This window comes from Rothia sp. 11273D007AR, assembly GCF_053547255.1.
On sequence record NZ_JBPPWJ010000003.1, the window covers coordinates 115,343 to 173,013 of the forward strand.

General features: G+C 61.3%; 52 protein-coding genes and 1 tRNA gene (2 of these 53 running past the window's edge). 43 read left to right on the forward strand and 10 right to left on the reverse strand.

What is annotated here, in order from left to right; translation table 11 throughout:
- On the reverse strand, positions 1-3,447 hold the 5' portion of the coding sequence (gene hrpA, locus ACED88_RS02590) for an ATP-dependent RNA helicase HrpA (protein ID WP_449108637.1). The gene continues 984 nt to the left of window position 1, outside the view; 3,447 of the gene's 4,431 nt are visible here — the first part of the coding sequence; the start codon lies at positions 3,445-3,447; its stop codon lies off the left edge, out of view.
- 203 nt (positions 3,448-3,650) lie between these two features.
- On the opposite strand from hrpA, the gene ACED88_RS02595 reads away from it, so the two are divergent.
- Complete coding sequence (locus tag ACED88_RS02595; protein ID WP_237185849.1) at positions 3,651-3,932, forward strand: type II toxin-antitoxin system RelE/ParE family toxin; 282 nt, start codon at positions 3,651-3,653, stop codon at positions 3,930-3,932.
- On the forward strand, positions 3,892-4,218 hold the full coding sequence (locus ACED88_RS02600) for a HigA family addiction module antitoxin (RefSeq protein ID WP_449107973.1): 327 nt from the start codon (positions 3,892-3,894) through the stop codon (positions 4,216-4,218). The genes ACED88_RS02595 and ACED88_RS02600 overlap by 41 nt, the downstream gene beginning before the upstream one ends.
- Before the next feature lie 67 nt (positions 4,219-4,285).
- Here the strand turns inward: ACED88_RS02600 and deoD are convergent, their stop codons facing one another.
- Positions 4,286-5,008, reverse strand: a complete 723-nt coding sequence (deoD, locus tag ACED88_RS02605) for a purine-nucleoside phosphorylase (RefSeq protein WP_449107974.1) — start codon at positions 5,006-5,008, stop codon at positions 4,286-4,288.
- A gap of 118 nt (positions 5,009-5,126) precedes the next feature.
- Between deoD and ACED88_RS02610 the strand changes: the two genes are divergently transcribed.
- Complete coding sequence (locus tag ACED88_RS02610; protein ID WP_449107975.1) at positions 5,127-5,522, forward strand: hypothetical protein; 396 nt, start codon at positions 5,127-5,129, stop codon at positions 5,520-5,522.
- 4 nt (positions 5,523-5,526) lie between these two features.
- Positions 5,527-6,516 (forward strand): GNAT family N-acetyltransferase, encoded by a 990-nt coding sequence (locus tag ACED88_RS02615; RefSeq protein WP_449107976.1) that lies wholly within the window; start codon positions 5,527-5,529, stop codon positions 6,514-6,516.
- Positions 6,517-6,745: 229 nt separating this feature from the next.
- Here the strand turns inward: ACED88_RS02615 and ACED88_RS02620 are convergent.
- A tRNA-Arg gene (locus ACED88_RS02620) sits at positions 6,746-6,818 on the reverse strand.
- 121 nt (positions 6,819-6,939) lie between these two features.
- Here ACED88_RS02620 and ACED88_RS02625 point away from each other — a divergent pair.
- The 9 genes from ACED88_RS02625 to ACED88_RS02665 all read left to right on the forward strand — a co-directional run bounded on the left by ACED88_RS02625 (position 6,940) and on the right by ACED88_RS02665 (position 19,033).
- Positions 6,940-7,854, forward strand: coding sequence for an alpha/beta hydrolase fold domain-containing protein (locus tag ACED88_RS02625; protein WP_449107977.1), 915 nt, complete (start codon positions 6,940-6,942; stop codon positions 7,852-7,854).
- Positions 7,855-7,864: 10 nt separating this feature from the next.
- The gene (argS, locus tag ACED88_RS02630; RefSeq protein ID WP_449107978.1) at positions 7,865-9,526 is read left to right on the forward strand and encodes an arginine--tRNA ligase; all 1,662 of its coding nucleotides are present in this window, start codon (positions 7,865-7,867) and stop codon (positions 9,524-9,526) included.
- On the forward strand, positions 9,527-11,011 hold the full coding sequence (locus ACED88_RS02635) for a diaminopimelate decarboxylase family protein (protein WP_449108638.1): 1,485 nt from the start codon (positions 9,527-9,529) through the stop codon (positions 11,009-11,011). It begins immediately after the preceding gene.
- A gap of 182 nt (positions 11,012-11,193) precedes the next feature.
- On the forward strand, positions 11,194-12,480 hold the full coding sequence (locus ACED88_RS02640; RefSeq protein ID WP_449107980.1) for a homoserine dehydrogenase: 1,287 nt from the start codon (positions 11,194-11,196) through the stop codon (positions 12,478-12,480).
- A gap of 12 nt (positions 12,481-12,492) precedes the next feature.
- On the forward strand, positions 12,493-13,509 hold the full coding sequence (thrB, locus tag ACED88_RS02645) for a homoserine kinase (protein WP_449108639.1): 1,017 nt from the start codon (positions 12,493-12,495) through the stop codon (positions 13,507-13,509).
- Positions 13,510-13,829: 320 nt separating this feature from the next.
- Positions 13,830-15,926: a transcription termination factor Rho gene (gene rho, locus ACED88_RS02650; RefSeq protein ID WP_449107982.1), complete on the forward strand. Its 2,097-nt coding sequence runs from the start codon at positions 13,830-13,832 to the stop codon at positions 15,924-15,926.
- A gap of 15 nt (positions 15,927-15,941) precedes the next feature.
- Positions 15,942-17,024 (forward strand): peptide chain release factor 1, encoded by a 1,083-nt coding sequence (prfA, locus tag ACED88_RS02655; RefSeq protein ID WP_135011527.1) that lies wholly within the window; start codon positions 15,942-15,944, stop codon positions 17,022-17,024.
- 2 nt (positions 17,025-17,026) lie between these two features.
- Positions 17,027-17,950: a peptide chain release factor N(5)-glutamine methyltransferase gene (gene prmC, locus ACED88_RS02660; RefSeq protein ID WP_449107983.1), complete on the forward strand. Its 924-nt coding sequence runs from the start codon at positions 17,027-17,029 to the stop codon at positions 17,948-17,950.
- A 15-nt stretch (positions 17,951-17,965) separates the two neighbouring features.
- Positions 17,966-19,033: an L-threonylcarbamoyladenylate synthase gene (locus ACED88_RS02665; protein ID WP_449107984.1), complete on the forward strand. Its 1,068-nt coding sequence runs from the start codon at positions 17,966-17,968 to the stop codon at positions 19,031-19,033.
- On the opposite strand, the gene ACED88_RS02670 is transcribed toward ACED88_RS02665, so the two are convergent.
- Positions 19,030-20,103 (reverse strand): NAD-dependent epimerase/dehydratase family protein, encoded by a 1,074-nt coding sequence (locus ACED88_RS02670; RefSeq protein ID WP_449107985.1) that lies wholly within the window; start codon positions 20,101-20,103, stop codon positions 19,030-19,032. The genes ACED88_RS02665 and ACED88_RS02670 overlap by 4 nt on opposite strands.
- Positions 20,104-20,355: 252 nt before the next feature.
- On the opposite strand from ACED88_RS02670, the gene ACED88_RS02675 reads away from it, so the two are divergent.
- From ACED88_RS02675 to ACED88_RS02735, 13 genes are all read left to right on the forward strand, one after another.
- On the forward strand, positions 20,356-22,206 hold the full coding sequence (locus tag ACED88_RS02675) for a glycosyltransferase (protein WP_449108010.1): 1,851 nt from the start codon (positions 20,356-20,358) through the stop codon (positions 22,204-22,206).
- Positions 22,199-24,061 carry a polysaccharide biosynthesis protein gene (locus ACED88_RS02680; RefSeq protein ID WP_449107986.1) on the forward strand — a complete coding sequence of 621 codons (1,863 nt, stop codon included), beginning with the start codon at positions 22,199-22,201 and terminating at the stop codon, positions 24,059-24,061. Before ACED88_RS02675 ends, ACED88_RS02680 begins: the two co-directional genes overlap by 8 nt.
- A complete protein-coding gene (locus tag ACED88_RS02685; protein ID WP_449107987.1) occupies positions 24,061-25,089 on the forward strand; it encodes an MraY family glycosyltransferase in 1,029 nt (342 codons plus the stop codon). Before ACED88_RS02680 ends, ACED88_RS02685 begins: the two co-directional genes overlap by 1 nt.
- Positions 25,079-25,501, forward strand: a complete 423-nt coding sequence (locus ACED88_RS02690) for a hypothetical protein (RefSeq protein ID WP_449107988.1) — start codon at positions 25,079-25,081, stop codon at positions 25,499-25,501. Before ACED88_RS02685 ends, ACED88_RS02690 begins: the two co-directional genes overlap by 11 nt.
- A 24-nt stretch (positions 25,502-25,525) precedes the next feature.
- Entirely contained in the window at positions 25,526-25,780 is a 255-nt protein-coding gene (locus ACED88_RS02695) for a hypothetical protein (RefSeq protein ID WP_185174458.1), read from the forward strand.
- Between the two features lie 84 nt (positions 25,781-25,864).
- On the forward strand, positions 25,865-26,683 hold the full coding sequence (atpB, locus tag ACED88_RS02700; protein ID WP_449108640.1) for a F0F1 ATP synthase subunit A: 819 nt from the start codon (positions 25,865-25,867) through the stop codon (positions 26,681-26,683).
- Between the two features lie 136 nt (positions 26,684-26,819).
- The gene (gene atpE / locus ACED88_RS02705) at positions 26,820-27,029 is read left to right on the forward strand and encodes an ATP synthase F0 subunit C (RefSeq protein ID WP_135011536.1); all 210 of its coding nucleotides are present in this window, start codon (positions 26,820-26,822) and stop codon (positions 27,027-27,029) included.
- Between the two features lie 51 nt (positions 27,030-27,080).
- Positions 27,081-27,626, forward strand: coding sequence for a F0F1 ATP synthase subunit B (locus ACED88_RS02710; protein ID WP_135011537.1), 546 nt, complete (start codon positions 27,081-27,083; stop codon positions 27,624-27,626).
- On the forward strand, positions 27,626-28,438 hold the full coding sequence (locus ACED88_RS02715; RefSeq protein ID WP_449107990.1) for a F0F1 ATP synthase subunit delta: 813 nt from the start codon (positions 27,626-27,628) through the stop codon (positions 28,436-28,438). The genes ACED88_RS02710 and ACED88_RS02715 overlap by 1 nt, the downstream gene beginning before the upstream one ends.
- A 156-nt stretch (positions 28,439-28,594) precedes the next feature.
- Positions 28,595-30,220: a F0F1 ATP synthase subunit alpha gene (gene atpA, locus ACED88_RS02720; RefSeq protein WP_185174460.1), complete on the forward strand. Its 1,626-nt coding sequence runs from the start codon at positions 28,595-28,597 to the stop codon at positions 30,218-30,220.
- 79 nt (positions 30,221-30,299) lie between these two features.
- On the forward strand, positions 30,300-31,220 hold the full coding sequence (locus ACED88_RS02725; protein ID WP_449107991.1) for a F0F1 ATP synthase subunit gamma: 921 nt from the start codon (positions 30,300-30,302) through the stop codon (positions 31,218-31,220).
- Between the two features lie 44 nt (positions 31,221-31,264).
- Complete coding sequence (atpD, locus tag ACED88_RS02730) at positions 31,265-32,728, forward strand: F0F1 ATP synthase subunit beta (protein ID WP_185174462.1); 1,464 nt, start codon at positions 31,265-31,267, stop codon at positions 32,726-32,728.
- A gap of 2 nt (positions 32,729-32,730) precedes the next feature.
- Positions 32,731-32,988 (forward strand): F0F1 ATP synthase subunit epsilon, encoded by a 258-nt coding sequence (locus tag ACED88_RS02735; RefSeq protein WP_135011542.1) that lies wholly within the window; start codon positions 32,731-32,733, stop codon positions 32,986-32,988.
- 82 nt (positions 32,989-33,070) lie between these two features.
- Here ACED88_RS02735 and nucS read toward each other — a convergent pair whose 3' ends face one another.
- Positions 33,071-33,787 (reverse strand): endonuclease NucS, encoded by a 717-nt coding sequence (nucS, locus tag ACED88_RS02740; protein WP_237185871.1) that lies wholly within the window; start codon positions 33,785-33,787, stop codon positions 33,071-33,073.
- Positions 33,788-33,844: 57 nt separating this feature from the next.
- Between nucS and ACED88_RS02745 the strand changes: the two genes are divergently transcribed.
- On the forward strand, positions 33,845-34,186 hold the full coding sequence (locus tag ACED88_RS02745) for an ATP/GTP-binding protein (RefSeq protein WP_185174464.1): 342 nt from the start codon (positions 33,845-33,847) through the stop codon (positions 34,184-34,186).
- 109 nt (positions 34,187-34,295) lie between these two features.
- Here the strand turns inward: ACED88_RS02745 and ACED88_RS02750 are convergent, their stop codons facing one another.
- Entirely contained in the window at positions 34,296-35,618 is a 1,323-nt protein-coding gene (locus ACED88_RS02750) for an AI-2E family transporter (protein WP_449107992.1), read from the reverse strand.
- Between the two features lie 148 nt (positions 35,619-35,766).
- Between ACED88_RS02750 and ACED88_RS02755 the strand changes: the two genes are divergently transcribed.
- The 6 genes from ACED88_RS02755 to ACED88_RS02780 all read left to right on the forward strand — a co-directional run bounded on the left by ACED88_RS02755 (position 35,767) and on the right by ACED88_RS02780 (position 42,502).
- On the forward strand, positions 35,767-36,684 hold the full coding sequence (locus ACED88_RS02755; protein WP_237236935.1) for a co-chaperone YbbN: 918 nt from the start codon (positions 35,767-35,769) through the stop codon (positions 36,682-36,684).
- A 54-nt stretch (positions 36,685-36,738) separates the two neighbouring features.
- Positions 36,739-37,629 carry an ABC transporter ATP-binding protein gene (locus ACED88_RS02760; RefSeq protein WP_237236936.1) on the forward strand — a complete coding sequence of 297 codons (891 nt, stop codon included), beginning with the start codon at positions 36,739-36,741 and terminating at the stop codon, positions 37,627-37,629.
- A complete protein-coding gene (locus ACED88_RS02765) occupies positions 37,611-39,230 on the forward strand; it encodes a hypothetical protein (protein WP_449107994.1) in 1,620 nt (539 codons plus the stop codon). Before ACED88_RS02760 ends, ACED88_RS02765 begins: the two co-directional genes overlap by 19 nt.
- 144 nt (positions 39,231-39,374) lie before the next feature.
- Complete coding sequence (locus tag ACED88_RS02770) at positions 39,375-39,662, forward strand: DUF3039 domain-containing protein (RefSeq protein ID WP_185174469.1); 288 nt, start codon at positions 39,375-39,377, stop codon at positions 39,660-39,662.
- Positions 39,663-39,715: 53 nt separating this feature from the next.
- Positions 39,716-40,600 carry a hypothetical protein gene (locus ACED88_RS02775; protein ID WP_449107995.1) on the forward strand — a complete coding sequence of 295 codons (885 nt, stop codon included), beginning with the start codon at positions 39,716-39,718 and terminating at the stop codon, positions 40,598-40,600.
- A 114-nt stretch (positions 40,601-40,714) separates the two neighbouring features.
- Positions 40,715-42,502 carry a DEAD/DEAH box helicase gene (locus tag ACED88_RS02780; protein WP_237234095.1) on the forward strand — a complete coding sequence of 596 codons (1,788 nt, stop codon included), beginning with the start codon at positions 40,715-40,717 and terminating at the stop codon, positions 42,500-42,502.
- A gap of 211 nt (positions 42,503-42,713) precedes the next feature.
- Here the strand turns inward: ACED88_RS02780 and ACED88_RS02785 are convergent, their stop codons facing one another.
- Together ACED88_RS02785 and ACED88_RS02790 are read right to left on the reverse strand one after the other, a co-directional pair.
- Complete coding sequence (locus ACED88_RS02785; protein WP_237199971.1) at positions 42,714-43,340, reverse strand: isochorismatase family protein; 627 nt, start codon at positions 43,338-43,340, stop codon at positions 42,714-42,716.
- A 16-nt stretch (positions 43,341-43,356) separates the two neighbouring features.
- A complete protein-coding gene (locus ACED88_RS02790) occupies positions 43,357-44,661 on the reverse strand; it encodes a nicotinate phosphoribosyltransferase (RefSeq protein ID WP_272878825.1) in 1,305 nt (434 codons plus the stop codon).
- A 142-nt stretch (positions 44,662-44,803) separates the two neighbouring features.
- Here ACED88_RS02790 and clpS point away from each other — a divergent pair, with 142 nt between their 5' ends.
- From clpS to ACED88_RS02825, 7 genes are all read left to right on the forward strand, one after another.
- Positions 44,804-45,118: an ATP-dependent Clp protease adapter ClpS gene (gene clpS / locus ACED88_RS02795; RefSeq protein ID WP_135013391.1), complete on the forward strand. Its 315-nt coding sequence runs from the start codon at positions 44,804-44,806 to the stop codon at positions 45,116-45,118.
- Between the two features lie 4 nt (positions 45,119-45,122).
- Complete coding sequence (locus tag ACED88_RS02800) at positions 45,123-45,704, forward strand: DUF2017 domain-containing protein (protein WP_237185880.1); 582 nt, start codon at positions 45,123-45,125, stop codon at positions 45,702-45,704.
- 126 nt (positions 45,705-45,830) lie between these two features.
- Entirely contained in the window at positions 45,831-46,799 is a 969-nt protein-coding gene (murI, locus tag ACED88_RS02805) for a glutamate racemase (RefSeq protein WP_449107996.1), read from the forward strand.
- A 34-nt stretch (positions 46,800-46,833) separates the two neighbouring features.
- Entirely contained in the window at positions 46,834-47,700 is an 867-nt protein-coding gene (locus tag ACED88_RS02810; protein ID WP_237204510.1) for an MBL fold metallo-hydrolase, read from the forward strand.
- Between the two features lie 111 nt (positions 47,701-47,811).
- Positions 47,812-48,549, forward strand: coding sequence for a ribonuclease PH (gene rph / locus ACED88_RS02815; RefSeq protein ID WP_272881100.1), 738 nt, complete (start codon positions 47,812-47,814; stop codon positions 48,547-48,549).
- Positions 48,549-49,181 carry an RdgB/HAM1 family non-canonical purine NTP pyrophosphatase gene (gene rdgB, locus ACED88_RS02820; protein WP_431463899.1) on the forward strand — a complete coding sequence of 211 codons (633 nt, stop codon included), beginning with the start codon at positions 48,549-48,551 and terminating at the stop codon, positions 49,179-49,181. The genes rph and rdgB overlap by 1 nt, the downstream gene beginning before the upstream one ends.
- 21 nt (positions 49,182-49,202) lie before the next feature.
- Entirely contained in the window at positions 49,203-50,084 is an 882-nt protein-coding gene (locus ACED88_RS02825; RefSeq protein ID WP_449108641.1) for a phosphotransferase, read from the forward strand.
- Positions 50,085-50,214: 130 nt separating this feature from the next.
- Here ACED88_RS02825 and ACED88_RS02830 read toward each other — a convergent pair whose 3' ends face one another.
- Positions 50,215-51,360, reverse strand: a complete 1,146-nt coding sequence (locus ACED88_RS02830) for an ADP-ribosylglycohydrolase family protein (protein WP_449108642.1) — start codon at positions 51,358-51,360, stop codon at positions 50,215-50,217.
- Positions 51,361-51,408: 48 nt separating this feature from the next.
- On the opposite strand from ACED88_RS02830, the gene ACED88_RS02835 reads away from it, so the two are divergent.
- The 3 genes from ACED88_RS02835 to ACED88_RS02845 are packed head-to-tail and all read left to right on the forward strand — an operon-like array spanning position 51,409 to position 57,083.
- Positions 51,409-52,554, forward strand: coding sequence for an exonuclease SbcCD subunit D (locus ACED88_RS02835; protein ID WP_449108643.1), 1,146 nt, complete (start codon positions 51,409-51,411; stop codon positions 52,552-52,554).
- Complete coding sequence (locus tag ACED88_RS02840; protein WP_449108644.1) at positions 52,555-55,698, forward strand: AAA family ATPase; 3,144 nt, start codon at positions 52,555-52,557, stop codon at positions 55,696-55,698.
- A complete protein-coding gene (locus ACED88_RS02845) occupies positions 55,695-57,083 on the forward strand; it encodes an MFS transporter (protein WP_449108003.1) in 1,389 nt (462 codons plus the stop codon). Before ACED88_RS02840 ends, ACED88_RS02845 begins: the two co-directional genes overlap by 4 nt.
- A 95-nt stretch (positions 57,084-57,178) precedes the next feature.
- Here ACED88_RS02845 and ACED88_RS02850 read toward each other — a convergent pair whose 3' ends face one another.
- Positions 57,179-57,671, reverse strand: the 3' portion of a protein-coding gene (locus tag ACED88_RS02850; protein ID WP_449108004.1) for an MBL fold metallo-hydrolase. It continues 155 nt past the right edge of the window; only the last 493 of its 648 coding nucleotides appear in the window; its start codon lies beyond the right edge, outside the window — the gene reads right to left on this strand; the stop codon is at positions 57,179-57,181.

The window sequence follows — 57,671 nt, forward strand, 5'->3', positions numbered from 1 at the left end:
ACCGGCGTCCTGGCCCCCCTTCTTACCTGCAGCAAGAGCCGCCATCTTGCCCATTGTCTCGGGGCTAGCGCCAAGTGAGGCAGCTAGGGCGGAGCGAATTTCAGCGTGCAGGAGCCCCCGGAGTTCAACCAGATCCTTACCTTCACCCAGAATCTTGTTCTGGTGGTTGCGCACCTGGAAGGTAAAGCGCAGGTGCTCGGGTACAGCCTCCCAATTAAACTCGGCGGGGTCTACCACGTGCCCCCGCAGGCGGCGCAGCACCAGGGCCAGGGACTCGGTGAGCGAGTCGGTGGCGGGGGAGTAGTCGGCGTTCAGCTTTTCGACTGCCTGGCGGGCAACGTCCGGGGCGGGAACAAAGTTCTTCCGGATCTGCTTGGGCAGGGACTTGATGAGGGCCGTCACCAGTTCCTCACGCAAACCGGGAATCAGCCACTGGAAAGGAGCCGGTTCAAGCTGACCCAAGAAAAGCACCGGAACCTGCACCGCGATACCGTCCGTCTGCGTCTGAGAGGAGCGCACCCCGCCAATCTGCACGGTCGGGGCGTACTCGTAGCGCAGATCCAGGGCAAGCTCCCCGCCAGAGGTGCGGGCTATCCAGGTGCGGGGGAAGAGGGATTCGTCGTAGTCAGCTGCCTCTTCATCAATCAGGTTCTCGGGGGTGAAGTCGAGCAGGTGCTCGTTGACCCGGCGCTCATCCTTCCACCAGCGGTCAAAGTGGCGCTCAGAGACGACGTGCTCGGGTATGCGGGCGTTGTAAAAGTCAAACAGAACAGCGTCGTCCACGCGCAGGTCGCGGCGGCGCAGGCGAGCCTCAAGCTCCTCAACCTCAGCCAGAGCCTTCTGATTGCGGGCAAAGAAGCGGTGACGGGTCTGCCAGTCACCCTCCACCAGGGCAGACTGAATAAAGATTTCGCGGGCAGCTACCGGGTCAACCCGCCAGTACTGGATACGGCGGTCGGCAATGATGGGTAGACCGAAGAGGGTGACCTTCTCGTGGGCAAGCACAGAGCCCTGACGGGACGACCAGTGCGGATCAGAGTAGGAATGCTTGAGCAAGGGGCCAGCTAGCTCCTCAACCCACTCGGGCTCAATCTGGGCATTCACCCGCGCCCAGAGACGGGAGGTCTCCACCAGCTCGGCAGACACCAGCCAGACCGGGTTCTTCTTAAAGAGAGCAGAACCGGGGAAAATCGCAAAACGGGTGCCGCGGGCGCCCCGGTACTCGTGGCGGTTCTGCTCATCCTGCATACCGATATGCGACAGCAGACCAGAGAGCAGGGACTTATGCACCTCGGTCTCACTGGCAGCCGGGTCGATTTCACGCCCGCCCTCTACCGTGATACCGGCTGACCGGCCAATTTCCCGCAGCTGGGCAAAGAGATCCTGCCACTCCCGAATACGCAGGAAGTTCAGGTACTCCCTGTGGCACATCTTGCGGAACTGACTCGATGACAGCTCTGCCTGCTTCTCATTGATGTACTGCCAGAGCAAGAGGAAGGAGGTGAAGTCGGACTTCTCATCCTTATAGCGGGCGTGCAGGGAATCGGCTTCGCCCCGGTGCTCGGAGGGGCGCTCGCGGGGGTCCTGAATGGTCAGGGCAGCAGCCAACACCATAATTTCCTTAGCCACCCCGCGCTTGGAGCCCTCAACAATCATGCGGGCCAGGCGGGGGTCAACCGGCAGGGCCGCCATAGCCCGTCCGGCCGCAGTCAGCGGTGAGGACGGACGCCGCCCCCCTCTACCGCGTGCCCCGCGCGTATCGCGGGGGAGGGCGTCCGCCCCATCACGGCCGGGGGTAGCAAGAGCTCCTAGCTCGCGTAGCAGGTTGACGCCGTCGTTGATGGCGCGGGTTTCGGGCGGCTGAACGAAGGGGAACTTCTCAATATCGGCGGGGGACTTGACCACGCCGATTGCGGTCATCTGCAGAATGACCGCGGCCAGGTTGGTGCGGAGAATCTCGGGGTCGGTGAACTCGGCCCGGGCCTGGAAGTCCTCTTCGGAGTAGAGACGGATAGCGATACCGTCAGAGACACGGCCACAACGGCCCGAACGCTGATTGGCTGAGGCCTGCGAAATACGCTCGATGGGCAGGCGCTGCACCTTGGTCCGCGCGGAGTAGCGCGAGATACGGGCGGTGCCGGTATCGATCACGTACTTGATGCCGGGCACGGTCAGGGAGGTTTCAGCCACGTTGGTTGCCAGCACGATGCGGGGCCGGCCACCGGGTTTGAAAACCCTGTGCTGCTCGGCCATCGACAGGCGGGCGTAGAGGGGTAGTACCTCGTAGTCGGCCAGGCGGCGGGTGGATCGCACCATATCCTCGATAGCGTCGGCGGCGTCGCGGATCTCGCGCTCGCCCGAGAAGAAAATCAGAATGTCGCCGGGGGCCTCTTCGGAAAGCTCCCGGATGGCATCAAGTACGCCCTCAATCGGGTCACGGTCGTCGTCCTCGAGGCCGTCACCGGCGTCCGCCTCGTCTTCCCCGCCGTCGCCGGTGCGGGGTTCGCTCAAGGGGCGGTAGCGGATTTCGACCGGGTAGGTACGGCCGGAGACCTCAATGATGGGCGGGGCGTCATCGGGCAGGGTTGCCTCGGCGATTTCTTTTTCTTCGGGGCTGAGGCTGTCATCGACGATGCCGACACCGGGCACAAAGCTGGGGGAGAAGTGGCGGGCAAAACGCTCAGGGTCGATGGTGGCTGAGGTAATGACGATTTTTAGGTCGGGGCGCTGCGGCATAATGCGCTTGAGATAGCCCAGAATGAAGTCAATGTTGAGGGAACGCTCGTGGGCCTCATCAATGATGATGGCCGAGTACTGGCGCAGTAGCCGGTCGTTCTGAATTTCGGCCAGCAGAATACCGTCGGTCATGAGCTTGATAGCGGAGCCTTCGCCCACCTCTGAGGTGAAGCGCACCTGGTAGCCCACCGTTTCGCCGATTGTCTGCCCCAGTTCTTCGGCGATGCGTTCAGCCACCGACCGGGCAGCCAGACGGCGGGGCTGGGTATGGCCAATCATGCCCTTTTCCGCTAGACCCAGTTCAAGGAGCATTTTGGGGAGCTGGGTGGTCTTACCCGAGCCGGTTTCACCCGCGACGATGGTGACCTGGTTGTCGCGAATGGCTGCCATGATGTCGTCCCGGCGGGCAGAGACGGGCAGAGCCTCGGGATAGGTGATTTTTTCGGGAATCAGCGGGGTGTAGGGGCGGCGCTGGTTCGCTTTCTTCCCGCCCTGCTTGCCCCGGGGGGCTGCGCTGCGGCCGCGACGCTGGGAGCGGGCGGGTGCGTCCGCCCCCTCACGAGATCCGGAAGCCTGCTTCTCCCTGCCACCGCGTTTTCCGGCGGTCTGGGGTTCGGTGGGCTCGGATGCGCGGACGCCCGCGCCGTGCATAGCAGCGGCGATAGCGGAAAGGGGCTGGGCGGGAGTGCGGGAAGAATCTGAACTAGACATACTGCCCTCTATTTTAGGGCAGAGCCGGTGCGAACGGTCAGGTTTCACTGGGCGCGTGAAGACTATCGACTATAGTCGATAAAAATATCAAAAAAAGAAGTTTATCGACTATAGTCGATAAACTTTCGGTTCGTTGGTGTGATAAATGGGTTTAAGCCAGCCTACCTATTGAGCTATAACGTCTCGCGTTATAGCCTGGAGCTATGATTCAATCTTTCGCAGATCGAAACACGGAGAAGCTAGCCCAGCGCCAGCGGGTTCCCGTTTTTGACACGCGCATTGAACGAGTTGCTCTAAGGAAACTGAGATTATTGGATGCCGCTACATCACTCAATGACTTGAGAGTGCCCCCGGGTAACCGTCTGGAAGCCCTCAAAGGTGATAGGGCTGGGCAACATAGTATAAGAATTAATGATCAATGGAGAATCTGTTTTACCTGGACTCATGCAGGGCCCGAAGGAGTTGAAATCGTTGATTACCATTAGTTTGCCTCCGGTACACCCCGGGGAGGTTCTCCTCGAAGATTTTATGGAACCCCTTAGCGTGAGCCAGAACCAGGTTGCCCGGGCCATAGGAGTCTCACCGCGTCGGATTAACGACATTGTGCATGGTAGGCGAGCAGTAACAGCTGATACTGCGGCCCGGCTGTCTCGTTATTTTGGCACGAGCGCTGAGTTTTGGCTCAATCTACAGGCCCGGTATGAGCTAGATATGCTTGAAGAAACAAAGGCTGAGACTTTGGCAGCTATCGTTCCATTGAACGCTGCCTAGAGACGGGGACACCCCGTCCTCCTGCCCTGGGGCAGGGGAGCGGGGCGCGGGCGTCCTGACAGAAAATTTAGAGGCTGGCAGCGACGGGGAGAACGAGCTCCATCATGTCGGTGAAAGCGGTCTGGCGCTGCTCGGCGGTGGTCTCAACCCCCTTGAAGAGGTGGTCCGAGACAGTGAAAACAGAGAGAGCCTGTACACCGGCGGCGGCAGCCACAGCGTAGATACCGGCGGTTTCCATCTCAACAGCCAGCACACCCATCTCAGCCCACTTAGCGGCGTCGGAGAAGTCAGAGCGGTAGAAAACGTCAGAAGACAGCACATTACCCACGTTGAGGGTCTTGCCCTGGGCTTCGGCCTCCTTGGCCACAGCCGACAGCAGGGGCCAGGACGCGGTGGGGGCAAAGGTGCCGGGGAGCTTGTAGTGGTGCATGAAGTTAGAATCAGTCGAAGCTGCTGAAGCCACAACCAGGTCGAAAAGGTCAAGGCCCTCAGCCATGCCACCGCAGGTGCCGATACGGATCAGGTTCTTCACGCCAAAGGTGTGAATCAGCTCGTGGGCGTAGAGGCTGGCCGAAGGGATACCCATGCCGGTACCCATGACCGAAATGCGCTGGCCCTTGTAGTCGCCGGTGAAGCCGAACATGTTGCGTACAGTGTTGAACTGTACGACGTTCTCAAGGTAGGTATCGGCAATGAACTTGGCGCGCAGGGGGTCGCCGGGCAGCAGGATGGTTTCGGCAATTTCAGCGCCGTTCGGAGCAATGTGCGGGGTATTGACGGCTTCTGCCATGTCACTCTCATTTCTGGTGCGAAAGGGTGGGGTTTTCCCCCTAGTCTACCCGGCGTCATATAAGCAACCCTACTTAGTAATTTGGTAGTCTGGGAGGGAACGCCGAAAGGAGTATTCAATGACGAAAGCACTCTATCTCACCCTGGTCGCGGCTTTTGGTGCCTCAATTAGCGGCGTCATCGGTCTGTTGCGGGCCTTCGTGCTCCCAGAGCAAGAACTGACGCCCTATCTTATCGGTGTGACGATTGGGGCAGTTGCCCTGACTTTGATGAGCCTGGCTGCCCTGCGCTTCCCCGGCCCCGACCTTCACCTGATCTACCGTCGGCAGTTTACGGCTCGCCCCACTGGTGCCTTCCTGCTGGGCGCGGTGTTCGGGCTAGGAATAGGCCTGCCCCGCATCGACCCGCAGGACTTTATCTTCGATGCTATCTTCTCTATCATTTTTGCCCTGGTTATCGGAGTGATAGCAGCAGTCTGGGTTGCCTTCCGTCGGCCTGCTCCTGATCTAAACTAGGCACATGGAGCTACGCTACTGGGCGCTCACCGACGCCCCTGACCTTTACTCGATTTATCGCACATCCTCAGGCCTGGAGCGGCAGATGCCAGCCCTCACCAGCGAAGAGGACGCCCGGAACCTCATCGAAACCAGCTACCTACCGGCTGAAAACCGGGCTATTTTCTGCCTCAGCGACGAGGGGCGGCCCGCAGGGCTCGTCGGCCTAAACTTTACGGCCCGCAGTGACACCGGAGCCTGGGATAGGGCCTGGGTCTACTACTGGCTAGCTGACCCCTACCGCGGGCGGGGCTACACAAAAGCGGCTCTCACGGCGGTGTGCGCCTGGGCCCTGGGCGAGCCCGACCCCGCACCAACCCTACCTACTCTCGATACCGGCCTGCTGGCGTCCTTACCCTCACCCCGCCTCCGCCGCCTGGAACTGGGCTACCGGGCCAACAACCCCGCGAGCGGAGCCGTTGCCGCCGCAGCCGGGTTCCAGATTGAAGGGATTGAGCAGGAGAAGTTCCTCTACGCCGGGCAGACCTACGACGCGGTGATAGCTGCTAGGCTCCGCAAGGACGGACGCGCCACGGCCAGCCTGCGCCGCCAGGAGGCAGTTTCCCGCCCCGGCTTCCACCACGTTGAACTCTGGATCGAATCCCTGGCAACAGCCCTACCATCCTGGGCCTGGCTCACCCAGCAACTAGGGTGGACGCCCTATCAGGAGTGGCCCGGTGGAATCTCCTGGCAGGCTCATGATGGCTCCTACCTCGTCCTTGAAGAATCCCCCGATACCACCGGCCCCCATAACCGTACCCATGCTGGGCTCAACCACGTGGCCTTCACAGTGCCGTCCGCGGCCTTGCTCGATAAGCTCCGTAGCGAGGCTACCAGCCACGGCTGGAGTGAACTCTTCGCAGACCGATACCCGCATGCAGGCGGCCCCGACCACTACGCCCTCTACCTCGAAAATAAGCAGGGGTTTGAAGTGGAACTCGTTGCCCCAAACTAACCCGCACTTAGTCTGAAAACCCCGCAACTAGTTGCGGGTAAAACAGAATAAATGCGGGGAAGAAGGCGGACGCCGGGCACAAATAGAAAAGACCTGCCAGCGCTTCGCGCATTCTGGCTCCGCTTGTTTTAGCCGGCTAAAAGGCCCCACTGGGGCCTTTCTTCACGCCGGGCACAAAAAGAGAAGGTATGCCAGCGCTTCGCGCATTCTGGCATACCTTCTCTTTTTGTGCCCTCGAAAGGATTCGAACCTTCGACACCCAGCTCCGGAAACTGGTGCTCTATCCACTGAGCTACGAGGGCAACACTGAACCTTCACAATAGATAGTGAAACTCAGACCTGATTACTCTATCAGAAACCCCGCCCCACAACACAAACCGATTACAGTAGGAACAAAGACCAGCGCACCGAAGGGCTGAATCAATGACCACACTCACCGGCAACTACGCGGGAACCAACCACCCCTCCCAGACCTTTGACTTCTACCCGCCCAGTGCGCCCACCGGTGAACATCACCCCGTGCCCCTGCTCATTTACGTCCACGGCGGAGCCTGGCGATTCGGCGATAAATCCTCCTTCCTCTTAGCCGATAACGGTTTACACCGCGTCCGCGAACGCTTCGCCCACGCCGGCTACGCCACAGCCTCCATCAACTACCGCCTCAGCCACGAAGCCCTCTTCCCCGCCCAAATCAACGACCTCAAAACAGCCATCCGCTACTTCAAAACCAGGGCCGAAGACTTCGGAATCGACCCCAACCGTATCGTCCTCGCAGGCGGATCGGCGGGCGGGCACCTGGTCCAGCTAGCCGCCGCCACCGGCCACCTGAACGAGCCCTACCTCGAAGGCCTCTCAGCCAGTGCGCTCACTGCCCGCACCATCGCAGGTGAGTCGGATTCGTCCGTCCGCTGTGCCGTCTCAATCTACGGGGTCAGCGACCTGCGCACCATCTTCGATGACCGCGTGGCCTGGGGCTTCCCCTACGACCACCCCGAGGACGACGGCGCCGAATGGCGGCTACTCGGCTCCACCTACCCCGCCCCGACAGGCACCCCAGCAGAGATCAACTGGGCCAAAGCCCACCCCATCGACTACATACAAGAAGCCCAGAGAACCGGCGACCGAACCCACGCCCCGGTCTACTACATCCACGGCACCGCAGACACCTGCGTACCGCCCAATCAGTCCGTCGAGGCCCACCGTGCCCTCTCAGCCGCCGGAATCGCCACCGAACTCACCCTCATCGGGGGAGCAGAGCACTCCGACCCGGCCATCTACGCCAGTGAGAGCACCTGGGAACATATCATTCGCTGGGTAGGTGAACAGCTCACCCTGTAGACTTGACCCTATGACTCCCGAAGAACTCTCAAGTGCAATTGACGGCGCGCTGACCGCAGCGTTCGAAGCCGGCGAACTGACCCTGACCGACGGCGAAACCGCCCCCTCTGTGCGCGTAGAGCGCCCCAAGAACCGCGACCACGGCGACTGGGCCACCAACATCGCCCTGCAGATTTCTAAAAAGGTGGGGAAGAACCCCCGCGAGGTAGCCCAGATCCTGGCTGCCCGAATCACCGAGATTGCCGGTGTGGCAAGCGTCGATATCGCTGGCCCCGGCTTCCTCAACATCACCCTGGACGCCGCCGCGGCGGGTGAGCTGGCCAAGACCATCGTTGAGCAGGGCTCAGCTTTTGGTACTAATGAAACCCTGGCCGGTCAGACCATCAACCTGGAGTTCGTCTCCGCTAACCCCACCGGCCCCATCCACCTGGGCGGTACCCGCTGGGCCGCTGTGGGTGACTCCCTGGCCCGTATCTTCATCTCCCAGGGTGCCAAGGTCGTGCGTGAGTACTACTTCAACGACCACGGCAACCAGATTGACCGTTTTGCTCGCTCCCTGCTGGCCCGCGCCAAGGGTGAGGAGGCTCCCGAGGACGGCTACGGTGGCGAGTACATCACCGATATCGCCAACCGGGTGCTTGAAGTTCGCCCCGACGCCCTTGACGCCGAAGATCCCCAGGAAGTTTTCCGCGCTACCGGTGTTGAATTCATGTTCGAGGACATCAAGGCCTCCCTGCACGACTTCCACGTCGATTTTGACGTCTACTTCCACGAGAACTCCCTCTTTGAAAACGGCAAGGTAGACGAGCTGCTTGAGAAGCTCAAGGAATCCGAGAACCTCTACTTTAAGGACGGCGCCTGGTGGCTCAAGTCCACCGACTTCGGCGACGATAAGGACCGCGTGGTCATCAAGTCTGACGGCAACGCCGCCTACATCGCCGGTGATATCGCCTACTTCCAGGACAAGACCAAGCGCGAAGAGAACCCCGCTGACCTGGCAATCTACATGCTGGGTGCTGACCACCACGGCTATGTAGCCCGCCTCAAGGCCGCTGCCGCTGCCCTGGGCGATGACCCCAACATGGTTGAGGTCATGATCGGCCAGATGGTTAACCTGGTCAAGGACGGTACGCCCGTGCGTATGTCCAAGCGCGCCGGTACCGTTGTGACCCTGGAAGACCTGGTTGAAATCGTGGGCGTGGATGCAGCCCGCTACTCCCTGACCCGTTACTCGGTAGACTCCAACATCGATATCGACCTGGATCTGCTGACCAAGCAGTCCAACGAGAACCCGGTCTTCTACGTGCAGTACGCCCACGCCCGCACCTGCGCTATCGCCCGCAACGCTGAGGCAGCCGGCGTCACCACCGACTCCGTCGATACCGCCCTGCTGAACTCAGAGGCAGACTCAGCCCTGCTGGCTGCCCTGGGCCAGTTCGCCGGTGCCGTCAAAGAAGCCGCTGACTTCCGTGAGCCCCACCGCGTGGCCCGCTACCTGGAAACCCTGGCCGGTGCCTACCACCGCTGGTACGGTGTCTCCCACGTTGCCCCCAAGGGCGATGAAGAGGTCACCGACCTGCACCGCACCCGCCTGCTGCTGAACAACGCTACCCGCCAGGTATTGGCCAACGGCTTAGGGCTGCTGGGTGTAAGCGCACCGGAGAAGATGTAAATGGGCGCAGAAGCCGCACTGTTCAAGCCCGACTGGCTGAGCTACCCGTCCGCCCCGGCCGACCTTGACCCGGTGATTTGGATGCCCTCCTTCACCCGCTCCAAGACCGGCGAACTTGAGGTAGACGGCATCCCCGTCAGCCGCCTGGTCGCTGACTTCGGAACCCCCGAATACGTCTTTTCTGAGACCACCTTCCGCGCCCGCGCCGCTGAGTTCCGGTCAGCCTTTGAGACCGCTTTTGAGAAGCACGGGGCTGAGGTCTCGGTCTACTACGCCGGTAAGTCCTTCCTGGCAACCTCTGTTGCCAAGTGGGCTGAGGAAGAAGGGCTGTGCCTCGATACCGCCAGCGGCGGGGAGCTGGCTATTGCTATGCGCGCCGGAGTTCCCGGACAGAAAATCGCCCTGCACGGTAACAACAAGTCGGCTGATGAAATCGCCCGCGCCCTGCGCTACGGGGTAGGACGCCTGGTGGCCGACTCGGTGCCCGAGGTGCAGCTCATTGCCCGGGTAGCAGCCGAGCTCGGTCTGGTCGCTCCGGTCATGTTGCGCGTGACCCCGGGCGTCCACGCCTCAACCCACGACTTCATTGCCACCGCCCACGAGGACCAGAAGTTTGGCCAGTCCCTGGCAGCCGGTACAGCACCCCTGGCCGGCCTGTCACTTGAAGAACTGGCCGAACTGGGTATCACGGCGGATGATGCCTACGCCACCGTGGCTGCCGCTCTGGCCCTGGCCAGTGAGCACATTGACCTGCGCGGTTTGCACTGCCATATCGGCTCCCAGATTTTTGAGGCCGAGGGCTTCGGTAAGGCCGCTGAGAAGGTGCTGACCTACATGCAGCAGCTCAATGAGCGCTTTGGCGTGGTGCTGCCCGAGATTGACCTGGGTGGCGGCTACGGTATCGGCTACACCGAGCAGGACACCCCGCGCGGTTCAGCCGATATTGCTACCGAGCTGGCCGACATGGTCTCTAAGACCTGCGCCAACGTGGGTATGGCTATACCTCACCTCTCCTTTGAGCCTGGGCGTTCCATCTCGGGCCCCTCGGGTATCACCCTCTACACGGCCGGTACCATCAAGGACGTGGCGATTGAGGACGAGAACGGGGACACCCGCGTGCGCCGCTACGTCTCGGTCGACGGTGGCATGAGCGATAACCCCCGCCCGGTGCTTTATGAGTCCGACTACGCCGTAACCCTGGCTAACCGGGCTCCGGCAGGGGAGCAGATTCTCTCCCGCGTGGTGGGTAAGCACTGCGAATCCGGCGATATTGTGATTCGCTACTGCTACCTGCCGGCTGACCTGGCAGCGGGAGACATTCTGGCTGTTCCGGCCACCGGTGCCTACAACCACGTTATGGCCTCGAACTACAACTACCTGACCCGCCCGCCGGTCATCGCTACGGCTCAGGGTAAGGAACCGCGCGCTATTATCCGCCGCGAAACTGAAGAAGACATGCTGGCCCGAGACCTGGGTCTAGTTTAGGTTTCTTTACCAGGACGCCGCCTGCCAGCTGCCCTGCCTGCGGGCAGGGAGCGGTGAGGCGGCGTCCTGCCATCAACCACTCCGTGAGAAAATAAAGTTCATACTCTGGGTTATGCTGTCTTACCCGCTAGCATGGTGAGCGTACCCCTGAACCTATTTCCCATCTACGTCAGGAGACGCTCTTGGGCAACACCACCATCAAAGTAGCGCTACTGGGCGCCGGTAACGTCGGCTCGCAGGTAGCCCGCATGCTCACCGAAGACGCCGAGTCCCTGCAAGACCGCATTGGTGCGCCGGTTGAGCTCATCGGTATTGCCGTGCGCGATACCTCAGCCAAGCGCCACTATGAGGCTGCGCCCGAGCTCTACACCACCGATGCCGAGGCGCTGATTGACGCTGCCGATGTGGTCATTGAACTGACCGGCGGTATCGAGCCTGCCCGCACCCGCATCCTGCGTGCTCTGAACGCCGGCAAGTCGGTGGTATCGGGTAACAAAGCCTTGCTGGCTAAGCACGGTGTAGAACTGGCTGCTGCCGCAGCTAAGAGCGGAGCCCAGCTCTCCTATGAGGCTGCGGTTGCTGGTGCTATCCCCATCCTGCGCCCCCTGCGCGACTCTCTGGCCGGTGACCAGATTACCCGCGTGCTGGGCATCATGAACGGCACCACCAACTATATCCTGGACCAGATGGACACCACCGGCGCCCAGTTCACCGACGCCCTGGCCGAGGCTCAGCGCCTGGGCTACGCCGAAGCTGACCCCACCGCCGATATCGAGGGCCACGACGCCGCCTCGAAGGCCGCAATCGTTGCCTCCCTGGCCTTCCACTCTGACTTCACCATCGACGACGTTCACTGCGAGGGCATTACCTCCATCACCGCCGACGATGTGGCGGCAGCCGCTGCCGACGGCTACGTTATCAAGCTCCTTGCGGTCTGCGAAAAGGACGGCGAGGGCATCAACATTCGTGTGAATCCCACCCTGGTGCCCCGCACCCACCCGCTGGCGTCCGTCCACGGTGCTTTCAACGCTGTCTTCGTGCAGGCTGAAAACGCCGGTGAGCTCATGTTCTACGGCCCCGGCGCAGGCGGCGCCCCCACCGCCTCTGCGGTACTGGGTGACTTCGTTTCCCTGGCCCGCCGCCTGGTGCTCGGTGGCCCGGGTATCCCCGAGTCCTCCTTTGCCCAGCTGGCTGCCACCCCCATGAACGACGTTGTCTCCCGCTACTCTGTGGGTATCGTTGTGGAAGACAAGCTGGGTGTTCTGGCCAACATCGCCCGTATCTTTGCCGAGCACGGAGTCTCTATCGAGACCATGCGCCAGGCTAAGGGCACCGGCGACGGCACCAGCGCCTCCATCCGTATCGTCACCCACCGCGCCACCGACGCTAACCTGCGCAAGACCATGGCCGTGGTGGACGCCCTCGATACCGTCCGCGACATCACCTCCGTTATCCGTGTAGAAGGCTAAACACCGATTCTTATGTCACTTCCCATGATCGACGGCTCAGACGAGCCCTTCGTCCAGCCCGATGTAATCCCCGTTGGCGCGCGCGTGACCGTCAAGGTCCCGGCCTCTTCAGCCAATCTCGGCCCCGGCTATGACTCTCTCGGTCTGGCCCTGGCCCACTATGATGACCTGACGGTCACCCGCGTGCCCGGGGTGGGGGAGTTGACCTTCGATCTCACCGGTGAGGGGGCGAGCGAGGTTCCGCAGGACGCCAGCCACCTGGTGGTCAAGGCCATGGCGACTGCCTGGAAGGCCGTGGGGCTCTTCGAACTGCCCTCCCTGCATATTCAGGCCCATAACCGCATCCCGCATTCTCGCGGTATGGGGTCATCCGCTTCAGCCATCGTGGCCGGCGTGACTGCAGCGAACGGCCTGCTCCCCGCTGAACTTCAGCTTGATGACGAGGCTGTACTGCAGATTTGTTCGGGCATGGAAGGCCACCCCGATAACGTGGCCCCCTCCCTCTACGGCCATGTGGTGATTTCCTACGGGGACGACTCGGGCTGGCACTCCCTGCCCGTACCGGCCCACGAGAACGTACTGCCGGTCATCGCAATTCCTGACTACGAGGTGCCGACCAAGGTAGCCCGCGGCCTCATTCCCGAGACCGTTCCCCACAGGGAAGCCGCCGCCAACTCCGGCTGTGCGGCCCTGCTGACCCAGGCACTGGCGTCCTACCCCGACTACCTACTGCCCGCAACCAGCGACCTGCTGCACCAGTCCTACCGCGCCGTTGCCATGAAGCCCTCAGCGGCCCTGGTTAAGTACCTGCGCGGCAAGGGCTTTGCCGCGGTCATCTCGGGGGCAGGGCCCACCGTCATGGCCCTGGCTAACGGGGCGGACGAACGCGCCCGAGTTCGCGAAGCCATTGAGGCCTTCGCCACCGAAAGCGAGCCTAATCAGCACGAGAGTCGGGCTGTAAGCTGGCGGGTGCTCGATATCGATATCGACACTAAAGGTGTTATGCTTACTTATGAGGAAACCGCCTAGCGCGCTCCAGCACTAATTGTGCCCGGGCTCGCCTGTGTTGGCCTCATCCCACGGTTTGGCAGGTCTGTAGAAGCCTCAGCAGGTTCAACCGTTCATTTACGTCTTTCACTGAAATAGTGGTGGCGTTCCCTTGCCGGGTATCCCGTCAGCTACCGTTTGGTGCAGCCGGGCGCCCGAACCCGGGTCACCTGATACTCTCGCTTTCCCAGCGACAGCGTCACCTGACCCCTGAAACTATCACTCGCCCGCTCTGGGCATGGCGCATCTGTTGCGCCAGAACAACCCGCGAAATCAACAACATTTCGAGAGAAGGAATCTTCGTGGCAGAAAACACCGACCTGACCGCAGGTACGGAGGCCGCAGCAGCGGCTGAGCAGAAGTCCCCCAGCCTGAGCACCCTCAAACTTGCTCAGCTCCAGTCCCTGGCTTCCCAGCTGGGCATCACCGGCGCTCGCCGCATGCGCAAATCAGATTTGGTTGAGGCTATCTCAGCCCACCAGCGCGGCTCGGCTGTAGCAGACCGCCCTGCGGAGACTGCTGACCAGGCAGAGAAGCCTAAGCGCACCCGTACCCGCAAGACCGCAGCCGAGAAGGCTGCCGAAGCAGAAGCTCCCGCCGAGGCTCAGCCTGAGGCAGAGAAGCCCAAGCGCACCCGCACCCGCAAGACCGCAGCTGAAAAGGCTGCCGAAGCAGAGCAGCCCAAGGGGCAGGACGCCGCCGAAGCCGCTGACGCACCTGCTGAAGCTACTTCTGAGAAGCCCGCTACCAAGCGTCGCGGTAACCGTCGCGCCACCAGCTCAACCGTAGCTGCTGAGGCCCAGAATGAAACCAAGCCCGATACCTCTGCCCTTGAGGCGGTTGAAGCTGCCCTTGACGGCCTGGAGTCCCAGAAGGCTGCCCGCAACGAGCAGAACGAGGGCGAAGAGGGTGCCAAGCGCACCCGTACCCGCACCCGTACCGACCGTCGCCGCAAGAACGAGGGTGAGAACGTCGATTCTGCCGAGCAGAACGAGGCCTCCGCTGAGAACGGCGAGAAGAACGAGCGTTTTGAGCGCAAGAACCGTCGCGACCGCAACGACCGCGATAACCGTCAGGACCGCGGCGATAAGCAGGATCGCGATAACCGCGACCGCGGTGGCAAGAACGACCGCCAGAACAACAACGGCCCCGACGAAGACCGCCGTAACAACCGCAAGAACCGCCGCGACCGTCAGGCAGAGCGCCGCGAACGCCGTAACAACCGCCGCGACGACTACGAGCCCGAGATCAGCGAAGACGACGTGCTGATTCCCGTCGCCGGTGTGCTCGACGTCCTCGATAACTACGCTTTCGTGCGTACCTCCGGCTACCTGCCCGGCACCAACGACGTTTACGTTTCCCTGGCCCAGGTCAAGCGTTACGGCCTGCGCAAGGGTGACGCTGTGGTCGGTACCATCCGTGCCCCCCGCGAAGGCGATAACAACAACCGCCAGAAGTTCAACGCCCTGGTACAGCTGACCTCCATCAACGGCCTGACCCCCGAAGAGTCCAAGGGCCGCCGCGAGTTCAACAAGCTCACCCCGCTCTACCCCAAGGAGCGCCTGCGTCTGGAGACCGATCCCAAGAAGCTCGGTACCCGCGTCATCGACCTGATTGCCCCCATTGGCAAGGGCCAGCGCGGCCTGATTGTGGCACCTCCCAAGGCCGGTAAGACCCTGATGCTGCAGTCCATCGCCAACGCGATTACCACCAACAATCCCGAGGTTCACCTCATGATGGTTTTGGTGGACGAACGCCCCGAAGAAGTCACCGACATGCAGCGCACCGTCAACGGTGAGGTTATCGCCTCCACCTTTGACCGCCCGGCAGATGACCACACCACCGTTGCCGAGCTCGCCATCGAGCGTGCCAAGCGCCTGGTGGAGCAGGGCCGCGACGTCGTCGTCCTGCTGGACTCCATGACCCGCCTGGGCCGCGCCTACAACCTGGCAGCGCCCGCCTCAGGCCGCATCCTCTCCGGTGGTGTAGACGCAGCTGCCCTCTACCCGCCCAAGAAGTTCTTCGGCGCTGCCCGCAACATCGAAGAAGGCGGCTCACTGACCATTCTGGCGACCGCCCTGGTCGAGACCGGCTCCAAGATGGACGAGGTCATCTTCGAAGAATTCAAGGGCACCGGCAACATGGAACTGCGCCTTTCCCGCCAGCTGGCAGACAAGCGTATCTTCCCCGCCATCGACCTCAACGCGTCCTCAACCCGTCGCGAAGAGGCCCTGCTCTCACCCGACGAGGTCAAGATTATGTGGCGCCTGCGCCGCGTGCTGGCCGGCATGGACCAGGAACAGTCCCTGTCTGTTCTGCTCTCCAAGCTGCGCGAGACCCAGTCCAACGTCGAATTCCTGCTCACCGTTGCTAAGAGCGGCCTGGGCCACGGCGAATAAGGAAAGGACATCACCGTGATTGAATCTATCCAGGGTCTGCTCGACGAGCACGCAGACCTCCAGAAGCAGCTGGCTGACCCAGCCGTCCACGCTGACCAGGGTAAGGCCCGTAAGCTGGGTCGCCGCTACTCAGAGCTCAACGGCATCGTTGAAGCCTACAACCGCGTCAACACCCTGCGCGACGACATCGAAGCTGCCCGCGAGATGGCTGCCGAAGACCCCGACTTTGCTGACGAGGTCAAGGAGCTTGAAGCCCAGCTGCCCGAGGCTGAAGAGAAGCTGCGCCGTCTGCTGATTCCCCGTGATCCGGACGACGGCCGCAACGTCATTCTCGAAGTCAAGGGTGGCGAAGGTGGCGACGAGGCTTCCCTCTTTGCTGCTGACCTGCTGCGCATGTACACCCGCTACGCCGAGTCTAAGGGTTGGAAGACCGAAATGATTTCCTCCCAGACCACCGACGTGGGCGGTTACAAGGACGCCCAGGTAGCTATCAAGGGCACCTCGAATGACCCCGCCGAGGGCGTCTGGGCCCACCTCAAGTACGAGGGTGGCGTGCACCGTGTGCAGCGTGTTCCGGCGACCGAGTCCCAGGGACGTATCCACACTTCAGCTGCCGGTGTGCTGGTCTTCCCCGAGGTTGATGAGCCCGAGGAAATCGAGATCAACCAGAACGACCTGAAGATTGACGTCTACCGTTCTTCTGGCCCCGGCGGTCAGTCGGTGAACACCACCGACTCCGCTGTGCGTATTACCCACCTGCCCACCGGCATCGTGGTTGCTATGCAGAATGAGAAGTCACAGATTCAGAACCGTGAAGCTGCTATGCGCGTGCTCCGTGCCCGCCTGCTTGCCTGGCAGCAGGAGCAGATTGACGCCGAGAACGCCGAGAAGCGCCATTCTCAGGTGCGCACCATGGACCGTTCAGAGCGCATCCGCACCTACAACTTCCCTGAAAACCGTATTGCCGACCACCGCACCGGTTACAAGGCCTACAACCTGGATGCCGTACTCAACGGTGACCTTGAGGCTGTTGTGCAGTCCGCTATTGAGATGGACGAGGCTGCCCGCCTTGAGAAGCTCGGTCAGGAAGACAAGTAAGCGTGGCTGATTTTAGCCTGGAGCCCGGCGAAGAGCTTGATTCAGCCCTTCGCCGGGCTGCGCTCTATCTTGGCGCAGCCGGTATTGACTCGGCTGCGGTAGATGCGCAGCTTCTTGCCGCTTACCTGTTGGAGAAGGACGCCGGTGAGCCGGTATCGCGGGGGCGCGTTCAGTCCCTGGCCCTGCTGGGGCACCCGGCACCTGAGGGCTTTGCCCGTCTGGTAACCCTGCGCGGTGAGCGCCTGCCCCTCCAACACCTGACTGGCCAGGCCCACTTCCGGGGCCTGACCCTGTCGGTGGGGCCGGGTGTTTTTGTGCCCCGTCCCGAGACCGAGCTGCTGGTGGATCACGCCCTCACCGCCTACCGGGGCATGGCTGAGGCCCTGCCCGCCCAGCCCCTGGTGGTTGACCTGTGTACCGGGTCAGGCGCCATTGCAGCTGCCCTTGCTACCGAGCTAGCCGCAGATGAGCAGGTGCCGACCCCGCGCGTCCTTGCCGTTGAACTCTCGACCGAAGCGGCTGCCTGGGCTGAGCGTAACCTGGGCCCCGCTGGGGTGGAACTGGTAGCAGGCGATGCCCGCACGGCCCTGCCCGGCTACGAGGGAACCGTGGCCCTGGTGGCTTCCAACCCGCCCTATATCCCTGCCGGGGCAATTCCTAAAGATCCAGAGGTTCGCGACCACGACCCGGCCCTGGCTCTCTACGGCGGGGGAGAGGACGGTATGGAGTTACCTACCGCCATCGCAGCCCGGGCCTATGCCCTTCTCGCTCCCGGCGGCTACCTGATTATGGAGCACGCCGAAACCCAGCAGGAACTGATGCGTCAGGCCCTTGCCGCCGCCGGCTTTGAAGGTATCGAATCTATTGACGACTTCGCGGGTAAACCCCGTCACACCTCGGGCTATAAACCGCTACCAGGCACCTAAGAATGTGAAAGAATAATGAGCGTGAAAGCAACCATTGTTAGTGCAACCGACCCTGAGACCCTGGGCGACGCCATCGCGACCGCCAACTCAGCAATCGGCGCAGCCAAGACCATCGTGATTCCTACCGACACCGTGTACGGTATCGCCACCGACGCCTTCTCCGTTGAGGGCGTTGGGAACCTGCTTGCCGCTAAGGGCCGTACCCGGCAGATGCCCCCGCCGGTACTCATTTACGACCAGTCTGTGCTGCCGGGTTTGGCCGATGAGATTTCTGAGGACGCCCGCGCCCTGGCTACCGAGTTTTGGCCCGGTGCTCTCACCCTGATTTTCTATTCTCAGCCCTCCCTGAATTGGGACCTGGGCGAGACCCAGGGAACCGTTGCCCTGCGCGTTCCTAATGACCCGGTTGCTATTGAGCTTCTGAAAAACCTGGGCCCGCTGGCTGTTTCTTCAGCCAATAAGACCGGGCGCCCGGCAGCTACGACCGCCCAGGAAGCCATGACCCAGCTGGGTAACGACGTTGAGGTGATTTTCGACGGCGGTCCCCGCCCCGAAAACCGCCCTGAGGGCTTTGAAGCCAAGGACGCCCTACCTTCGACCATCGTGGACTGCACCTCTGACCGCCTGGTCGTGGTGCGCGAGGGCGCAATTTCAGTAGAGCGCCTGCGCGAGGTCGTACCCGGTGTGCTAACCCGCGCCGAATTTGAGGCCCAGGAGAAGGCCCGCCGCGAAGCTGAGTCAGCTCTGGTAGCTAGCTCAGAGGCGATGGAAGATACCGAGTTTTCGCCCCGCCAGGTGGATGAGCCTGAGACAGAAGAGGTTGAGGCTGCCTCCCGCCAGGCCGCCGCTCCTGTAGCTGGTTCGCTCGCTGCGGGTCTGGTAGGCAGTGCTAGCGGCACCGCAGCCGTTGACCAGCGCCGTACGGCAAGCGCTCACGCGCCTGAGACTCGCGTGGTGAAAGGCGATACTAAGCCCTACTCGGTGGCCGACGCCCGTTCGCTGGTGTTCGGCACCCAGAAAGAAGCCCCCGCCGAACCGCTGACCGAAGCGGATGGCGAGGGTAACGAAACTCCTACCGTCTAGTTTTCAAACTTGCGGTCCTGCCTGGTGCCTAGCGCGCTGTGGGCGGTGCGAAGCACCTCGCTCACCCGTGCTTGGGGTACCAGGCCATTTTTTTGAGCCCATGAATCGTCGATATCCTGGCCGAACCACATCACCTCGACCCGGCGGACGGGGCCGGTTAGACGGTCACCCAGGAGCTCAGAGACCCTGTAACCGGTGGCAACCAGAGCCCGGCAGAGGGCGACCGGTAGATGCAGGGGGCGGCGGCGTCCTGCGTCAATAAGGACGGACTCGGTGGTTGCCCCTTCCCAGGGCTGCATTACGATGGCGGGCAGAGGGCCGGTGAAACTGGCTACCCGGTAGACGAATTCTGCCAGGGCGTAGTTGGAGGAGACCGGGGTGCGCCGCGGGGTGCGCCCTGCGACGGACGCCAGCGGGGAGGACGCAATTTTTGCGAAAGCCTCGGTGGTTCGGCGTCCGCGGCCCTGCACACTCGTAGCCCGGATAATGCAGATATCAACCGCGTGATCCCCGGCTACAGCGACGGGGGAGTGAGAAGGAGCCGCCGGGAATTCCGACGCTTCAGAGCCGGGAGCCTGCCCCTGAGCAGCTGTTTCTTCGATAAAAGCCCGCAGGGCCAGAAGCACCTCTTCGCCCAGGACCTTCGAGAAAGAGTAGGCAGAGAACGGCTGTGTTTCTTCGCTCGGAGTGAGCGTAGGAACAGGCCCAAGCACAGCTGCCGAGCTGAGGTGAATCACCCTGCTGACACCGGTGCGCTGGGCTGCGATAGCGATAACGGCAGGGAGTAGGGCATTTGCGCCCAGTAGGGGAGCTAGGTCTTCCTGATCAGGGGCAGCCAGGCCCGAAGCGTTGATAACTACCTCGCACCCTGCGAAAGACTCGGCGAGAGTGTCGATGATACCGTCCAGCTGACGGGCCTCGCGAATGAGCTGCTCAGCTTCGGCTGTGCGGGTCAGCAGGCGGGGAGCTTCAACAGCATCAACCTGAACACCTTCAGCAGCCAGCCGGGCGACAATCGATGATCCCACAAACCCGCTTGCCCCAATTACTTTCCATGTGGCCTGAGCCATGCCTATACTCCGTCCGTGCGGTGGTTACCGGTAGGTCGTCTGTGACCCTACCCCTAGGGTGACACAGGTCAGGCAGAATTACACGTAGGACAGGCTATAAAGGGGTGCGCTTCGGGGTAGCTGATCTCTGGCGCTGGGCTAATCCACAGGTGAATTCGCTAAACTTAGATAGAGTTGTGTGAATTTTGCCTTGACCCCGACATAAACACACGTGTACAGGTGGCCTCACCCCACGAAAGGACCTGTTTGCCCATGGTATCTGCCCCTATGCCCCAGCCGCGCCCCCAGGAGCGCATTGTCGCTGTAGTGGTAACGTATAACCGCCGTGAGCTGCTTGAACAGACCCTAGCCGGGATAGAGGCGGGGGAGCTGACCCCCGATACGGTCATCATCGTCAATAACGCTTCCACCGACGGCACCGAGGAATTTCTGGTTGGCTACAAGAGCTCGCTGGCTACCGACATTGTGCACCTACCACAAAATGTGGGAGGTGCAGGCGGCTTTACCGTGGGCATTGACCGGGCCCTGAACCGGCATGCGGCAGACCTGGTCTGGGTCATGGATGACGACACGGAACCTACCGAAAATACCCTCTCTGAGGCCTACCGGGCTTGGGCTGATTACTCGCCGGTACGGGCAGAGCGCCCGGCCGTTGTAGCCTCAAAGGTGGTGTGGACCAACGGCCAGGACCACCCCATGAACACCATGCGCACCATGTTCGCCGCAGGCCCTGACCGTACCGCGCGGGCAGCTGCTGTCGGCGCCCGCCCGATCCGCTCGGCGTCCTTTGTTTCAATCTTGATGGACGCTGCCGCCATGCGAGCCACCGACCTGCCCCTGGCGGACTTCTTTATCTGGAACGACGACTTCGAATACACCACCCGCTTGATTCACCACAGCAACGGTATTGCTACTGAGAGGTCGGTAGCCCGTCATCACACCAAGACATTTGGTACCACAGATGCAAAACCCGGCCCCCGTTTCTACAACGATGTACGCAATAAGCTCTGGGTTTTTTGTGCCCGTCGCACCCTAACTCCGCTGGAGAAGCTGCTCTACGGCGGTTCGACAGCCCGCCTGTGGGTCAGCACCCTGCTGCGCACCGATGAGAAGAAGACCTACACCGGCTATTTTCTTAAGGGACTTCAGGACGCTGCCGCCGGCTATCGCTCTAATAGCGAGGTACTGGACGGTGTATACCAGCTTGAAACCCCCCAGCTGGCCCAGCGTATCAAAGCAAACTACGGGAGCGACCCCAAATTTTCTGTTTTGATGAGCGTTTATTCCGGGGATCAGCCCGAGCATCTGCGCCTGGCCCTAACCTCGAACACCGAGGGTCAAACCTTGCAGCCCAACCAGCTGGTACTGGTGCAAGATGGCCCCGTGAGCGCTGAGCTTTCTCAGGTTATCGCTGATTTTGAAGAGCAGAGCTCCCTGCCGGTGACCGTGGTTCGTCTTGAAGATAATCACGGCCTAGCTGCTGCCCTGCACGAGGGGCTGGGATACTGTATGTACGATATAGTTGCCCGAGCAGACTCAGATGATGTTTCTGCTCCTGAACGCTTTGCCCAACAGATACCTCTGGTCGCTCAGGGCCACTTTGACGTGTTGGGCAGCGCCATGCACGAGTTTAAGGATGACCCCGCCCGCCCCGAGGCTGAACGGAAGGCGGTGACCGGGGCGAGAGCTATTCGAGAGACACTACCGAAGCGCAACCCCATGCTGCACCCCACCGTGGTCTTCCGTAAGAGCGCTGTGGAGGCTGTCGGTAGCTACGTTGAGGTTCCGGGCGCTGAAGATTACTGGCTCTGGGCCCGCATGAGCCGCGCCGGATTCGTCCTGGGCAACCTGAGCCAGCCCCTGGTAAGCTACCGGGTCGCCACAGCTTATACCCGACGCGGCGGGCTAGAAGCTCTGCGCAAGGACCTCCAGGTCCAGCGCAGGCTCTATACCGGGGGAGTGCTGAGCTCCGTCCGCTTCGCCCAGAACCTAGCCATACGCGGTGTCTACCGCCTAGCACCAGAAGAACTGCGCACCCGGGCCTTTAGGGCCATGACCGGCCGAACCCCGCAGGGGAAGAAAGAGAAGGGCAGCAATGTCTAAAGAAGCGTCCCCGCAGACTACCTCTATTCCCATTCTGACATCGAGCACCGAGCGGAAGACCTGGTGGAAGTACGTGCAGATGGGGCTCGACTCCCTAGCCTGGCTGATAGCCCTACCCGCTGCCTTTGTTCTGCGTTACGGCATGGACCTTAGCCAGATTGATGTAGGCGGGCTCACCGCGGTTGCCCTGGTGATGGTCACCCTGCAAATCGGTGGTGGCCTGATGATGGGTCTCTACCGCGGCGTCCACAGCTACGGCACCCTGCAAGAGGGGAGCAAGCTCTACCCCCTGATATTAGCTAACACCATCATTATGCAGATACTGCTGATGGTATCGTCTCGAGCCTTTGGGGTACCCCGCTCGGTGGTGCTGATTGCCTTCCCCATCGCTGTTTTGCTGATGATGGGCTTCCGCTATAGCAAGCGAATCTATGAGGAAAAGACCAACCGCCCCAGCGGTAAAGATGTGCAGCGGGTGATTGTGTACGGCGCAGGTTTTCTGGGCCGCAACCTGGTGTCAACCTTGATGACCGACCCCAAGGCCAAGTACCTGCCGGTCGCGATTGTTGACGATGACCGGTCGGTGCGGAACGCCCGTATTCATTCGGTTAAGGTTGAGGGAACCAGCGCTGATCTGGCGGCTCTGGTAAAACACCACCAGGCTGAGAAAGTGCTCATTGCTATTGGTGAAGAAATTCCTGAACGACGCCTGGTTCGCATCGCTCAGAGTATGAAAGAACTGGGCGTAGAGACCATACGTATCAACTCTGCCGTTCCCGATATTGGTCACGGTCGCCGACGCAGTGAAGAGAATAATGAGCGGGAGCTTCTTGAGAAGATTCGCGGCACAATTGACTACAAGATTGACCATGACCTCATTCGTAGCTATGTGCAGGGTCGACGGGTACTTGTGACCGGCGCTGGTGGGTCGATTGGCTCTGAGCTCTGCCGCCAGATTAGTGCCTACCAGCCGGCTGAGCTTATGATGCTCGACCGCGACGAGTCCCTGCTCATGGATACCCGGTATTCTCTGACCGGCCTATCAAGCCTGGACGACCCCAGCGTGATTCTGGCGGACGTACGGGATGCTGAGGCATTAGAGGCGGTCTTTGCTGAACGTCAGCCTGAGGTTGTATTTCACGCTGCCGCTCTTAAGCACGTCTCTGCCCTTGAGGCTTACCCAAAGGAAGCCTACAAAACCAATACTCTGGGTACCGCTAACGTACTAAAGGCTTCAGCTCAGGTTGATGTTCAGGTTTTTGTCAATATCTCGACCGACAAGGCTGCTGACCCCACTACAGCCCTGGGGCAGTCCAAGCGCAGCGCGGAAATGCTGACGAGCTGGTATGGCGAGCAGACCGGGCGTACCTATGTCTCGGTGCGCTTCGGCAACGTTTTTGGCTCTCGAGGTTCTATCAAGCCCCTCTTTACCAAACAGATTCTGGACGGCGGGCCCCTGACCGTGACCGATCGGAACGCCACCCGCTACTTCATGCTGATTCCAGACGCCTGCCTGCTGGTCATGCTGGCCGGGGCAATCGGACGCAGCGGCGAGGTGATGGTACTCGATATGGGCGAGCCGGTTAAGATTCTCAAGGTGGCGGAGCATATGCGCAGCCTCTATGAGCGCTTCGACGTGGCTATCGAGGTTATTGGCCTGCGTGCGGGCGAAAAGCGCGACGAGGTACTTTTCGGCCAGGACGAGGTACACGAGCGCAGCGAAGAGAACGAAAATATCATGAGGGCTCAAGCTCCCAGGCTTGACCCAGCTGACCTTGACTACGCCCGCTGGCTTGAAAACTACCGTAGCCACCGCGGATACGACCGCACCGAGCACCGGGGGCAGGAGGCCTAATGACTACCTCAGAACTTCTGGCTCTGCTTCTGGTGCCCACCGTTGTCGGCCTGGTCGCTGGTCTGCTCTTACCCTTCGCCGTGCGTCCGCTCCTGCACCGCTGGAACCTGGTCGACATCCCCACCGCACGGTCTTCCCACAGCTCCCCGGTATTCCGAGGCATGGGGCTAGCAACCGCACTTGCAGCGGTGCTGGCCTACCTGGTTGCCCTCATCGACGGACAGATTTTTACTGATCGGTCTATCGCCCTCTTCGTGCTCTTTGGCATGGTGGCATCGGGCGCCCTGGGCTGGATGGAGGACTACCGAGGGGTCTCTATCAAGGTTCGCTTTGCGGCCCAGCTGCTCATCGGCGCTATCGTCACTCTGGGAATGACCCTGATGCTGGGGACCTCCATCTTCTGGGTTCCCCTAGGGGTCTTTGCGATCGCCGCATACATCAACGTGGTGAACTTTATGGACGGCATTAACGGCATCTCGGGCCTTCACGGTTTTGCTGTGGGCGGGGCTTACGCTTACGCGGGGTGGGTCAATCAAATGCCCTGGTTGCTTGCCGGGGGAGCGGCCGTGGCTGCGGCCTGCCTGGCCTTCCTGCCCTGGAACGTGCGCACCGGTAAAAATGTGTTTTTGGGGGACGCTGGTTCCTACTTCCTGGGGGGAGCTATCGCTTCTATGGCGGTGGGTGCTTTCCTTTCGGGGGTTTATGTTGAGTACATCCTTGCCCCTCTACTGGTTTACCTAACAGATACCGGAACCACGCTACTGCGCCGAATCGTGCGGGGTGAGCAGTGGTACAAACCCCACCGCACTCATGCCTATCAGCGCCTGACGGATGTCGGTTTCAGCCACTTGGGCAGTGCAACCCTTGTGACACTCACTACTTTTGTGGTGACTGCTGTGACCGTGCTGGCTTTACCCTTCGAGACCCAGAATGCTGTTTGGTCTGCCCTATTAGTTGTGCTTATCTTGGCCCTTTACATCTTTTTGCCGACCATGCTCGGGAAGGTGCGTCAGAAAAATGGGGCCTAAGCCGCTGGGCATCAACGAGATGCCCTGGTTAAAAATCTTCCGGTCTGTCTCACTGGCTTTGGCTATCTTGGCCCTAGTCGGTACGATAGTTGGTGTACTTATCGCAGGTAAACCGGCTGCGGGTGGGTTCCTTACGGGGCTTGCCCTGGTTTATCTCAGTTTCGCGGTCGGAATCATGGTTGTGATACCGGCTGAGAAGAAGTCGATGAAAGCGGCGGCAGCGGCTCTAGCGGCCATGTATCCGTTCAAGATTATGGTTTTCACCGGCCTCTTAGTGTTCGCCCCTATACCGCAGGATTTTCGTAACGGCTGGCTTCTCACCGGAGCCGTCCTGGCACTGGCGGCCCAGCTTGTCATCGAAACGAAAATTATCTCGAAACAGAGAATCCTCTATTTCGATTCGGTAGGATGAAACTAGGCAAAGGAGCATACACCCGTGGGCAACACCGACGATAAGTGGTACAAGCAAGATAAGCAGTTGCGCTCTGCTGGCGACCTGGTTGCCGGTGGCGGAACAGCCGGAGCCTTTATGACACTTCTGTACGTCATGATAGGCATTGGTATCTGGAGTTTGGTAGGCTATGGTCTGGACCACTTACTAGGTACAACCTGGATTGCTTGGGTAGGCGGATTCGTTGGCGCCTTTGGTGGTATCTACCTGGTATTTATCCACATGCAGCAGCGTAAATAAGACCAACTGGAACCGGTTGGCACACACATACTTTTGATTCTTTAAACCTCTGAGGTTGCTGGAGCCAGCGGCCAACACGAAGCAATGAAAGGACTTGCCTTGATTTCAAACGGGCTAGTTGTCGCAGCGGGAGAGCAGCAGGGCTACGTTCCGCCCACTATCGATGATATGCACCTGCCTGCCATCTTCACGATCGGTGATTTTGAGTTCAGCAAGCAGATGCTTCTGGTCATCCTGTCGGTGGTCATCGTTGCTGGCTTCTTCCTTTTCGCTGCCCGCAAGCGTGCCATGGTTCCCTCACGTACCCAGTTCGTGGGCGAGATGGGTTACGGCCTGGTCCGTAACAGCCTGGGCAAGGAACTGATTGGCGCCCACCACTACAAGCCTTTCGTTCCCCTGCTCTTCACCGCCTTCTTCTTCATCCTGGTGAACAACCTCTACGGTTCAATTCCCTTCGTCCAGCTGCCCACCATGTCTCACGTAGGTTCTGCCTACGCCCTGGCAGGTATCGCCTACCTGACCTGGGTTGGTGTTGGTATCAAGCGCAAGGGTCTGGGGAAGTTCTTCAAGGATCTCACGATGCCCTCAGGCGTTCCTTGGCCTGTTTACATCATCTTGATTCCGATTGAGTTCATGTCAAACATGCTCATCCGCCCCGCAACTCACGCCCTGCGTCTTTTCGCTACCATGTTCGGCGGCCACCTGGCGATTATGGTTGCAGCATCCCTTACCCAGTACCTGATTGTTGAAGCAGGCGGAATCGCCGCTATCGCATCGGTCGGTTCAGGCGCCCTGGGTCTCTTCCTCTACTTCCTGGAACTCATGATTCAGGTTATCCAGGCCTACGTCTTCGCCCTGCTCCTTGCGGTCTACCTGCAGGGCTCGGTCTCAGAAGGCCACTAAAAATATAGGTTTTCTCCGTTGGTTATACCGGCGGACGAGAAAAGCAACCCGCTTTAGCGGGGAGTGTCCACATCAAAACTCTGCCCCTTACACAACACACAAACCGCAAGGGGCACTGTGAAAGGAAACAAACATCATGGAACTCACCGGTTCACTTACCGCAGTTGGTTACGGTCTGTCAGCTATCGGCGGTGGCATCGGCGTAGGTCTGATCTTCGCAGCCTACATGACCTCTGTTGCCCGTCAGCCCGAGTCACAGCGCACCCTGCAGCCCATGCTCTTCCTGGGCTTCGCACTGGTTGAAGCACTGGCAGTTCTCGGCCTGGTTCTTGCGTTTATCAAGTAATTTTTGGCCCCGCCAAAAGATTGACCAAACTATAGAACAGGAAAACCCCCTATGTCTCACTTAATGGCAGCAGCAGAGGGCGCGAACCCTCTGATCCCCAATGTCTGGGAAATCGCCATTACCGCCATCGGGTTCCTGCTCCTCCTCTTCATCGTCACCAAGTACGTTGTCCCGGCATTCGAAAAGATTTACCAGGACCGTAAAGAAGCAATTGAGGGTGGTCTAGCCAAGGCTGAAAAGGCTCAGGCAGAGGCCGCGGCAGCACGCGAAGAGTACGGCCAGCAGCTCGAAAGCGCTCGTCTGGAAGCTCAGAAGATTCGCGAAGAAGCACGCGCCGAAGGCGACGCCATCGTGGCAGAAGCTAAGGAGCGCGCAAACGCTGAGGCCGCTCGCATCACCGAAAACGCCCAGAAAACCATCGAGGCAGAACGTGCAGCTGCCGCAGCATCACTTCGTACCGAAGTTGGCGCTCTGGCAACCTCACTGGCTGGCAAGATTGTGGGCGAATCCCTCAACGATGATGAGCGATCCGCACGTGTAGTCGATCGTTTTCTTGCTGACCTTGACGCGCAGCAGCAGGCAGGTGCAGCCCGCTAATGTCAGCAGTATCGACTGAATCACTGAACAAGGTGGAACAGGTTCTGGTGGCCCAGCCTACCGATAACCCGACCCACCTCGCAGAAGAGCTCTTCGCTGTTGTCGACGCTATCGACAGCAACGGCGGGTTCCGGCGAGGTCTAACCGATCCTTCCCGCGAAGCAGCGCAGCGAGCAGGCATCGCCCGCTCCGTTCTGGGCGGCAAGATTTCCGACGCCGCTCTGGCTATTGTTTCTGCAGCAGCAGAAGCCCGCTGGAGTGAAGAACGCGATCTGGCTGATGCCCTCGAAACAACCGCTGTTACCTCAGTAGCGCTTTCTGCTGAACAGCGCGGAGGTATCGATGCACTAGAGCAGACCGTCAACGAACTACTGACCTTCATCAACACCGTTGATGCCTCAGCAGAAGCACAGGCTGCTCTTGCCGATACCAGGGCAAGCAAGGAAGCACTCAAGAAGCTGGCTGTCAGCCTCGGTGGACATGTAGCTACCGCTGAAGGCAAGCTTCTGCTAGAACGAGTTGCCACTGCGGCCCGCGGAACCACCGCAGCCCGTCTGGCTAACGAGTTCGTAGAAATCATCGTCAAGCGTCAAAACCGTTGGATCGCACGAGTCACCTCAGCAACCGCGCTGACTGCAGAGCAGATTGCAAAGCTGCAGGGGTCACTCAACAAGACCTACGGCAAGGAGCTGAAGCTCGACATCACCGTAGACCCCGCACTTCTGGGCGGTCTGCGCGTGCAGGTAGGGGACGAAGTCATCGATGGCTCACTGTCTACCCGACTGTCAGAACTCAGCCGCGCTTTCGCATAGGCGATTTACACAGTCGAGACCTCGACGGTGATTTAGAAGATACACAGACGACATCGGGCAAGCCTAAAGGCACAGCCCGAGCACGTCACACAAGTTTCGGTGGGCCTGCCGCCAGTCGGCAGGCACACCAACAAATTAGGAGAGCAGGGACATAAGATGGCCGATTTGACCATCAACGCCGATGATGTCCGTAACGCGCTGAACGAATTCGCAGCGTCTTACGAACCCGGCAATGCAGAGCGCGTAGAGGTGGGTCGTGTTGCATCAGCATCCGACGGCATCGCACGCGTTGAGGGCCTTCCCTCAGTAATGGCTAACGAGCTGCTTCGCTTCGAAGACGGCACCCTTGGCCTGGCACAGAACCTCGACACTCGTGACATCGGTGTCATCATCCTCGGTGACTTCACCGGCATTGAAGAAGGCCAAGAAGTTCACCGTACCGGCGAGGTTCTCTCAGTACCCGTAGGCGACGCCTACCTGGGCCGCGTGGTTGACCCCCTGGGCAACCCCATCGACGACCTGGGCGACATTGAAGCAGAAGGCCGCCGCGCCCTCGAACTTCAGGCTCCCGGCGTTACCCAGCGTAAGTCAGTTCACGAGCCCCTCCAGACCGGTCTCAAGGCAATCGACGCCATGATTCCGATCGGCCGTGGCCAGCGTCAGCTGATTATTGGTGACCGCCAGACCGGTAAGACCGCTATCGCGGTTGACACCATCCTGAACCAGAAGGACAACTGGGCAACCGGTGACCCCAACAAGCAGGTTCGCTGTGTCTACGTTGCTATTGGTCAGAAGGCATCAACCATCGCAGCAGTACGCGAAACCCTCAAGCAGCAGGGCGCTCTGGAATACACCACCATCGTGGCTTCCCCCGCATCTGACGCAGCAGGCTTCAAGTACCTGGCTCCCTACACCGGTAGCGCCATTGGCCAGCACTGGATGTACGGCGGCAAGCACGTCCTCATCATCTTCGATGACCTCTCAAAGCAGGCAGAAGCTTACCGTGCGGTATCACTGCTGCTTCGTCGTCCTCCGGGCCGCGAAGCATACCCCGGCGACGTCTTCTACCTCCACTCCCGCCTGCTCGAGCGCTGTGCAAAGCTCTCTGACGAGCTGGGTGCAGGTTCAATGACCGGCTTCCCGATCATTGAAACCAAGGCAAACGACGTTTCAGCCTTCATCCCCACCAACGTCATCTCCATCACCGACGGCCAGATCTTCCTGCAGTCAGACCTCTTCAACGCTAACCAGCGTCCCGCGGTCGACGTAGGTATCTCCGTCTCCCGCGTTGGTGGTGCGGCACAGACCAAGGCGATGAAGAAGGTCTCCGGTACCCTCAAGCTCGACCTTGCACAGTACCGCGCCATGGAAGCCTTCGCAATGTTCGCTTCCGACCTGGACGACGCTTCAAAGGCCCAGCTGACCCGCGGTGCTCGCCTCACCGAGCTGCTGCGTCAGCCCCAGTACACCCCCTACGCAGTTGAGGACCAGGTTGTTTCAATCTGGGCAGGCACCAACGGCTACCTCGATGACCTCGAAGTTTCAGACGTTCTGCGTTTTGAATCAGAGTTCCTCGACCACCTGCGCCGCTCCACCTCAGTACTGCAGGACATCGCAGCATCAGGCAAGCTCGAAGACGAAACCGTAGCAGCTCTCAAGACTGCCATCGTTGACTTCAAGCAGGGTTTCCGCTCCGAAGGCACCAGCCACCTCGTTGAGGCCGGCCACGAAGAGCACAAGCCCCTGTCAGACAGCGAAGTATCACAGGAAACCATCGGTTAGCGATTTTCCTAGCACGTGAGACGCCCCTCCAACAGAACCTGGGGGAGGGGCCCTCACCCTAGGAGTGAAAGGAATCTCTATGGGAGCCCAGATTAGGGTTTACCGCCAAAAGATTACTTCAACATCGTCTATGAAGAAGATCTTCAAGGCGATGGAGATGATCGCAACCTCACGCATTAACAAGGCACGTAAGAGCGCAGAGGCCGCTAGCCCCTACGCAAATGCGCTGACTAAGGCTGTCACTGCCATCGCGACCCAGCACCACATTGAGCACCCCCTGCTTAACGCACGCTCAAAGGCTAAGACCGGTCGCTCCGCAGTACTCGTCCTCACCAGCGACCGCGGCCTTGCGGGTTCATACTCCTCATCCGTCCTCAAAAAAACCGAGGGTCTTATTGAGAAGCTCCGCGGTGAGGGAGGTGAAGTCAAGCTCTACCTCATCGGTCGCAAGGCAAAGTCCTACTTTGACTTCCGCGAACGCGAATACGAGCAGGCATGGGAAGGCAACACCGACAACCCCAACGTCGAGATGGCCGTTGCAGCACGCGACGCCATCCTGGCAGCCTACGAAAACGGTGACGTCGATGACCTCCACATCATCTACACCGAATTCGTCTCCATGGTCAGCCAGGAAACCCGCGTCCTGCGTCTGCTCCCCATCGAGGTAGCAGACGCACGCGAACTCGGTGAAGAAATCCTGCCCGGCGAACGTCTCGAAGACGACCAGTTCCAGCAGAACTCAGTCTTTGAATTCGAGCCCAGCCCCAAGGAAGTTCTCGACGAGTTGCTACCCCGCTACATCGCCTCCCGCATCTATGCGTGCCTGCTAGAAGCAGCGGCCTCCGAACTGGCGTCCCGCCAGCGCGCGATGAAGTCCGCAGGTGATAACGCTGACGAGCTCATCAAGAAGTACACCCGCCTGATGAACAACGCTCGCCAGGCAGAAATTACTCAGGAGCTCAGCGAAATTGTTGGCGGCGCCGACGCACTCGCCTCCTAATCCACCAGACAACTTTCCACTCTCTACATAGGTAAGTGAGAACAATGACTGCCACTCTGAACGAATCGGCTACCGCGCCGGCTCAGGGCGCAACCGGTCGCATTGCTCGCGTTATCGGCCCTGTCGTTGACGTTGAGTTCCCTGCCGGCCAGGTACCTGACATCTACAACGCGCTGACCGCTGATCTGACCCTCAACGGCACCACCCGTAAGATCACCTTCGAGACTGCCCAGCACCTCGGTGATTCACTGGTACGCGCAATCTCCCTGCAGCAGACCGACGGCCTCGTCCGCGGCCAGGCTGTAGTTGACACCGGCGCTCCCATCTCCGTCCCCGTAGGCGACGGCGTCAAGGGCCACATCTTCAACGTCCTCGGTGACGCCCTCGACGTCTCCAACGACGAAATCAAGGCCGACACCTACTGGCCCATCCACCGCGCAGCCCCCGGCTTCGCAGACCTCGAAGGTTCGACCGAGATGCTGGAAACCGGCATCAAGTCAATCGACCTTCTGACCCCCTACATCAAGGGCGGTAAGATCGGTCTCTTCGGTGGTGCAGGCGTTGGTAAGACCGTTCTGATCCAGGAAATGATTACCCGCGTTGCCCGCAACTTCGGTGGTACCTCAGTATTCACCGGCGTCGGCGAGCGTACCCGTGAAGGTAACGACCTCTGGGTTGAAATGGAAGAAGCTGGCGTTCTGAAGGACACCGCTCTCGTGTTCGGCCAGATGGACGAGCCGCCGGGAACCCGTCTGCGTGTTGCGCTGACCGGCCTGACCATGGCGGAATACTTCCGTGACGTTCAGAACCAGGACGTTCTGCTCTTCATCGACAACATCTTCCGCTTCACCCAGGCAGGTTCTGAGGTTTCAACCCTGCTCGGCCGCATGCCGTCCGCTGTGGGCTACCAGCCTAACCTGGCCGACGAAATGGGTCTGCTGCAGGAGCGTATTACCTCAACCCGTGGTCACTCCATCACCTCCATGCAGGCGATTTACGTTCCTGCGGACGACTACACCGACCCCGCACCTGCAACCACCTTCGCCCACCTGGACGCAACCACCGAGCTCTCCCGTGAGATCGCTTCTCGTGGTCTGTACCCCGCGATTGATCCCCTGTCCTCCACCTCCCGAATCCTGGACCCCCAGTACATCGGTCAGGAGCACTACGACACCGCAATCCAGGTCAAGGCTATCCTGCAGGAAAACAAGGAACTTCAGGACATCATCGCCATCCTCGGTGTTGACGAACTCTCCGAAGAGCAGAAGGTCGTTGTTTCACGTGCCCGCCGCATCGAGCAGTTCCTCTCACAGAACACCTACACTGCAAAGCAGTTCACCGGTGTCGAGGGTTCAACCGTGCCGATTAAGGACACCATCGAATCCTTCCAGATGATCTGCCGCGGCGATGTTGACCACATCCCCGAGCAGGCCTTCTACAACATCGGTGGTATGGACGACGTCATGCGCCGTTACGAGGAAATCAAGGCACAGTCTGGAGCCAAGTAATCATGGCACTGAAAGTTGAAGTCGTTTCCCGTGAACGAGTCGTGTGGGTTGGCGAAGCCAAGTACGTGCGCGCACGCACCGTCGATGGCGACCTGGGTATCATGCCAGGTCACATCCCCACCATGGCCCTTCTCGCTGAAGACGGTGAGCTTCTGATCGAGGCAACCAGCGGTGAGAAGAAGACCACCCGCCTGCACGAAGGTTTCTTGACCGTCTCTAACGATCGAGTCACCATCGCAGCTAAGCACGCACAGATCTAACTAGATTTCTGTGATGAAAGGACGCCGCCCTTCCCCAGAGATGAGGGAGGGCGGCGTCCTTATTTTTTAGCTTTCTTCTTGTTTAGAAGAGGCGAGATTCCACGTCATCTACTCCGCGCATGGCATCGTAGTCGAGAGCCACACAGCGGATGCCACGGTCTTCTGCCAGCGTGCGGGCCTGGGGCTTGATGCGCTGGGCGGCAAATACACCCTGAACCGGTGCTAGCAGGGGGTCGCGGTTGAGGAGCTCTAGGTAGCGGGTGAGCTGTTCTACGCCGTCGATATCGCCCACACGTTTGAGCTCTACAGCCACAGAGACGCCCCCGGCGTCCTTAGCCAAAATATCCACCGGGCCGATTGCCGTGGGGTACTCGCGGCGCACCAGGCGGTAGCCCGCACCAAGAAGCTCAATCTGTTCAGCCAACAGGCGCTGTAAGTCGGCCTCAACGCCGTCCTTAATAAGGCCCGGGTCAATACCCAGGTCGTGGCTGAGTTCCCCGTGGGTGCCGAAGACACGAATGACTAGCTTGTCGTCGCTCTTGGCAGCCTGCACGGTCCACAGCTCGCTCACATCGGGGTCAAGATCCTCGGCTACCGAGGTGCCTTCGAACTCTTCGCGAGGGGAAATATGCAGGCGGCAGGGCGGGCTCATCCAGTTCAGGGGCTTGTAGGAGCCGCCGTCGGAGTGAATCAGCACCGAGCCGTCATTTTTGATCATGAGCAGGCGGGTAGCACGGGGCAGATGGGCATTGAGACGGCCCATGTAGTCTACGGAACAATCAGCTATAACTAAACGCACCGTACCACTCTAACAGGTGGCTTGGGCAGGTACACCGGTGCATGAAAGAATGGGGGAATGCCTCGTCGTTCTTCATCTAAGCCCCGCCGCCCTAACTCTAACTCCGGGGCAGCTCCCAGCAAGTGGCAGAAAGCCCGCCCCGCTGGGCGCGATATTTCCCGTATTCTTGACCCCGCCCCGCGAGTGGAACGGGCCCAAGACGGGGACTGGTATGTGCAATACATTCCCTCGATTAACGCTCTGAAAACCTATAAGTGCCCCGAATGTGGGCGGCCTATCCACCCAGGTATCGCGCACCTGGTGGTCTGGCAGCAGGACCACATGTTTGGTGCCCAGCGGGCTATCGAGGAACGCCGCCACTGGCACGAGCGGTGCTGGGCAACTCGTAGATTCTGGTAGAACCCGGCGAAAGCCAACTTCATCTAGGTCACGTTAGAAGTATAGAAAAACCCGGTAGCGGCCACTGCTCAAAGGCAGGGTGCTACCGGGCGGGGAAACTGGCGGTCGCTTAGAGCTGGTCCTGGCGGGGCACGAGTACCTCGTTGACCAGGATCAGCAGGGATGCTGCGACGGGAATCGCGATGAGGGCACCGAGCACACCCCAGAGAGAGCCGCCGGCTGCCACCGCGATGATAGCTACAGCACCGGGCACTGCTACTGCCCTGCTCATGATGCGGGGGGAGATGAAGTAGGCCTCAACCTGCAGGTAAATCAGGTAGGGGATCAGGAAGAAGAGGGCGGTCTGCCAACCGTCGATTAGCGAGATAACCGAGACCAGGATAGCGGCACTAACGCCACCAACGAGGGGAATGAAAGCCAGCAGCAGGACGAAGAGCATGAGTAGCTGGGCGAAGGGAACACCAACAACAAGCATAATAATGGCGGCGCAGGTAGCGTTGCAGATCGCTACCAGGGCCTGGCCCATCACGTACTGGCCGACTGAACTGGTGATTTTTTCGGTGAGATAGCCTACGCGGTCGCGTTTTGAGGCGGGGGCAAGGCGGATGAACCAGGCCTTGATGGTGGGTAGGGACGCGAGTACGTAGATGGAGAGGAAGAGCACGATGATGGTGCCTGTGGTGACCTCTGCCAGAGTGGAGCCTGCATTCATGAGGGAGTTAAGAAATCCGCTGACCACCGACGTATCGGAGGTGAGCTGTGCAAAGAATTTTTCCACCTCAGCATCTACCGCTGAACGGATGTGATACTGCCGGTCCAGACCCGAGAAAAAGTCTGAGTTGAGGAAGTTCTCAAACTGCTGGGGGAAGCCCGTGATAAAGGAAACCGCCTGTCGGGCGATGAGGGGAATGATCCAAAAAATGAGGGCAGTAGCTGCCAGCGCGAAGAGAAGGAAAACAAGGGTGACGCCCGCTCCGCGTGGCAGGCCCCACTTCTCTAGTTTTCGCACGGCTGGGTCTAGCCCCAGGCCGATAAAGACTGCACCGGTGAGCCAGCCTGCCAGGGCACCAATGTTGAGGACAAAGTACATGCCCATCCAGGCAAGCCCCACACCTACAGCCAGCATAAATCCGAAGTAGATAGGGTTGCTGATGTAGCGGCCCTTGCCGGGGGCCAGCGCGTGGGTTTCTGGGGGAGCGGGGGCGGCGCCGTCCTTATTCTCTTTGAGGTGGGCCGGTTCTTCGGGCACCTGGAGGCGGTGGCGGGGCCGGGCACCGGGGATAGCCGTTAGGGCGAACTTGTTGTTCTGTGACTGCCTGGTGCCGCTTTCTTCGGTGTTGGCCGGGGAATCTGGTTGCGCGGACGCCTGTGCGCGGCTGGTACGGGAGGTCAGAGACCGCAGGAGGCGGGAGGGAGAAAAAGATGAGGGCATGCTGGCTACTCGGGTAGGGGTGTAGTTACTGTGTTCAACCTTATCGTGATTCTGCCCTGGGCTAGAACTAGGGCAGGGGTGCCCGCTTACCGGCTGAGCTTTGGCACCATAGACAGTAGAGATATTTGTCGCTGTGAAAGGAAGGCCAATGGCCGGGATTGACGATCAGAACCTACCCGCTTCGGTACGAAACGCCCTGGACCTGGGGGCTGCGGGGTCGGCAGTTTCCAGCGCTGAGCCTGCTGAGGAGAGCTCCGCTGCCAGCTGGCGACTCGATGTGACCGATGTAGCCCAGTTCCAGCAGCTGGTGCAGGAGTCCAACCGGGGCGCCGTGATTTTTGCCCTGTGGGCACCTCACTCGCCGGCGTCGGTTCAGATGCTGGAGCAGGTAGAGGCCCTGGTGAACTCTGCCGGTGGCAACCTACTGCTGGCTGCCGTTGATATTACCAAGACCCCCGAGATCGGGCAGGCCTTCCAGATTCAGGGTGTGCCTGCGGCCGTGGCTGTGCTTGCTGGCCGCCCGGCCCCGCTCTTTAACGGTCCCGTTGAGCCCCAGGCCCTGACCGAGGTGCTGGGCCAGGTGCTGCAGCTCGCCGCTCAGCAGGGCCTACCCGGTGGGTTCGAACCGGTATTGTCAGAGGCCGAGAAGCCCCTACCGCCCCTGCATAGGGAAGCTATTGAGGCTCTAGATCGGGGCGATTACCAGGGAGCGGAAGCCGCCTATACACGCGCGCTCAACGAGAACCCGGGCGATACGGACGCTAAAATCGGCCTAGCCCAGGTGCACCTGCTTCACCGCGTCTCTACTTTAAACCTGGCGGAAGAACGCCAAAAAGCTGCCGCCGATGCTACCAACGTGCAGGCCCAGCTCAACGTCGCCGACCTAGATGTAGCTGGCGGGCATGTGGAAGACGCCTTCAACCGTCTTATCGCCCTCTTCAAGGCCGTGGACGCGGAGACCAAAACCACGGTACGCGAACGCCTACTGGAACTTTTCGAGGTTGTAGGCTCAGCCGACCCCCGCGTCACAAAGGCCCGTTCAGCCCTGATGATGGCTCTTTTTTAAGGAATCACCCTAGCGGGGGAGGGAAAGGCTCGTGATGCTGGCTACAGTGGAGATATGGCACACGAGAACCTTCCCCCGCAGAATGAACCTTACAATCAAACTCACAACCGGCCTGAAGAGGCACCCGGCAGCGGCTTGACTGAGCCGGTTTCAGCGCCGGTAGAAGCTGAAGTGGCAGAAGCCAGCAGGGGCAGCGCAGCCCTGGACATCATCAACCTGGTGAAGGTCTTTGGCCAGCAGGCTGCGGTAGACGGAGTCAACCTCACTGTGCCCCGAGGCTCCTTCTACGGGCTGGTAGGGCGCAACGGCGCAGGTAAGACCACCACTCTCTCCATGGCAACAGGCCTGCTCAAGCCCACCGCCGGGCAGGTACTGGTGGGCGGCCTGGACGTCTGGGCCAACCCCCTAGATGCTAAACGCCGGGTGGGCGTGCTGCCCGACGGCGTCCGCCTCTTCGACAAGCTCACCGGCGAGCAGCTCCTCACCTACGCCGGTCGCCTACACGGGCTCGATAAGGCAACCGTGGCTGAGCGAACCCGCGACCTGCTCATCGCTATGGATCTGACCGGGGCCGCCGGCCGCAAGGTCGCCGACTACTCAGCCGGTATGACCAAGAAAATAGCCCTGGCCTGCGCCATGATCCACGCCCCCTCCCTGCTGGTGCTCGACGAGCCCTTTGAAGCGGTCGACCCGGTCTCGGCCTCGAACATCCAGGATATTCTCAAGGCCTATGTAGCAGGCGGCGGAACCGTCATTATCTCCTCCCACGTCATGGACCTGGTCCAGCGCCTGTGCGACCACGTTGCCATTATGAACGCCGGCCGTATTTTGGCCTCTGGCACCGTGGAACAGGTGCGCGGCGGCGCATCGCTGGAAGAACGGTTTGTTGAACTGGTGGGCGGACGCGTTGTATCGGAGGGAATCTCATGGTTGCAGTCCTCCTAAAACTCAAGTTCGACCACTTCCTTGCAATTTTCCGTAACGGGAACGCCTGGGCTATCGTGGGTCTGGTCTTTGGCCTGCTCTACGGGCTCGGCGCCCTGGCGGGCGTGGCCGGTATAGGTTTCACCCTGCAAAACCCCACCGATTCCCTACTGATTCTGGGGCTGGCAGGTAGCCTGCTGACCCTGGCCTGGTGGCTGATACCCCTGGTCGCAGCCGGTGCCGACCCCACCCTAGACCCGGAGCGCCTCGCACCCTATCCCATTACCGTCCGCCAGCTCATGGGCGGCCAAGCCCTGGGGGCTCTGATCGGGGTGCCCGGTGCGCTGACGGTACTAGCCGTCCTGGCTCTGACGACCTCCAACTTCTACTCGCTAGCAGCTACCCTGGCTTTCATCCCGGCAGGTTTACTGGGTCTTGCCCTTGCCATTCTGGGCGGACGCCTGACCGCGGTAGCTTCTATACCCGTCCGCTCGCGACGCTCAGTGAGTAACGCCCTCACCCTTCTTGCCTTTGCGGCCCTGATTTTTGCCGGGCCCCTGATGCTGGCGACTATCACGGGCATCACCAGCAACACCGAGCAGCTCCGGCAGGTTCTCGGCTACCTGCAGTGGACTCCTGTAGCTTCAGCCTGGGCTATTACCCCGCAGGTAGGAGCCGGTCGCTACGGCATCGCTCTAGCTCTCACCGCGCTCACCCTGGTCTACTGTGGCCTGGCCTGGTTCATCTGGCAGTTCTTTGCGGCTAAAACCATGGCCAGCGTGGGAGATTCCACCGGGGTACAGGACGAAGGCAAAACCCTGGCCCAGGGTAACCTGGGGCTTCTTGGGCGCTTCCCGGCCACCGTGCGCGGGGCTATCGCCGCCCGTACCCTCGATATGATGCTCCGGGACTCCCGGGCCAACCTTAACGTGCTCATGATGCCGCTCATGTATATCTTGATGGTTTTTATCTCGGGGAGCTTTATCGTCTCAGCGAACGGGGTAGAGGAAGAGATGACGAACCCCATGGCCTTCGTCATGGCGGTCGCCTTCATACCGGCTATGGCAGGCTACTCCCAGTCTGCCCTGGCTTCTTTTGAAGGCTCGGCCTTCTCCCTGCACGCCCTCTCACCCCTGCGCGGCATTGACGATAGGCTGGGGCGGGCCTACGGCATGATGATGCTCTACCTGCCCATGATTGTGCTGGGCACCCTGGCTTTTGCCCTCCTGACCGGTCATGCTGCCTGGGCTCTGCCCTTGCTGGTGAGCTCCCTGGGAACCTACTTTATCGCCAACGGCATGGCCAACTACCTCGACACCGTCTTCAACGCACCCGTGGTACCACCGGGAACCAGCCCCTGGAAGACCCCGGAACAGCCAGACGGTATGGCTAAGACCATGGCACGGGGCCTTATCATCTTTATCCCTATGGCTCTCTCCCTGCCGTCCCTCATCGGTATGGGGGCCACGGCTATTACCGGTAGCATGCTCTGGCTCTGGTTGGGTGCCGCCGTCACTGCCCTGATCGGGGTAGCAGCCTTCTACCTGGGCGTCCGCGCCGGAGCGAAAAACTACGAACGGCACGTAGCAGACATGTACCAGCGAGTAGCCCGCTACAGCTAACCCACCCCTCAACCTGCTAGAAGCAGGCAACCCCACCAGCGGCGTCCGACCCCTGCCCCACGGCAGGAACCGGGCGCCGTCTTGACGGGGGCACTACACTGGAAGACAAGACCAAACCGCTCTGAACCTAAAAGGAGACCCGGCATGTCATCGATTCCCGGCATTGAAGACCCCTTCCCCGAAACCGCCCACTCCGGCGGCACCGCCCTACTGGAACGCGAAGAAGTCCAGAACGTCGAACCCGGCGACCACGAACGCTTCGCCCACTACGTGCGCAAAGAAAAAATCATGGAATCCGCCCTCACCGGCAAGCCCGTGCGCGCCCTCTGCGGTAAAAAGTGGACCCCCGGCCGCGACCCCGAAAAATTCCCCGTCTGCCCCGAGTGCAAGGAAATCTACGAGGGCCTTGCCCCCGGTAACGACGAGAACTAAAGAGCAGACATTACTCCCGTTCTTCAGAACCACCACTCAGGAAACACATCTACATGACCTCACCCCAAACCTCGCGCCGTACCCTGGCCACAGCCGGCCTCTGGGCGGCGCCCGTCGTCGCGTCCTCAGCCCTTGTGCCTGCCTACGCCGCCAGCACCAGCGTCATTACCCCTACTCTGACTGTACGCTGGGGGCTCTTCTCCCAGGTCGCTATCGAGGACGCCAGCGCCGGCTACAACACTAACGTCGGCGTAGCCTCAACCTTCGGCGGTACCAGCAACACCAGCGGTGACGTGCAGTTTGACGACTCCACCGGCCTCATTGCGGACGGCGCAACCGGCCTGGTTGCCAACGGCGAGGGCACCTTCACCCCCGGCGGTAGCCTGGGCGGCTTCAACTCCGGCACCTACGGCGGCACCGGCCTCTGGTTCTCCAGCCCCGAAGACACCACCGGAGCACCCGTAGCGGGCACCGCCGTCCTCGCCGCGGGAGCCTCCTTCCGCCTGGACTACGTGGTTACCTTCCCCGACGGCTGGGACCCCTTCCCCATCGACAGCGCGCGTGACGGCGAAACCCGCCACCTGGTCAAGCAGAGCGGCGGCAGCGCCGTAACCGCCACCGGCGTCAACAGCGCAGAGATGACCGCAACCTACGGAGCGCAGACAACCAACGGCCAGCAGCAGACCGTGAGCGTCACCTACACCACCAACGAGACCATCACCCTCACCTCAGACGGCTCAAGCACCTCAACCCTGGCCCAGCTGCTGCTCAGCCAGGCCCCGGTCTACTACGGGGACAACCCCGAAGCCGACTTCGAGGTCGTCCTCACCGTGGTCTCCGGCGCTATCGTTATCAACGCCACCGACGGCCGAACTGAAACCATCAACCTCGCCGGCCAAACCCTGAGCAACCTGCTACCCGCCCTGCCGGTAGCCTAGTCAACCAGACTCATCGAGAGATGACTCATAGCCCCATTCGCTCCCGAATGGGGCTAAACTTTTGTGGTGCCCAAAAACCTTGAGGGCAGCCACAGAGGGAAGGGAAGATACGAGATGAACGACAGCCAGCTACCACTCTTCGGTGAAGGTTCCAACCCGCCTCTGCCCCCGGCCTACCCCGACCGCGCCGCCTGGGGAACCGCCCCCAAGCTCCGCGCCTGGCAGGCCGAGGCCATGACCAAGTATTTCACCGAGAACCCCCGCGACTTCATGGCCGTGGCAACCCCCGGTGCAGGTAAAACCACCTTCGCGCTCACCGTCGCCAAGGAACTCTTCAACCGCGGCACCATCAACCGCATGACCGTGGTTGCCCCCACCGACCACCTCAAACGCCAGTGGGCCGATGCTGCCGCCCGGGTTGGCATCTCCATCGACCCCAACTTCAAAAACTCCGACGGCACCATGGGACGCGGCTACCAGGGCGTCGCCCTCACCTACGCCCAGGTCGCCAACAAGCCCATGCTGCACCGGGCCCGTACCGAAAACGGTCGCACCCTGGTCATCATGGACGAAATCCACCACGCCGGCGACTCCCTCTCCTGGGGCGATGGCCTGCGAGAAGCCTTCGAACCGGCCACCCGCCGCCTGGCCCTGACCGGTACCCCCTTCCGCTCCGATACCGCTGCCATCCCCTTCGTCCAGTACGAGGAGGACGCCGACGGCATCCGCCGCTCAAAGTCCGACTACTCCTACGGCTACGGCCCTGCCCTCAAAGACCACGTCGTGCGCCCTGTCATCTTCATGGCATACTCGGGTCAGATGCGCTGGCGCACCTCCGCTGGCGAAGAAATGGCAGCCAACCTGGGGGAGGGCTTTACCAAGGACGTCACCGCCCAAGCCTGGCGCACCGCCCTCAACCCCGACGGCGAATGGATCCCCACCGTACTCGCTGCCGCCGACAAACGCCTCACCGAAGTACGCCGCACCGTTCCAGACGCCGGCGGCCTCGTCATCGCCACCGACCACGCCGACGCCCGCGCCTACGCCAAACAGCTCCAAAAAATCACCGGCGAAAAACCCGCCCTCATTCTCTCCGACGACAAAGAAGCCTCCAACAACATTGAAGAATTCTCCGCAGGTCTTGCCCGCTGGATGGTCGCCGTGCGCATGGTATCCGAAGGCGTGGACGTCCCCCGCCTAGCCGTCGGCGTCTACGCCACCTCAACCTCAACCCCCCTCTTCTTCGCCCAGGCCATCGGCCGATTCGTCCGCTCCCGAAAGCGCGGCGAAACCGCCTCGGTCTTCCTACCCTCCGTACCCCAGCTCATGATGCTGGCCAACGAAATGGAAACCGAACGCGACCACGCCCTCGACCGCAAGGGCGCAAATGATGAAGTAGTAGACCCCCTCAACGAAGGCCTAGACGACCACCTCATCGAAGAAGCTAACAAAGAAGAAGTCGCCAGCGACCAGCTCACCCGCGGCAAATTCGAAGCCATCGGCTCCCAGGCATCCTTCCACGGCGTCCTCTTCGACGGCGCCGAATTCGCCTCCGGCGGTCTTGAAATCGGTTCCGACGAAGAACAAGACTTCCTCGGCATCCCCGGCCTACTCGACGCCGACCAGGTAGGCACCCTGCTCCGCGCCCGCCAAAAAGACCACGCCTCCCGCCGACCGGCGTCCGCCGCCCCCCAGGTCGTCGACCACCGTCAGCTCAAAGACCTACGCAACAAGCTGGCCAAAAACGTGGCAGCCTGGGCAGCCCGCACCGGCAAACCCCACGGCTCTATCCACAATGAACTACGCCGAATCTGCGGCGGGCCCGCCGTTGCCCAGGCCTCAGCAGAACAGCTCCAGGCCCGCCTGGACAAGCTGCAGGACTGGTTCGTGGGGCGTAAGTAGGTACTCTTGCCTAGGGCCGATGGTTGTGGTGCCAGCAGGCACCCTTAAACGCCAGCCCCGAGCCAGCCTGCTAGCACCACAACCACCGGCCCCCGTAGAGTAAGCCCCGAGCCAGCCTGCTAGCACCACAACCACCAGCCGCCGTAGACCCAACCATGTGCCAGCCTGCTAGCACCACAAGCACAGCCACTAGAACATCAAATTTCCTGGGCTACAGCACCTCGGTGACCGTTACCCCGGCGTCCTCAAGCTCATCGCTCACCTCATCGAGGGCGTCCTCATCAACCGGGGCCGTCAAATCAAGCAGCACACGGGTCTCATAGCCAGCATCCACCGCATCCAGCGCAGTAGCCTTCACACAAAAATCGGTGGCAATGCCCACCACATCAACATCGGTAATATCGCGCTCAGCCAGCCAGTCATCCAGCGACACCTTGGGGGTATCATCCTGAGCCGGGGCACCGGCCTCGCGCTCGCCGGTCATCACAGAATCCTCGGGAGCCAGCAGCCCCTCAAAGCCCGAGTAAGCGGCCTCAAACTCGCCCTTGCGGAAGTAGGCCTCGATGTAGTCGGTATCGAGATCCTCATGCAGCTCGGCGCCGTGGCTCTCGGCCTTGCAGTGCACCGGCCAGGAGTCCTTGAAATCGGGGTTCTCAGAAAAATGGGTGCCGGGGTCAACGTGCCAGTCCTGGGTAGCCACAATTGCCTCGTAGTCGCCGTGGTGGTTCTCTACATATTCGCTAATGAGGGCAGCAACCTCTGCGCCACGCTCGGTAGCGAGCGAGCCGCCCTCGCAAAAGTCGTTCTGAACATCAACAATAATGAGTGCTTTTGACATCGTGTGATCCTTCTTCTTAAGAGACAAATTCTGTGGGAATGACCGGGTCGCCGGGGGAGAGACGGGTAGCGGCCACCGGCAGCTCCGTGAGGGAACGGGCATGACGCTCGGCAGCTCGGCGCACGCCCTCAGCCCCGGTAAAGCCGGGCTGGATCTGCCCGTCGACCACCAGGTCTACCATGAGGGGGCGGTCGTTGGAGTCAGCCGGAGCCTCAATATCAAGCCCCACCACTTCGGCTGTGGCGGTACCGGTGGTATCAAGACGGCGGACGGCGGTTTTCTTGCCGCCCACAGATGCCTTACCCGAGGACGCCTTAGCGACAGGCTCCATCACTCCCTGGGAGTTCTCACGCAGAACCACCTTATAAACCATGGAAGAGGTAGGAACCCCGGAGCCGGTGACCAGCTTGGTGCCCACCCCGTAGGCGTTGACGGGGGCGGCAGCTAAGGACGCGATAGCGTACTCGTCCAGGTCACTGGTCACGGTAATCTTGGTGCCGGTGTTGCCCAGGGCATCGAGCTGCTCGCGCACCTTCTGGGCCTGGGCAACCAGGTCACCAGAATCCAGGCGGACGGCACCCAGCTCCTTTCCTGCCAGCTCAACGGCCAGGTTCACTGCCTTTTCAACATCGTAGGTGTCGACCAGCAGGGTAGTGCCCACCCCCAGAGAGGCTAGCTGAGCTTCAAAAGCCTGGCGCTCGGAGTCATGCAGCAGGGTGAAGGCGTGGGCGCTGGTGCCGACGGTGTGGAGCCCGTAGCGGCGTCCTGCCTCAAGGTTCGAGGTGGCGGTAAAGCCGGCAATGACGGCGGCGCGGGCGGCAGATACAGCAGCCTGCTCATGGGCCCGGCGGGAGCCCATCTCAAGGCAGGGACGCTTGCCCGCGGCAACCGTCATACGGGAGGCCGCGGTAGCGACGGCAGAGTCAAAGTTAAGGATAGAGAGAATAAAGGTCTCTAGCAGGCAGGCCTCTGCAAAGGATGCCTCAACCTGCAAGACGGGGGAGTGAGGAAAGAAAACCTCACCCTCGGCATAGCCCCGGATAGAACCGGAAAAACGGAAGTTAGCAAGGTAATCCAGGGTCTGCTCATTGACCACCTTACGGGAGGCTAAAAACTCCAGCTCTTCGGTATCAAAGCGGAAGTTCTCCAGCCCCTCAAGCAACCTGCCGGTGCCTGCCAAGACACCGTAGCGGCGTCCGCCCGAAAGCCTGCGGGTGAAAACCTCGAAGACGGTGCGTCGGTGGGCAGCGCCAGAGGCTAGGGCAGCCTGCACCATGGTCAGCTCGTAGTGGTCGGTGAGGAGGGAAGTTTTTTGAGTCACGGGTATAACTTTATCCTTTGACCGTGCCCAAGCCCAGCCCTACCGCCGCGGTTCTGCTTGCCCCGAAAGTGAACGAGCTAGGGTACAGCGAAAGAAGAGCCCTATGATAGATAAGGTACAAATGACCTAAGGAGTACGCCCTATGCCTTCGGCTGCCTCAGCCACCGACACCCTGGCAGATCTTGAGCTCGATCTAGCCCTAGACGAGAGCACCCAGCTCAACCTGCCCTGGGCGGTCATTGTCTGGGATGACCCGGTTAACCTGATGAGCTTTGTGACCTATGTGCTGCGCACCCAGTTTGGCTACAGCACCGAAAAAGCCCACCAGCTTATGATGCAGGTACACACCGAAGGTAAGGCCACCGTCTTTAGCGGCTCCAAAGAAGAGGCCGAACGGCACACCACCGCCCTGCATACCTGGGGCCTGTGGGCAACCATCGAGCAGGCAGGTGCATAGTCTTATGGCTGAACCTTTTACCCCAACCTCCCGCGGAATTACCGCTCGCTTCACCCCTGAAGAGGTACAGGTGCTCACCCGCCTGTTTGAGGACGTCGCCCTGGCGTTGGAGCCGGAAGAAGACCCCAACGCCGACCCCCTGGCGGCCCTGGTGGGGATTTCTGAGACCGCTAGTGTTCCCAGTGACCCTGCTGTTGCCCGCATGTTGCCGGTGGCGAGCGACGACCCGGAAGTTGCCGACGAATACCGCCGCTTCACCGACCTTTCTCTACGCCGGGCCAAAATTGAACACCTCACCCAGGCCTCCATGGACCTGCAGGCCGGGGTTGTGCGGCTAGATACCGAGCGGGCTAATAGCTGGGCCGCTGCCCTCAACGATGTGCGCCTGACCCTGGGCACCCGCTTAGGAATCAACAGCGCTGAGGACGCCGACCGCATCGGCGAACACACCGACTGGGGCAGCGTAGAGAGCACCGAAGACTACATGGCCCTGCTCTACAACTTCGTTACCTGGCTGCAAGAAAGCCTCATGCAGAGCCTCCTACTGGGCTTGGACGACGCTGGGGCGGGGCCGTCCGCACCGTAAATAATCTTTCGTGACCGATTATGACGCCGCGCGCGGGCGCCGGGGCGTGATAGTCCACTCAAAAGCCGGTCGCTGCGATGGGCGCCCTACAGTTTTCTTCAACCTTTAGCTAATGTCAGGTGTGTAATGAGTGAAACCAACCCGAAACTCGTCACCCCCTGGGGTAGTCAGGTGCTTGCCGAACCCACTGCAAGTGCCCCCATCGGCGTGTTCGATTCGGGAGTGGGCGGCCTGACCGTTGCCCGCGCCATCATGGATCAGCTACCGCACGAGTCGGTGATTTACGTGGGCGACACCGCCCACGGTCCCTACGGCCCCCTGACCATCGCCCAGGTACGAGCCCACGCCCTGAGCATCATGGATGAGCTGGTGGACTCCGGGGTCAAGCTCCTCGTCATCGCCTGCAACACGGCGTCGGCCGCTGTACTGAGGGACGCCCGCGAGCGCTACACCCGCAAGTACGGTATTCAGGTGGTTGAGGTGATCCAGCCCGCCGCCCGCCGAGCAGTGGCTGCAACCCGCAACCGAAAAATCGGCGTCATCGCCACCGAAGCTACCGTGACCTCCCGGGCCTATGAAGACACCTTCTCGGTCATGAGCGACCTTGAAATCTACTCTGTGGCCTGCCCGCGCTTCGTAGAGTTCGTTGAAAAGGGCATTACCAGCGGCCCTGAGCTCCTTGAGACTGCCGAAGAATACCTGGCTCCTCTCAAGGAGGCCGGGGTCGATACGCTGGTGCTGGGCTGCACCCACTACCCCCTGCTCACCGGCGTCATCTCCTACATCATGGGGGACGACGTTACCCTCGTGTCGTCCTCGGAAGAGTCGGCTAAGGACGTCTATAAGGCCCTGCTGCGAGCTGGCCTAGAGCGCCCTGCCGTCCTGCCGCCCTCCCACGAATTCCTGGCCACCGGCGAAACCGAAACCTTCGAGCACTTAGCTCGCCGCTTCCTGGGCCCCGAGGTCGCCAAGGTGCGCCACACCAACTCGGTGGCAGAACGATTCCCCACCGGCTCCCTAGCCGTCGTTCCCCCTGAACTCATCGCCCAGACTGTTACCACCCCGCGCATTACCATCACCACAGACACTCCCTAACCCACAGACACACACAGAAGAAGGAAGGCCACTGATGCGATTGACCGTCATAGGCTGTACCGGTTCTTTCCCCGGGCCCAACGCAGCGGCCAGCTGCTACATGGTCTCGACCATTGATGACCTGGGAAAGACCTGGCGCATTATCGTTGATATGGGCAATGGCGCCCTAGGCACCCTTCAGTCCCACATCAACCTCGAAGATATCGACGCCATCCTGATTTCTCACCTGCACCCCGATCACTGCATCGATCTCTCAGGGCTGCACGTAGCGGTCAAGTGGAACCCCAACGGCTGGTCTAAGGGACCCATTCCCCTCTACGGGCCCAGCGATATTCACCAGTACCTGGTCAACACCCACGGCCTGCCCATCGAACCGGGCATGCACACCGAGTTTGAGTTCCACGAGTGGACCAACCACGCCGAGGTCAAAATCGGCCCCTTCACAGTGACCCCGCACGTAGTCGTACACCCCACCAAGGAGCCCTACGCCCTGCGCATCGAGTGCGAAACCGGTGAAGGCAAGACCGTGCTCACCTACTCCGGCGACACCGACTCCTGCATCGGCTTGATTGAAGCAGCCCGCGAGGCAGACCTTTTCCTCTGCGAAGCGGCCTACCAGGAGGGCCGCGACGACGCCCTGCGCGGCATCCACCTGACCGGCAAACGTGCCGGTGAAGCGGCAGCCGAGGCGGGCGTCCGCAACCTGCTGCTCACCCACCTGCCCATCTGGAACGACCCCGCTGTTGCTCTGGCCGAAGCCAAGAGCGTTTTTGACGGGCCGATATCGGTGGCTGAGGCCTCGGCAACCTACCGGGTCAACCCCCGCCGTAGCCCCGAGGAATACGCCAGCAACCCACAGACCACCACCCTGAACGTCATTAGCCGCCACCAGGGGAGCTAGCTGCCGCCCCTGCCCACAAGTAGCCACCGCAGACAACACGGGTGCAGAAAAGCGCCCGTGTTTTTGTACGCCCCGGGCAACAGACGCTAGGCTGAAACCATGACAGAAAACATGGCAGCACCCACCCTGCGCGGCGACGGCCGCACCCCCGACCAGCTCCGCCCCATCACCGTCACCCGCGGCTGGTCAAAGAACGCCGAAGGTTCGGCCCTCATCGAATTCGGTAACACCCGGGTGCTCTGCACCGCCTCACTGACCGAGGGCGTGCCCCGCTGGCTCAAGGGCCAGGGCACCGGCTGGGTCACCGCAGAATACGCCATGCTACCGCGCGCTACCAACACCCGTAACACCCGTGAATCGGTCAAGGGCAAGATTGGCGGCCGCACCCACGAGATTTCTCGACTGATTGGCCGCTCTCTGCGCGCCGTCATCGACACCGCTGAGCTGGGCGAGAACACCATCGTGCTCGACTGCGATGTGCTCCAGGCGGACGGCGGTACCCGCACCGCCGCTATCACCGGCGCCTACATCGCCCTGGCCGATGCCATCAAGTGGGCCCAGGCCCAGGGCATTATCCCGGCCAAGGCCAAGCCCCTGACCGGTTCTGTTGCCGCTATTTCAGTGGGCATCATCGACGGGGTTCCCATGCTGGATTTGCCCTACGAAGAAGACGTGCGCGCCGAGACCGATATGAACGTGGTCGTCACCGGCGAAGGCAAATTCGTTGAGGTTCAGGGAACCGCAGAGGGCGCCCCCTTCGACCGCGACGAACTGAACTCCCTGCTCGACTTAGCCCTGCACGGCACCGCGCAGCTAGCCCAGATCCAGCGCGAAGCCCTGGAGGACTAATGCCCGCCAAAATCGTTCTTGCCACCCACAACCAGGGGAAACTGCGCGAGTTCCGCGAGATGCTGCGCGGCGCTATCGAGGGGCTGGACGTTGACACCGAGGTGATCGACGCTGGTGCAGCAGGTGCCCCCGACGTGGTTGAAGACGGCGTTACTTTTGCCCAGAACTCTCTCTTGAAGGCCCGCGCGGTAGCCGCGGCTACCGGCCTGATTGCTATTGCCGACGACTCAGGCCTGTCGGTCGACGTGCTGGGCGGTGCCCCCGGTATTTTCAGCGCTCGCTGGGCCGGCCGGCACGGAGACGATGAAGCCAACCTCAACCTGCTCCTAGCGCAGCTTTCAGATATCGCCGATGAACACCGCCGCGCCCGCTTCGTCTGCGCCGCCTCGATGGTTACCCCCGAAGGTAAAGAGGCTGTGGAGGAGGGGGAGCTTGCCGGAACCCTGCTGCGCGAGCCCCGCGGTGAGGGCGGGTTCGGCTATGACCCGATCCTGGCAGCCGACGGTTTCACCGGCGAATACGCTGGCCTCTCTTGCGCTCAGGTGCCCGCCGATGTCAAGAATGCCATCAGCCACCGGAGCCAGGCCCTAGCCAAGCTTCTTCCCCACCTACAGGCCGCCCTGGCCCAGTAACAATCCTGTACGAGGTACCCTATGGCAGCGCACCTTACACTCATTGAACAGATGAAGGCTCTTCCCGTGGTCACGGCGGTGATGGAGCAAGCCGGTTTGAACATTCCCCGCGACCGCTGGGATATTCGAACCACCGGCTCTGCCCACATTATCGTGAACATGGGGTCGGAGCTGAGTGTGCGTATCGCCAAAACCCAGCAAACCGGGCACCTGGTAGCCCGCCGCACTGAGATCCTGCGGCGGCTACCCCAGGACCTCCCTTTTGCGGTACCCCGGCCCATCACCCGGGTTATCACCCGAAACGGCTTCACCGCTGTAGGGCTAACCTGGATTAAGGGGGAGCCCCGCCTGCATGGCTCGGCCCCACCCAAGCAGCTTGCCACCCTGGTCAAAGCTATCCACTCGGTAGATTTCAGCGGCTACGGGCCCTACCTCGATATGGTGCACGAGCACTGGGGTGGACGCGATAACTGGGAGGTGCTCCTACGCGAGCAGGTCGTACCCCAGCTGCTCACCGGCGCCCAGAAGGTAGCCCACGCAGCCATAGACCGGGTACTGGCCCTGGAACCTGCCTCACCGGTTCTCGTCCACGGCGACCTAGCCGGCCACAATATTCTCTGGAACGGCGACAAACTGGTCGGCGTTATCGACTGGGACCACGCCTCTGTAGGGGACGCGGCCGTTGACCACGCAGCCCTGGGTAACTTCTACGGCTGGGATTCCCTCTCTAAAGCGCTCGATGAAACCCAGCTGGAACGCGCCAAAATAGTGGCCCGCCTGCTACCGCTGCAGTCCCTGGCCTACACCATGCGCAATGGCATGGGCGGAGCTATCCAACGCCTGGCCGTGGAACGCGCTGACGAATGGTACCTGGACCACCGCACAGAGGTGCTTGCAGCTTAGGAACCCTAGCGAAAGAAGGGCAGACAGGCTCACGCTCACTGCCGACCCTCTCGCTGGTTCGCTAGCGCTCACAAGCGATTCACGCCAGCCCCGCAGCCAGCAGTTTCGCTGCGAGCCTGCCTGCCCTTACCTACACCCCAAGCTGCTTGAACCAGGCTACCTCAACCAGGTTCAGGGCTTCTGCGGCGTCGGTAGCAGGGGCGAGGTCTGCCGGGAAAGCAGTGTCGCCCCAGAGCGCTCCGAGCAGGGAGCCGACCAGAGCCCCGATTGAATCTGAATCGCCGGTGACTGCAATTGCCGCGCCCAGGGCTTCCCTCACTGCCTGCTGCTGGCTTAGCTTCCCCGCAGCGACGTCCGCCTCTGCCCGAAGAGCTAAGAAGAGGGCGTAGCCGAGCACATCGGGAGCTACCAGGAGTTCGCCGAAGTGGGGGCGGGCGTCCGCCACCTGCGCCTCGTGCTGAGCCAGGCGGACGGCGGTGCCCAGCGCCGTGCGGGTGAGCGCGGCATCGCCGGGTAGGGCCTGGCTTTGTTCCACCGTGCCCAGCCAGTTCAGCACTTGCTGGGTGCAGGCTTTAAGCACACCGGGGCGGGGAGCCTGCCCGGCACCCTGGCTGGCACTACCCAGCAGGTAGCGAATGAGCAGGGCGTAGGCGCTTGCAGAGATGATGGCCTCGGGGTGGCCGTGGGTGAGGGCCGCGGCGTGGGCGGATAGCTTGATGACGGTAGCGTCATCGGCTACCGGCAGGTAACCGAAGGGGGCAGAGCGCATGAGCGCCCCGGTGCCCAGGGCCTGCGGGTTGATGTTCTTAGAGATAAACTGCATTTCCCCCGTGGCAAGGGCTGCCAGGGTGGCCTTGCCCGGGCCGCGCTGCTGGCGCATCACCTGAAGCGCATCGAGGGGGCGGGGAAGGGAATAGGGGGCGGTCTCGGGCGCCGGGTGGCCGGTGCCTGCGTACCAGCGCAGGTAGGCTAGCCAGATGCAGGCCAGCTCATCGGCTGCCTGACCCTCGTTGTTCCACTCCAGCACCTCGGTGAGCCCGTCGAGGGTTGCCAGGGTGAGCTGGGTGTCGTCTGAAACCAGCAGGGGTTCCCGGGCGATAGCCGCGATAAGGTCGGCTCCCGTACGCCCGCCCCAGTGCTCGGCAATCTGTTCTACGGTGCTGGTCTCTAGGGGGTAGCCCAGGGCATCCCCCAGGGCGGTACCCAGCAGGGAGCCGCGTAAGGCCGACCGGTAGGCGGGGGAGAGGGCATCGGGGGCAGGAAAAACAGAAGTCATGCTCCCTATTCTAAAGCGGGGTAAGAGTGGGACCACTAAACTGGTGGTATGCGTATCTTGCACACCTCTGACTGGCACCTGGGCCGAACCTTTCACGGTACCTCCCTGCACTCCTATGCCGAGCAGCTGCTCGATGAGCTGGTGAACCTGGTTCAGGAACAGGGCATCGACGTGGTGCTGATCAGCGGTGACGTCTATGATCAGGCCCAGCCCCGCACCGAGACCGTGCAACTTTTTGACCGTACCCTGACCCGCCTGGTGCAGGCCGGGGCACAGGTGGTAGCAACGAGTGGTAACCACGACTCGGCTATTCGCCTGGGCTTTGGCTCTTCTTTGCTGAGCGCTGCGGGCGTGCACCTGGTGACCTCGCAAACCCAGGTGGGCCAGCCCGTCCTGCTGGCTGCCGGGGGCGTTGAGGTGGCCTTTTACGGCATACCCTACTTAGAGCCGCGCCCGATTGCTGCCCGCTGGGGCACCGAGGCCAGCCACGCGAGCGTGCTGGCTGAAGCTATGAGGAGGGTGGAAGAGGACGCCGCTACCCGCCAGGTTGCCGCCACGGTGGTGCTTGCCCACTGCTTTGCCACGGGTTCAGAGCCCTCAGAGTCAGAACGCGATATCTCGGTGGGCGGGGTGCAGCAGGTGCCGGCGAGCACCTTTGCCGCTGCCAGCTACACCGCCCTGGGGCACCTGCACGGGCGGCAGAAGGTTACCGATACCGTCAGGTACTCCGGCTCTCTTTTGGCCTATTCTTTTAGCGAGCAAAACCACCGTAAGGGGGCCTGGATTATCGACGTAGCTCCTGACGGAACTATCGAGGTGAATGAACATACCTGGCAAACCCACCTGGTGCTCAAGACCCTCAAGGGCACTCTCGACGAGGTGCTTGCCGAAAGCACCGTGGCGGCCTACGGCCGGGCTTTTGTCAGTATTACCCTGACCGACGCTGAGCGCCCAGCCGCTGCCCTCGATAGGCTCAAAGCCCACTACGAGCACGTCCAGGAACTTTTCTTCGCTCCCGAAGGCGCCGAAAGTCGCCCAGAGCACAGCTACCGCCGCACCCGCGAGAGCCAGAGCGTTCAGGCTATCTGCGAGTCCTTCTACGAGCACGTGCGCGGTCGTGCCCTCAACGAGGCTGAAGCCACCTATCTCACCGACGTCCTAGACCAGGCCCGTACCAGGGGAGCGAGCGACTAAATGCGAATTCACCGACTAGAACTGACCGCCTACGGCCCCTTCCCGGGAACCGTCACCATCGACTTTGACGACCTCAACCGAGAGGGCATCTTCCTGCTCAACGGCCCTACCGGTTCGGGCAAGTCATCTATTCTCGATGCCATCTGCTACGCCCTTTACGGCTCCACCTCATCGGGGCGCACCGACCTGAAATCCCGGTTTGCTGAGCCTCACGTGCAGCCCCGGGTGCTGCTGGACTGCACCATCGGCACCGACCGCTACCGGATTGACCGTAGCCCGGCCTACGAGCGCCCCAAGAAACGCGGTGAGGGTACAATCACCGAGCAGGCTAAAACCCTGATTGAGAAGTTTGATACCGCCACCGGCAGCTGGGAGCCAGACCCGGCCATCACCCGCCACAAGGACGCCGGCGATTTCATGCTCTCTGTGCTGGGCCTCAATGCCCAGCAGTTTAACCAGGTCATGCTGCTGCCCCAGGGGCAGTTCCAGCGTTTCCTGGTCGCTACCTCCGGGGAGCGGGAGCAGCTGCTCAAGCAGCTCTTTGGCACCGAGGACTTCGAGAAGGTACAGGACCTGCTCCACAGATACGCCAAGGACGCCGCCGCGGCAGCCCAGGCTGCCCAGCAGGATCTGCGGGTGCTAGAGCAGCGGGCAGAACGTGCCGAGCAGGCAGCCCGGGCCGACCAGGCACAACGGGCCCTGGGGCAAGAGGTAAACGGAAGCACCGAAAGCTCTTCCACACCAGAAGACACCGAACCTACCTCTGTAGCGGGCCTGCCCGACCACCTGCGCCAGGTACTCAGCCAGCTAGCAGATCTCATTCAGAGTCTAGAAGAGCGGCGGGACAAAACTGCCCACGACCTCGAAACACTGGCAAACGAGCACACCGAAACCGCCCAGCTGCAAAAAGACTGGGCCACCTATCTCAAGCTCACCCAGGAACAGGAAATCCTGGCAAACGAGGAGAGCCAGATAGCTGCCAGCCTCACCCGCCTCGAAGAGCACAGGGTAGCTGCTGAGATTCTGCCTCGGGTAACAGTGGCTGAACAGGCAGCAACCGCCTATCAGCAGGCAGCAGAGCGGGCAGAAACCCACCTGGGCAGCACCCGCAGGCTCCTGGCATCCGCTCGGGAAAACCTCACCGAAACCGCCCTCGAATACGACCTGCTCACCCAAGCCCAGGACGCCCTCGAGACCGCCCTCACCGACGATGCCAGCCAGCAGCTGAGCGAACTCACCAGCGCCCACATCGACCAGCTCACCCGCTACCAGCAGGCAGAAAAAGACATCGCAAACCTGGCCGCTCAGGCACAGGCCAGCACCAGCACCCTCCAGGGTCTGACCACCCGCCGCACCCAGCTCACCCAGGCCCTAGAAGAAGCCCAGCAGAGCCTCACCCAGCAGCGCCAGGACTACGAGAAAACCGAGCAGGCTACCGCCCGCGAAGAAGCTGCCCGCGCCCTGCTGGCCCAGGCTCGCGACCGGGTCACCGCCGCCGACCGCCTCACCCAGGCCCGCACCAACCTAGAAGCCGCCCAGCGGGCCTCCCAAGGGGCCGAAGAAAGCCGACGGAAGGCGTCCGCCCAAGCCGAAACCTTACAGCGCCAGCGCTTTGACGCCGCAGCCCAGATCCTGGCCGAAACCCTCACCGACGGCCAACCCTGTAGCGTCTGCGGCTCTACAGACCACCCCGCCCCCGCCAGCTACGACCAAAACACACCACCCGTCACAGAAGAAGCCCTCACCCGCGCCAAGCACCAGCGCGACGCGGCAGAAGCAAAAGCCCAGCAGGCGCTCGCCGCCCTGAGCTCAGCCCAGAGCACCCTCGACCAGTTGGTAGAGCAGGGCACCCCTGAACCCGAAGAAGCCCGGGCAGCTCTGACCTCTGCCCAGGAGAGCCTCAACCAGGCCCAGGCTGAGGTCGCCCACCGCAAAGCCCTCGCCCAACGCATCTCCACCGCCGAAGAAACCCTTGAGACCAGCCGGGCAGACCTGGCCGAAGCCGAACGCCAGCACACGAGCGAAGAAGCCAAACTGCACCAGCTCACCGCTCAGAGAGAAAGCCTTGAAGCCGAGCTGGCACCCCACCGACAGGGCCCAGGCCTAGCCGACCGTATCGCCACCCTCAACCGGCTGACCAGGCAGCTGCCCACCCTGCTCGCCGCCTACGCCGATCGGGAGCGGCAGGCCCAAGCCCAGACGTCCGCCCAGGAAGAACTGAACAAGGCCCTACAAGAAGCCCAGTTCAAGGACGCCCAGCAGGTAAAAGCCCAGCTACTCACCAAGGCCCAGGCCAGCCAGCTAGAGCAACAGATCACCACCCACCGCGACCGCACCCTGGCAGTCACAGCCCAGCTCACTAGCCCTGCTCTGGCAGCTATCGCCCAGCTCCAGGCGGACGGCGGCCAACCACCTGCCCCCGAACAACTAGCCCAGCTCAAGGCAGCAATCGCCCAGCTCAGCGCCCAGCGCGATAGCTACATTAGCCACGCTACCCGCCTCACCGGTGCTCGCGAGGAGCTGCACGAGGTGCTGAGCCTGCTCGAAGCGACCCTAGAAAAGAGCCGCCTGCTACTCGAAGACGCCCATCTCAAACGCGAGCTCGCAGCGACCGCCACAGCGGCCCCTGGCAGCGATAACCGCTTGCACATGACGCTGACGTCCTACGTGCTGGCCTACCAGCTCGCCGAGGTAGCCGAGGCAGCCAGTGAGCACCTCGAAAAAATGACCCACGGCCGCTACCGCCTGGAACACACCGACCGGGCAGAGGGGCGCAACAAGAAATCCGGCCTGGCTATCGACATCTTCGATGCCTGGCACAACGCCAGCCGCCGCCCCGAAAGCCTCTCGGGCGGTGAAACCTTCATGGCATCCCTGGCCCTGGCACTGGGGCTTGCCGACGTCGTGCAGCAGGCCAATGGCGGTATCGACATCGACACCCTCTTCGTTGACGAAGGCTTCGGCTCTCTCGACGATGAAACCCTCGAAGAGGTCATGACCACCATCGACTCCCTGCGCGAGCGGGGGAGAGTCATCGGCCTTATCTCGCATGTGGCCGAGATGAAGAACCGCATTAACAAGCACATCGTCCTTACAAGCTCGCCCCAGGGCTCATCCCTGGTCGCAGATGCAGGAGCAGCGTGAGCCCCCACCGTAACCCCAAGAATCGTAGCTCTTCTCCCCGCACGGGGCTGGGCTACCGGCGCGACCGCCAGTGGCCCAGTGGCTCCGACCTGCGGAATAACCTGCGAGAGAGCGTCACTCGCCTGCGCATTTCAACCGAGTATGCCCGCACCCGTATTCGCGACCTGCTGCTGGCCCACGGCCGGCGCTTCCTCTTCTTCTCCCTGCTCATGCGCCTGCCCGCGGCTATGGTGATGCTGGCGGTGATGATGATGCTGGCCGTGCAGAATAATGAGGCCACCCTCGGCGGGTACGCCGCCGGTACGGTGGGACTGAGTGCGGCTCTCATGGTGCCGGTCTATCGGTCGATTTCTGAGCGCTGGGGCCAGCGAAGAATATTTTTTGCCGTTACAGTGCTCAATATTCTGGCCCTGATGTGGCTGATGCTGGAGTCCCTGCACTTTGCTGAGACCAGTAGCGGGTCTATTGGCCGGTTCCTCGCAGCCTGCGCGGTGACGGGAGTGACCACCGTGCCGCTGGGGGCGGTGATGCGAAGCTACTGGAGCGCCGAGTACCTCACCACCAAGGACCGCCGTAAGCTCAACGCGTCCATTTCGCTTGAAACCATGTTCGACGTCATCGCCCTACCGGCCGGTGCCGTTATTGCCGGTATGACCACGGTCTTTTTGACGGCCCAGTCGGCCCTCTTCGCGGTGATTGTGCTCGATGTGCTGGGCCTGCTCATGCTACTGTGGCGCCCGGAAAACCTGCCGGTTGAGACCCGAGATGTCAGCGGGGGCAACCGCCGCAAGCCCCTGCGCGGCGTAAGCCGCTCCCTACTCTGGATACCCCAGCTGGGCACCATCTGCTTGGGACTATCCCTGGGCGCAACCCAGGCAGCTATCGTGGCCTACGCTATTTCGACTGACCAGATGGGCGTGACCGGCTTCCTGATCGCCCTGCTCGGTCTGTGCGCGGTTATCTCTGCCCTGTTTGTGCTCTTTGACCGCCTGCCTATGTTCGGGTGGGGGGCCTGGCTGGTGAGCGGGGTGTGCCTGACCCTTACCGCCATGACCCTGTCGCTGCCCACCTCAGCTGTGGGCATGGTGATTCCTCTGATTAGCGTGGGTCTTGCCTACGGTATTTGCCTGGTCACCATGGACTCGGTAGCCACCAGCCTCTCGGTGCGCAAAAACCTCGACCTCGCTCTTTCTACCCTGCAGGCATGTTCCCTGGGTGGTATCGCGGTAGGGTTCGTGTGGGCAGCCGATCTGAGCGGCTCCTACAGTTACCAGGTGGCCCTGATTATTCCTCTCATCGCCGCTGCGATGTACTTCTGCCTGGGGCATCTCTACGGGTTCTTGTGGCGTCGCACCTACGAGGAGCGTCTGGCGCTACTGCCCTAGCGCCGCACCCTCATCACTCCAAACACAAGGGGCCCTACCGTCAACTGACGGTAGGGCCCCTTGGCATAGGCTGAGGGGGGCGGACGCCCTCGCGGCTAGTGGCCGCGCTTGATCCAGTTCTCGAGTTCGGGGGCTTCTAGGCCGATGCCGGTGGAGTCCCCGTGGCCGGTGAGCACAGCGGTGGATTCGGGCAGGGTTAAGAGCTTGGTTGAGATTGACTCGATGATGGTCTCGAAGCTGGAGAAGGAGCGGCCGGTGGCGCCGGGCCCTCCGTTGAACAGGGTATCACCCGAGAAGAGCACGCCCTCTGAGTTCTCCCAGGAGAGGGTGGGGGCGTAGAAGCAGACGGAGCCGGGGGAGTGGCCCGGGGTTGCCAGGACGTTCAGCTCGGTGGAGCCGACGGTAATGGTATCGCCCTCTGCCAGGTCTTTGTCGAAGTCCCAGGAGGGGTAGACCATCTCCCAGAGCGGACGGTCTGCCGGGTTGAGGTAGACCGGGGCGTCGAATCGGTCGGCGGCTTCCTTAGCTGAGCGGATGTGGTCGTCGTGGGCGTGGGTCAGCAGGATTTTCTCAACGGTTCGCCCTGCA

Coding starts and splice junctions, on each gene's coding strand:
- ACED88_RS02675 (WP_449108010.1), top strand. CDS start 20,356: ATGGTATCTGCCCCTATGCCCCAGCCGCGCCCCCAGGAGCGCATTGTC.
- ACED88_RS02665 (WP_449107984.1), top strand. CDS start 17,966: ATGAGCGTGAAAGCAACCATTGTTAGTGCAACCGACCCTGAGACCCTG.
- ACED88_RS02600 (WP_449107973.1), top strand. CDS start 3,892: ATGCAGGGCCCGAAGGAGTTGAAATCGTTGATTACCATTAGTTTGCCT.
- ACED88_RS02680 (WP_449107986.1), top strand. CDS start 22,199: ATGTCTAAAGAAGCGTCCCCGCAGACTACCTCTATTCCCATTCTGACA.
- ACED88_RS02765 (WP_449107994.1), top strand. CDS start 37,611: ATGGTTGCAGTCCTCCTAAAACTCAAGTTCGACCACTTCCTTGCAATT.
- atpE (WP_135011536.1), top strand. CDS start 26,820: ATGGAACTCACCGGTTCACTTACCGCAGTTGGTTACGGTCTGTCAGCT.
- ACED88_RS02710 (WP_135011537.1), top strand. CDS start 27,081: ATGTCTCACTTAATGGCAGCAGCAGAGGGCGCGAACCCTCTGATCCCC.
- ACED88_RS02745 (WP_185174464.1), top strand. CDS start 33,845: ATGCCTCGTCGTTCTTCATCTAAGCCCCGCCGCCCTAACTCTAACTCC.
- ACED88_RS02830 (WP_449108642.1), bottom strand. CDS start 51,360: ATGACTTCTGTTTTTCCTGCCCCCGATGCCCTCTCCCCCGCCTACCGG.
- ACED88_RS02670 (WP_449107985.1), bottom strand. CDS start 20,103: ATGGCTCAGGCCACATGGAAAGTAATTGGGGCAAGCGGGTTTGTGGGA.
- ACED88_RS02800 (WP_237185880.1), top strand. CDS start 45,123: ATGGCTGAACCTTTTACCCCAACCTCCCGCGGAATTACCGCTCGCTTC.
- ACED88_RS02690 (WP_449107988.1), top strand. CDS start 25,079: ATGGGGCCTAAGCCGCTGGGCATCAACGAGATGCCCTGGTTAAAAATC.
- ACED88_RS02775 (WP_449107995.1), top strand. CDS start 39,716: ATGACCTCACCCCAAACCTCGCGCCGTACCCTGGCCACAGCCGGCCTC.
- ACED88_RS02615 (WP_449107976.1), top strand. CDS start 5,527: ATGGAGCTACGCTACTGGGCGCTCACCGACGCCCCTGACCTTTACTCG.
- ACED88_RS02715 (WP_449107990.1), top strand. CDS start 27,626: ATGTCAGCAGTATCGACTGAATCACTGAACAAGGTGGAACAGGTTCTG.
- ACED88_RS02780 (WP_237234095.1), top strand. CDS start 40,715: ATGAACGACAGCCAGCTACCACTCTTCGGTGAAGGTTCCAACCCGCCT.
- ACED88_RS02685 (WP_449107987.1), top strand. CDS start 24,061: ATGACTACCTCAGAACTTCTGGCTCTGCTTCTGGTGCCCACCGTTGTC.
- ACED88_RS02750 (WP_449107992.1), bottom strand. CDS start 35,618: ATGCCCTCATCTTTTTCTCCCTCCCGCCTCCTGCGGTCTCTGACCTCC.
- ACED88_RS02810 (WP_237204510.1), top strand. CDS start 46,834: ATGCGATTGACCGTCATAGGCTGTACCGGTTCTTTCCCCGGGCCCAAC.
- ACED88_RS02595 (WP_237185849.1), top strand. CDS start 3,651: ATGATTCAATCTTTCGCAGATCGAAACACGGAGAAGCTAGCCCAGCGC.
- rph (WP_272881100.1), top strand. CDS start 47,812: ATGGCAGCACCCACCCTGCGCGGCGACGGCCGCACCCCCGACCAGCTC.
- atpA (WP_185174460.1), top strand. CDS start 28,595: ATGGCCGATTTGACCATCAACGCCGATGATGTCCGTAACGCGCTGAAC.
- ACED88_RS02770 (WP_185174469.1), top strand. CDS start 39,375: ATGTCATCGATTCCCGGCATTGAAGACCCCTTCCCCGAAACCGCCCAC.
- atpB (WP_449108640.1), top strand. CDS start 25,865: ATGAAAGGACTTGCCTTGATTTCAAACGGGCTAGTTGTCGCAGCGGGA.
- ACED88_RS02835 (WP_449108643.1), top strand. CDS start 51,409: ATGCGTATCTTGCACACCTCTGACTGGCACCTGGGCCGAACCTTTCAC.
- ACED88_RS02755 (WP_237236935.1), top strand. CDS start 35,767: ATGGCCGGGATTGACGATCAGAACCTACCCGCTTCGGTACGAAACGCC.
- ACED88_RS02735 (WP_135011542.1), top strand. CDS start 32,731: ATGGCACTGAAAGTTGAAGTCGTTTCCCGTGAACGAGTCGTGTGGGTT.
- thrB (WP_449108639.1), top strand. CDS start 12,493: ATGTCACTTCCCATGATCGACGGCTCAGACGAGCCCTTCGTCCAGCCC.
- clpS (WP_135013391.1), top strand. CDS start 44,804: ATGCCTTCGGCTGCCTCAGCCACCGACACCCTGGCAGATCTTGAGCTC.
- rdgB (WP_431463899.1), top strand. CDS start 48,549: ATGCCCGCCAAAATCGTTCTTGCCACCCACAACCAGGGGAAACTGCGC.
- ACED88_RS02785 (WP_237199971.1), bottom strand. CDS start 43,340: ATGTCAAAAGCACTCATTATTGTTGATGTTCAGAACGACTTTTGCGAG.
- ACED88_RS02635 (WP_449108638.1), top strand. CDS start 9,527: ATGGGCGCAGAAGCCGCACTGTTCAAGCCCGACTGGCTGAGCTACCCG.
- ACED88_RS02625 (WP_449107977.1), top strand. CDS start 6,940: ATGACCACACTCACCGGCAACTACGCGGGAACCAACCACCCCTCCCAG.
- ACED88_RS02840 (WP_449108644.1), top strand. CDS start 52,555: ATGCGAATTCACCGACTAGAACTGACCGCCTACGGCCCCTTCCCGGGA.
- deoD (WP_449107974.1), bottom strand. CDS start 5,008: ATGGCAGAAGCCGTCAATACCCCGCACATTGCTCCGAACGGCGCTGAA.
- ACED88_RS02725 (WP_449107991.1), top strand. CDS start 30,300: ATGGGAGCCCAGATTAGGGTTTACCGCCAAAAGATTACTTCAACATCG.
- atpD (WP_185174462.1), top strand. CDS start 31,265: ATGACTGCCACTCTGAACGAATCGGCTACCGCGCCGGCTCAGGGCGCA.
- ACED88_RS02610 (WP_449107975.1), top strand. CDS start 5,127: ATGACGAAAGCACTCTATCTCACCCTGGTCGCGGCTTTTGGTGCCTCA.
- argS (WP_449107978.1), top strand. CDS start 7,865: ATGACTCCCGAAGAACTCTCAAGTGCAATTGACGGCGCGCTGACCGCA.
- ACED88_RS02760 (WP_237236936.1), top strand. CDS start 36,739: ATGGCACACGAGAACCTTCCCCCGCAGAATGAACCTTACAATCAAACT.
- murI (WP_449107996.1), top strand. CDS start 45,831: ATGAGTGAAACCAACCCGAAACTCGTCACCCCCTGGGGTAGTCAGGTG.
- ACED88_RS02825 (WP_449108641.1), top strand. CDS start 49,203: ATGGCAGCGCACCTTACACTCATTGAACAGATGAAGGCTCTTCCCGTG.